The organism is Flavivirga jejuensis (assembly GCF_030540765.1).
Classification (GTDB): Bacteria; Bacteroidota; Bacteroidia; order Flavobacteriales; family Flavobacteriaceae; genus Flavivirga; species Flavivirga jejuensis.
In genome coordinates, this window is record NZ_JAUOEL010000007.1 from 1 (window position 1) to 57,671 (window position 57,671).

At 30.3% G+C, this 57,671-nt stretch carries 39 protein-coding genes (1 of these 39 running past the window's edge); 12 read left to right on the plus strand and 27 right to left on the minus strand.

Translation table 11 applies throughout. From position 1 onward, the window contains the following. Window positions 1-213: 213 nt before the first annotated feature. The 5 genes from Q4Q40_RS17905 to Q4Q40_RS17925 form a co-directional block, all read right to left on the minus strand. Window positions 214-1,497, minus strand: a complete 1,284-nt coding sequence (locus Q4Q40_RS17905; RefSeq protein ID WP_303303338.1) for a mechanosensitive ion channel family protein — start codon at window positions 1,495-1,497, stop codon at window positions 214-216. Next, window positions 1,494-1,784 carry a DUF3817 domain-containing protein gene (locus Q4Q40_RS17910; protein WP_303303339.1) on the minus strand — a complete coding sequence of 97 codons (291 nt, stop codon included), beginning with the start codon at window positions 1,782-1,784 and terminating at the stop codon, window positions 1,494-1,496. Before Q4Q40_RS17910 ends, Q4Q40_RS17905 begins: the two co-directional genes overlap by 4 nt. Before the next feature lie 64 nt (window positions 1,785-1,848). Then, window positions 1,849-2,466 (minus strand): YqaA family protein, encoded by a 618-nt coding sequence (locus Q4Q40_RS17915; protein WP_303303340.1) that lies wholly within the window; start codon window positions 2,464-2,466, stop codon window positions 1,849-1,851. Window positions 2,467-2,894: 428 nt separating this feature from the next. Continuing rightward, window positions 2,895-4,232 (minus strand): DUF4374 domain-containing protein, encoded by a 1,338-nt coding sequence (locus Q4Q40_RS17920; protein ID WP_303303341.1) that lies wholly within the window; start codon window positions 4,230-4,232, stop codon window positions 2,895-2,897. Window positions 4,233-4,292: 60 nt separating this feature from the next. Further along, a complete protein-coding gene (locus Q4Q40_RS17925; protein WP_303303342.1) occupies window positions 4,293-6,695 on the minus strand; it encodes a TonB-dependent receptor in 2,403 nt (800 codons plus the stop codon). 177 nt (window positions 6,696-6,872) lie between these two features. On the opposite strand from Q4Q40_RS17925, the gene Q4Q40_RS17930 reads away from it, so the two are divergent. The 3 genes from Q4Q40_RS17930 (at window position 6,873) to Q4Q40_RS17940 (ending at window position 9,554) form a co-directional block, all read left to right on the plus strand. Beyond that, on the plus strand, window positions 6,873-7,931 hold the full coding sequence (locus tag Q4Q40_RS17930) for a sensor histidine kinase (protein ID WP_303303344.1): 1,059 nt from the start codon (window positions 6,873-6,875) through the stop codon (window positions 7,929-7,931). Continuing rightward, window positions 7,925-8,602 carry a LytR/AlgR family response regulator transcription factor gene (locus Q4Q40_RS17935; RefSeq protein WP_303303345.1) on the plus strand — a complete coding sequence of 226 codons (678 nt, stop codon included), beginning with the start codon at window positions 7,925-7,927 and terminating at the stop codon, window positions 8,600-8,602. The genes Q4Q40_RS17930 and Q4Q40_RS17935 overlap by 7 nt, the downstream gene beginning before the upstream one ends. A 244-nt stretch (window positions 8,603-8,846) precedes the next feature. Further along, the gene (locus tag Q4Q40_RS17940; RefSeq protein ID WP_303303346.1) at window positions 8,847-9,554 is read left to right on the plus strand and encodes a hypothetical protein; all 708 of its coding nucleotides are present in this window, start codon (window positions 8,847-8,849) and stop codon (window positions 9,552-9,554) included. On the opposite strand, the gene Q4Q40_RS17945 is transcribed toward Q4Q40_RS17940, so the two are convergent. The 6 genes from Q4Q40_RS17945 to Q4Q40_RS17970 all read right to left on the minus strand — a co-directional run bounded on the left by Q4Q40_RS17945 (window position 9,520) and on the right by Q4Q40_RS17970 (window position 21,341). Further along, window positions 9,520-10,254 (minus strand): lysophospholipid acyltransferase family protein, encoded by a 735-nt coding sequence (locus Q4Q40_RS17945; protein WP_303303347.1) that lies wholly within the window; start codon window positions 10,252-10,254, stop codon window positions 9,520-9,522. The genes Q4Q40_RS17940 and Q4Q40_RS17945 overlap by 35 nt on opposite strands. Before the next feature lie 346 nt (window positions 10,255-10,600). Continuing rightward, window positions 10,601-13,231 (minus strand): P-loop NTPase fold protein, encoded by a 2,631-nt coding sequence (locus tag Q4Q40_RS17950; RefSeq protein WP_303303348.1) that lies wholly within the window; start codon window positions 13,229-13,231, stop codon window positions 10,601-10,603. Window positions 13,232-13,709: 478 nt separating this feature from the next. Next, complete coding sequence (locus tag Q4Q40_RS17955; RefSeq protein WP_303303349.1) at window positions 13,710-14,117, minus strand: hypothetical protein; 408 nt, start codon at window positions 14,115-14,117, stop codon at window positions 13,710-13,712. Between the two features lie 179 nt (window positions 14,118-14,296). Further along, a complete protein-coding gene (locus tag Q4Q40_RS17960) occupies window positions 14,297-15,616 on the minus strand; it encodes a hypothetical protein (protein ID WP_303303351.1) in 1,320 nt (439 codons plus the stop codon). 488 nt (window positions 15,617-16,104) lie between these two features. Further along, window positions 16,105-19,716 (minus strand): T9SS type A sorting domain-containing protein, encoded by a 3,612-nt coding sequence (locus Q4Q40_RS17965; RefSeq protein ID WP_303303352.1) that lies wholly within the window; start codon window positions 19,714-19,716, stop codon window positions 16,105-16,107. Between the two features lie 428 nt (window positions 19,717-20,144). Then, entirely contained in the window at window positions 20,145-21,341 is a 1,197-nt protein-coding gene (locus Q4Q40_RS17970; RefSeq protein WP_303303353.1) for a T9SS type A sorting domain-containing protein, read from the minus strand. Window positions 21,342-21,535: 194 nt separating this feature from the next. Here Q4Q40_RS17970 and Q4Q40_RS17975 point away from each other — a divergent pair, with 194 nt between their 5' ends. After that, window positions 21,536-24,232 carry an ATP-binding protein gene (locus Q4Q40_RS17975; protein WP_303303354.1) on the plus strand — a complete coding sequence of 899 codons (2,697 nt, stop codon included), beginning with the start codon at window positions 21,536-21,538 and terminating at the stop codon, window positions 24,230-24,232. A gap of 5 nt (window positions 24,233-24,237) precedes the next feature. Beyond that, window positions 24,238-25,218, plus strand: coding sequence for a T9SS type A sorting domain-containing protein (locus Q4Q40_RS17980; RefSeq protein ID WP_303303355.1), 981 nt, complete (start codon window positions 24,238-24,240; stop codon window positions 25,216-25,218). Window positions 25,219-26,190: 972 nt separating this feature from the next. Here the strand turns inward: Q4Q40_RS17980 and Q4Q40_RS17985 are convergent. Then, on the minus strand, window positions 26,191-27,204 hold the full coding sequence (locus tag Q4Q40_RS17985; protein WP_303303356.1) for a hypothetical protein: 1,014 nt from the start codon (window positions 27,202-27,204) through the stop codon (window positions 26,191-26,193). A 328-nt stretch (window positions 27,205-27,532) separates the two neighbouring features. Between Q4Q40_RS17985 and Q4Q40_RS24115 the strand changes: the two genes are divergently transcribed. Further along, entirely contained in the window at window positions 27,533-27,715 is a 183-nt protein-coding gene (locus tag Q4Q40_RS24115) for a helix-turn-helix domain-containing protein (protein WP_367892790.1), read from the plus strand. Window positions 27,716-28,533: 818 nt separating this feature from the next. Here Q4Q40_RS24115 and drt3a read toward each other — a convergent pair. The 11 genes from drt3a to Q4Q40_RS18040 form a co-directional block, all read right to left on the minus strand. After that, window positions 28,534-29,244 (minus strand): antiviral reverse transcriptase Drt3a, encoded by a 711-nt coding sequence (drt3a, locus tag Q4Q40_RS17990; protein WP_303303357.1) that lies wholly within the window; start codon window positions 29,242-29,244, stop codon window positions 28,534-28,536. A gap of 827 nt (window positions 29,245-30,071) precedes the next feature. Continuing rightward, entirely contained in the window at window positions 30,072-33,992 is a 3,921-nt protein-coding gene (locus tag Q4Q40_RS17995; protein ID WP_303303358.1) for a reprolysin-like metallopeptidase, read from the minus strand. 392 nt (window positions 33,993-34,384) lie between these two features. Further along, window positions 34,385-34,696: a type II toxin-antitoxin system RelE/ParE family toxin gene (locus tag Q4Q40_RS18000; protein ID WP_169673703.1), complete on the minus strand. Its 312-nt coding sequence runs from the start codon at window positions 34,694-34,696 to the stop codon at window positions 34,385-34,387. Beyond that, window positions 34,662-34,919 carry a type II toxin-antitoxin system ParD family antitoxin gene (locus tag Q4Q40_RS18005; protein WP_303303359.1) on the minus strand — a complete coding sequence of 86 codons (258 nt, stop codon included), beginning with the start codon at window positions 34,917-34,919 and terminating at the stop codon, window positions 34,662-34,664. Before Q4Q40_RS18005 ends, Q4Q40_RS18000 begins: the two co-directional genes overlap by 35 nt. Window positions 34,920-35,529: 610 nt before the next feature. Next, complete coding sequence (locus tag Q4Q40_RS18010; RefSeq protein WP_303303360.1) at window positions 35,530-36,567, minus strand: BspA family leucine-rich repeat surface protein; 1,038 nt, start codon at window positions 36,565-36,567, stop codon at window positions 35,530-35,532. Window positions 36,568-37,080: 513 nt separating this feature from the next. Then, on the minus strand, window positions 37,081-38,682 hold the full coding sequence (locus Q4Q40_RS18015) for a PepSY-associated TM helix domain-containing protein (protein WP_303303361.1): 1,602 nt from the start codon (window positions 38,680-38,682) through the stop codon (window positions 37,081-37,083). Next, complete coding sequence (locus tag Q4Q40_RS18020) at window positions 38,682-38,966, minus strand: hypothetical protein (RefSeq protein ID WP_303303362.1); 285 nt, start codon at window positions 38,964-38,966, stop codon at window positions 38,682-38,684. The genes Q4Q40_RS18015 and Q4Q40_RS18020 overlap by 1 nt, the downstream gene beginning before the upstream one ends. A gap of 407 nt (window positions 38,967-39,373) precedes the next feature. After that, window positions 39,374-40,657 (minus strand): DUF4374 domain-containing protein, encoded by a 1,284-nt coding sequence (locus Q4Q40_RS18025; RefSeq protein WP_303303363.1) that lies wholly within the window; start codon window positions 40,655-40,657, stop codon window positions 39,374-39,376. Between the two features lie 2 nt (window positions 40,658-40,659). Further along, window positions 40,660-43,275 (minus strand): TonB-dependent receptor, encoded by a 2,616-nt coding sequence (locus Q4Q40_RS18030; RefSeq protein WP_303303364.1) that lies wholly within the window; start codon window positions 43,273-43,275, stop codon window positions 40,660-40,662. Window positions 43,276-43,376: 101 nt separating this feature from the next. Next, window positions 43,377-44,294, minus strand: coding sequence for a FecR family protein (locus Q4Q40_RS18035; protein ID WP_303303365.1), 918 nt, complete (start codon window positions 44,292-44,294; stop codon window positions 43,377-43,379). 143 nt (window positions 44,295-44,437) lie between these two features. Further along, window positions 44,438-44,986, minus strand: a complete 549-nt coding sequence (locus Q4Q40_RS18040) for an RNA polymerase sigma-70 factor (protein WP_303303366.1) — start codon at window positions 44,984-44,986, stop codon at window positions 44,438-44,440. Between the two features lie 623 nt (window positions 44,987-45,609). Between Q4Q40_RS18040 and Q4Q40_RS18045 the strand changes: the two genes are divergently transcribed. Further along, window positions 45,610-47,829 (plus strand): T9SS type A sorting domain-containing protein, encoded by a 2,220-nt coding sequence (locus Q4Q40_RS18045; RefSeq protein WP_303303367.1) that lies wholly within the window; start codon window positions 45,610-45,612, stop codon window positions 47,827-47,829. A gap of 366 nt (window positions 47,830-48,195) precedes the next feature. Here the strand turns inward: Q4Q40_RS18045 and Q4Q40_RS18050 are convergent, their stop codons facing one another. From Q4Q40_RS18050 to Q4Q40_RS18065, 4 genes are all read right to left on the minus strand, one after another. Then, complete coding sequence (locus tag Q4Q40_RS18050; RefSeq protein WP_303303368.1) at window positions 48,196-48,858, minus strand: hypothetical protein; 663 nt, start codon at window positions 48,856-48,858, stop codon at window positions 48,196-48,198. Window positions 48,859-49,058: 200 nt separating this feature from the next. Beyond that, window positions 49,059-49,253, minus strand: coding sequence for a hypothetical protein (locus tag Q4Q40_RS18055; protein ID WP_303303370.1), 195 nt, complete (start codon window positions 49,251-49,253; stop codon window positions 49,059-49,061). 26 nt (window positions 49,254-49,279) lie between these two features. Next, window positions 49,280-49,723 (minus strand): hypothetical protein, encoded by a 444-nt coding sequence (locus Q4Q40_RS18060; RefSeq protein ID WP_303303371.1) that lies wholly within the window; start codon window positions 49,721-49,723, stop codon window positions 49,280-49,282. Between the two features lie 99 nt (window positions 49,724-49,822). After that, entirely contained in the window at window positions 49,823-50,176 is a 354-nt protein-coding gene (locus Q4Q40_RS18065) for a hypothetical protein (protein WP_303303372.1), read from the minus strand. A gap of 517 nt (window positions 50,177-50,693) precedes the next feature. Here Q4Q40_RS18065 and Q4Q40_RS18070 point away from each other — a divergent pair. From Q4Q40_RS18070 to Q4Q40_RS18090, 5 genes are all read left to right on the plus strand, one after another. Continuing rightward, entirely contained in the window at window positions 50,694-52,694 is a 2,001-nt protein-coding gene (locus tag Q4Q40_RS18070) for a T9SS type A sorting domain-containing protein (RefSeq protein WP_303303373.1), read from the plus strand. 886 nt (window positions 52,695-53,580) lie between these two features. Further along, window positions 53,581-54,363 (plus strand): hypothetical protein, encoded by a 783-nt coding sequence (locus tag Q4Q40_RS18075; protein ID WP_303303374.1) that lies wholly within the window; start codon window positions 53,581-53,583, stop codon window positions 54,361-54,363. Window positions 54,364-54,925: 562 nt separating this feature from the next. Continuing rightward, window positions 54,926-55,492 carry an RNA polymerase sigma-70 factor gene (locus Q4Q40_RS18080; protein ID WP_303303375.1) on the plus strand — a complete coding sequence of 189 codons (567 nt, stop codon included), beginning with the start codon at window positions 54,926-54,928 and terminating at the stop codon, window positions 55,490-55,492. Between the two features lie 93 nt (window positions 55,493-55,585). Next, window positions 55,586-56,506, plus strand: a complete 921-nt coding sequence (locus Q4Q40_RS18085; protein WP_303303376.1) for a FecR family protein — start codon at window positions 55,586-55,588, stop codon at window positions 56,504-56,506. 131 nt (window positions 56,507-56,637) lie between these two features. Further along, window positions 56,638-57,671, plus strand: partial view of a TonB-dependent siderophore receptor gene (locus tag Q4Q40_RS18090; protein ID WP_303303377.1) — the 5' portion only. The gene runs 1,618 nt beyond the window's last position; only the first 1,034 of its 2,652 coding nucleotides appear in the window; it begins with the start codon at window positions 56,638-56,640; its stop codon lies beyond the right edge, outside the window.

The window sequence follows — 57,671 nt, forward strand, 5'->3', positions numbered from 1 at the left end:
CTCTGAAACAGGTATGGAAACACTAATTCAATATCGATTATTTTACAATTTGGTTTGTTTCAGCAATGTTACGTCATTATATCCGCTTGATAATTTTTTTTATCTCAATTCTCTGAATGACACCCCTATTACGTCATTTCATCCGCTAGTTAAAATTTTTAACAAAGATCTCTGAATGACACTAACCTTTTGCAAATATAGGATGACAACCTTTTATTGAATAAATTTACCACTACTAGGCAACTCAAAAACCTCTAAATCAAAATAGGGAAGTGCAGCAATTAAATGATCGAATATGTCTGACATGATATATTCATAATTCTCCCAGCGTTTGTCACTACTAAAAGCATATATTTCTAAAGGAATACCTTGTGTTGTTGGCGCTAATTGACGTGCCATAATCATCATATCCTTATTGATTGCTGAATGCTGTTTTAAATAGGAGTCGATATACTTTCTAAAAACACCAATATTTGTAAGGTTCCTACCGTTTAACAGCAGTTCTTTATTAATTGTATTCGATGTATTATATGAATTTATGTCTTCTTGTCGGGTCTCTAAATACGACGTGATTAATTGAATGTCTTTCAGCTTATTTACTTCATCCTCACTTAAATATTTAACACCCTCTTGTTTAATGTATAGAGCTCTCTTAATACGCCTGCCTTCCGAATTAGTCATACCACGCCAATTCTTAAAAGAATCTGATATAAGAGCATAAGTAGGAATGGTAGTAATTGTTTTATCGAAATTTTGAATTTTAACGGTTGATAAATTAATTTCAATCACATCGCCATCTGCACCATATTTTTCGAACGTAATCCAATCACCAATACGTACCATATCGTTAATAGATACCTGAATACTGGCAACGAAGCCAAGAATTGTGTCTTTAAAAACTAAGATGATAACTGCCGAAGCAGCTCCTAAAGCTGTTATAAAGGACCAAAAAGGCGTATCTGTAATAATGGCTATAGCCGACATAAAACCAGCAACCCAAGCAAAAATCATGAATACTTGAGTGTAGCTATCTATAGGTTTATCTTTTAATCTAGGAAGTATTTTTAAATAATCTTTTACAGTATTTAATAAGCTTCGTACAATCCATAATGTTAAAACGATCGCAAAAACTTGCAAGCCTTTTTCAAAAACACCATCAAAATTTGGAAAATCCCCAAAAACAGTAGGCGTAAATTTCATAGCTATTAATAACGGAATGATATGAGCAATATTCCTGGATACTTTATTATCTACTAATAAATCGTCAAAATTGGTTTTTGATGCAGAAGCGAATTTATTGAAAGCTTTTAGTAATAGTCTTCTCGTAATAAAATCTACAATAAAAACAACCATTAATAATGCAAAAAGAAGGCCGAACATATTCAGGTATTCGGCAATAGATTCAGACACGTTTAACCCTATTAATCGGTCATAAATCAAATGCTTAAAATCGATAGATTCTGAAACTACTTTAGAGGTTTCTAATTCTTGAATCATTTTAAGAGTTTTAAATATTTTCTATCAATATAAAAAGTGCCAAACGGAATAACAGATGCTATAAGAACGGTTAAAAATTCTTTGGTATTCCAGTTATAATCTTTTCTCAGCATAAAAGCAAGGGCTACATAAGCTACAAATAGTAAACCATGAGGCATCCCTAAGAGTTTTACATATTGAGGATCTCCCATTAAATATTTAATAGGTGTTGCTATAAACAATAATAGTATATAAGAGACTCCTTCTAAAAGTGCTACAATTCTGAATATATTAGGAAATGAAAACATACATTAATTTTTCATGTAAAAATAAGGCAGAATAAGAAAATAACCTTGATATATTACAGCTTATTTAAAGTGCATTAAAAATTATGAGTCCATAGATAACAAAGCGAACCAATCGTAATGAGCCAAATAGCACCACATTTCTAAAAGGAAATTTAATAATACCAGCCGCTATACAGGATATTGAAAAAGGTAGTGGAAGCAAAGCGCCAACAACTATTAGGAAACCACCCCATTTTTTTGAGTTTTTTAACTGCGTTTCCATTTTTAATTGCATATAATTATGAACCCGCGGTATTTTAGTTATTCCAATACCTAACCAATAGGATATTAAACCGCCAACATAAGAAAGCACTGCCAAAAATGATAGATATAACCACGGTCTAGGCATTTTACCAGACCAAGCAATAAATAATTCTGGAGGAATGATTCCTAAAAGTGTTTCTGAAACAAAAAAGAAAGCAAGCACGCCATAAGCAGGGAGTGTTTCTGTTAAACGTATTAAAGCCTCATTGATACTGAAAAACTTATTAACTATAACAATACCTGCAACAATTATAATAATGAATGGTAATGCTTTTTTAATCGCATTCCAAACAAAACTATAAAATCCAGTATAGTTATAGTATTGATGTAATAACTGAAATCGATTTTTCTCTGATTTCGGTTTGGGCTTCGGTTTCATAGCACTCAATGATTATTAAGACTTGCAAATATAAGTGTAAACTTTTTAATGCAAAAGAGGTTATTCATTGTTTTAAGTTTAATTTAAGTTTTCTTATACATTATTGTTAACCTTTTTTATTTCGTGCCCATCAAACTAAAAACCCTGTAATTGATAATGATACTAGCACTAAACTCATTAAAAAATTTAAAATTTTGGTTTTTGAAATTTCGGTTCTTGCAATGGTTTCACCACCATTAGCAACTCATTTCACAGTTTTATTAAAGCTCCCAGAGCCTCACACTAATATACCCAAGAAACAAAGTCATATGAATCCAGAAAACGACATTAAAAAACTCCCCTATTTATAAAGTTTACTTAATATTAAAAATGTCTTAGCGTTTTTATCAAACGCTAAGACATTAATTCAATTAAAAAGCATTAGACTTTTAGAAGTTTCTATGTAATGAATTTACAAATACATTACTTCCATCAAGAACAGCTCCTTTTTGGAAACCATTTGCACCACCATTAATATCAATTTGATAAATGTTGGCTTCACCACCACTAATACTTACGGGTAAATAGAACTTACCGTTTTCTACACAATTTAAATTAAATATGTCTACATAAGATGCTTTAGGTATATTTAATTCTGTAACTGTTTTTGTTGCAAGATTAACTTCTATCAATGTATTTGTATTTATTTTTAAATCGTCCCATACTGTAATATCAGCTTCTTTTACAACACTTGCATATACTATGTCATTACCAGCATACCAAGCATTCCAAATAGCGATTGGTTCAGAAAAACTAGCAGAAACGTCTAATACATAATCATCATAATCCCCATCTTTAATTCTTGTAAAAACAGTTGGTTTTCCTACCAATTCATCATGACTATACCAATGAGAACTTGTAAGGTTATATTGGTAAATATCTCCATTTTCTGTTTTAAATGTACCGTTATTTCTATAACCAGCTGTTTGTCCTGCAGATGCTGTAGAAACTAGTATCTCTGGATTCGTTAATGATGGATAATCGAACTTAACTGTAATTAAAGAATCTTCAATTTGAGTCCAAGTTGCCCAATCACCATATAAAGAACCAAAATAGATTTCGTTATCTTTTACAAGTCCATTTACCCAAAGCGCATCTTTACCATTTACATCTGGTATATTAACTAACCCATGGCCTTCAACTGTAAATGTTTCAAGGTCAATAATTGCATAAGGGGCATCACCATCTTCATTTGGGAAATTTGATAAAAATAAATCTCCACTACCTGTATCTTGAATATAACGAAAGAAACTTCCTGGAAGTAGTGCTGTGGTTGAAATAGCATCTCTTTTTACAAGCCCATTATCTGTAAATTCATATTTATCTAATGTACCTTCATCTCCATTAAGGTTATATAAAAACCCTTCTACACTAACAGATAGGTTTGCCCATCCTTCATAACCGTTTCCAACTATAGAAATAGTACCTGACGAAATATTATCGGTTGTAACGAAATACCCCTCACCATCTACAGCTGCTCCAACTGTAAATTTAGAATTTAATGGCTCAAGAGTATCACTGTTATCATCCGAGTTGGAAACATATCCCTCAGGTTGTTCACAAGCACTTAATGTCGAATTTGGGTCTCCTAATCCATCATTATCTGTATCGGCATACCAGATAGATGATTCGCACGTTGGTTCATCACCACTACAGGCTACAAAGGTTATAGATAAAGCTAAAAAGAAACAGTTAAGCGCTCTTTTCAATAATTTATTTGTTTTCATAATCTTAAATTTAATGTCCATTTTATTTTGTAATTCTCTATTTTTCATTACTCTATTTAATTATTGTTGTGTTATTTTATAATTTATTTTTAAGAAAATTGCTCTACCGGGTTTTTGAAGTAAATAGTTGTCATAAACTTGCTCATTAAACATGTTAAAGATATCTACTGCCAAAATGAATTTCTTAGAAGGGAAGGTGTAGCCTATTCCTGCATCGAATACTAATTGGGAAGGTACTATGCTCTTATTTTCTTCACTTCCAAGACTTGCCCATCGTAGAAAAAATTCGTGTGTGTAACTAGATTGTAGGTAGGCGAAAATTTTAGAATTCTTTTGTATAAAATCTGACATATTATAATCTAACCCTGCATTAGCCATAAAGTATGGCTCATTTCTCATTCTATCTCTATAGACAATATTCTCTCTTCCGTTTTCGTCAAATTCGAGATTGTTTCTTAGGTCTTGGTATGTTCCGTTTAGCTTAAATTTGAAATTGTAATCAAAATCATAAATAAAATCTAGTTCTATTCCTGTTCCTGATATCCTATCAATATTTCTAAATTCACCATTACCTTGGCCATCAATTATGGTAAATAGCAATTTGTCTGTAACATCTCTATAAAAAGTATTTACAGCAATTTTGATTCCATGGCGAGAGGAACCTAATTTATACCTTCCTAAAATGCCCCCCAAATTGACATTAAAACTTTGTTCCGGATTAATAAAAGGGTTATTATTAACAGTAACTCCATCTCCAAGAGCTTCTGTAGGACTTGGCATTCTAGTGGCTTGCTCCAAAGAAGTTTTAATTAATAACTCTGGTGAAAATCTATAAGATGCAGCAAATCCACCTCCCCAATTGTTTAATTTGTTTTTATATTCAATAATTTCCCACTCATCTGTGTATTCTAAATCATTGATACTCGCATTGTAACCGTAGTATTTAACGAAAGCATTAGCACGTAGTTTATTATTAAATTTTACTGTTTCTAGTGATAAACCTGCAAATTGTGATCTTATATTTTGTGGTTCTAAATAAGGTATTCTATATTCTGGAGTAAATGGGTCTTCACCTGTAATTTTAGTAGTTGAATAAAGGTAGTTGAACCCTAATTTAAAATCTGAAGGCAGTTGATACGTTGTATTTAATCTGTAAATTTGTGATTGGTTTTTCTGGGTGTATTCAGATTTACCATCATATCCCATCTCTCCACCAGATTCTCTAACACCTATTTCCATTCCTCTCCAATCATATTGAACGTGTGAAGTATCAATTAAAACACCTTCTGTATATGTATAACCTGCAAAAGCATTTACATCCAACCCTTTAGTTATTAAATTCGTTTTCTTATAACTTATACTAGGCATAATTACTTGCTCGTTGTTTCTTACTTTACCGAAAACACGTGCCATGGTTTGTGCCGTTTGGATGCCTTTTTTAGTATCTGATGCCAACAGGGTAATGAAAAATTGATCTGCCCATTTTTTTTGAGTAAACCCCACATCAAGCTTAGCACTAGTCGTTTGGAAATCGTCATTAAATCTTTCAGCTGGATTATCTCTGGTAAATTCTACAGCCTTAAAACCTGTAGATTCATCAGCATAATGAACACCTTTGCCCCAAACTTTGTAATTATTGTCTGAGTAGGTGTAAAATGTGGATAACTTAGTGGTTAGGCCAGATTTAAGCTGCCATTGTCCGTGTAAAGCTATCTTGTGGGTATTAAAAGAACCAAAAGAATACGAAGCTTCTAAAAAATTCGATATTTTTTGATTTGTTACAAGATTAATGGCTCCGCCTAAGGCATCAGATCCTAAGCTAACCGGTACAACTCCTTTATATATATCAATACGGTCAATAAGTGATACTGGCAAATTGTTGATAGAATATGATGAACCAAAATAATCCATTGGAATACCATCAATAAAAAAACGTATGGCATTGCCCGACATGCCATTTAAAGAATAGTTATAATCTGAACCAACTCCTCCAGATGTTCTAACATTTATACCTGTAGTTCTAGTTAAAATGCTATTTAAACCAAGACTTTGAGATTTAAGCTTCTGAGTTTCTATGGCAGTTACACTAAATCCTTTTTCTTCAATTTTTGCGGCTTTTGTTTTTCCTTTTATGACAACTTCACTAAGTTCCGACCTATCTTCAATTAAAATAATATCTCTATTTGTAATCTCATCCGGATTTATATGTATAGATAACTTCTCTGTTTTAAAGCCTATTCCAGAAACAATAAGGGTGTAATTACCCGATATAATGTCCTTTAATTTATATATACCGTCAAAATTAGTTGCTGCTCCTTTTTTTGTGCCATCTATAAGAACTGATATTCCCGGAAGAGGTCGCCCCATTTTGTCAATAATGGTTCCTTGTAATTCTCCTGTCCTTGTTTGTGCCTCTAGCGACATACAACAAACTACAAGAATAGATATGAAAAAATATTTCATTTTATTTAGACTGAATAAAAATAATATGCAAAAATGGAAAATTTAAGTAGTTTTTGAAAGAATAAATCTGTAAACGACATATATAATACTATGAACGTCAAGTGATAATTTTAATATCTAGAATCTTTATAAATAACTAAAAGAATATTATATTTTTGACTTTCATCTACGCTTAAAATGATACTAAAAGCCGTGTTTTTTTTTAAAAAGAATTATGAAGAAATTATTTTTCAAATTATAGTTTCTATTTCTTTATTTTTATTTTATTCTTATAATCAAGGTGTTTCTCTTTACAATGAACCAGGTACTGGAAAGATCATACCTTATGAACTATCTTTTTTTTGTAATTATATGGTAGCTGCTATGCTTATTAACTATGTATTGTTACCAAAAATTTATTCTAAAAAGAGGTTTACTTTATTTTTTGTTGCTTTAGTTTTATTAATTTCTATTGTTATTTTGATAGATGAATTTGTATTAGAAAAAATATATTTTCCAGATACAAGAGGAGTTTATTTTCCAGGAATATTATTTACACTTATAGAAACGCTTCCTACAATTGTTGTTTTTGTTGGGTTTAAGTTTGCTTGGGACTATAATAAGAAACAAAGCGAAATTGAAACATTAAAAACTTTAGTTCAAGAAAGTGAACTCCAATTTTTAAAGTCTCAAATAAATCCGCACTTTTTATTTAATAATTTAAATAATCTGTATGCTTATGCTATTGAAAAATCACCTAAAACACCATCCATAATTTTAGAACTTGCTTCTGTTTTACGGTATATGCTTTATGATTGTAAAGAGGATTATGTATCTCTTTCTAAAGAAATTATGCATCTAAAAAACTTTACAGCGCTTTATAAATTGCAAATAGAACATCGTGGAGACATACAATTTAATTCTGGGGTTAAAACACCGCATTTTACTATTGCTCCTCTAATATTAATGGTGTTTATTGAGAATGCTTTTAAACATAGTACTGCTAGTCAATCTGAAAATATTGTAATCCATATTAATATAGATGTTTCTGAAGTAGGGGAGTTGCACTTTACATGTAAGAACGGATTTTCTCCAATTGCAAATACAAACAATTTATCAAAAGGTATTGGTTTAATTAATGTTAAAAAGCGTTTACATTTATTATATCCCAATGCCCATGATTTAAAAATTACGGATTCTAATAATATTTTTAATGTTGAATTAATTTTACAGTTAAAACCTATTGAGACATGCTAAATTGTATCATTATAGAAGATCAACCGCCAGCGCAACGGATATTACAAAAATATATTTCTGAAGTAGAGATATTGTCTCTTAAAGGAACGTTTCCTGATGCCATAAAAGCCAAATATTTTATGGATATGGCCCCTGTAGATGTAATTTTCTTAGATATTCATTTGCCAAAAATGTCTGGGATAGATTTTTTAAAATCTGTCCCAAATCATCCCAAAGTTATTCTTACTACAGCATTTTCTGAGTATGCTTTAGAAAGTTATGCGTTTAATGTTGTCGATTATTTATTAAAACCAATTTCTTATGAGCGGTTTTTACAAGCTATTTCTAAGCTGAAATTAAATATTAATGAAACCACAGAAGGATCTGAAACTATCATTTTAAAATCTGGTTATGAACATATTAGACTATTAACTTCTGAGGTTATTTATATTAAATCTGATTCTTATTATACAGAGGTTACTACATTAGAAAAGACTTATATAAGTAATGATTCTTTAAAACAATGGTTAGAAAAATTAGATAATAATTATTTTTGTCAGGTACATAAATCGTATTTAATTAATATCCAGCATTTAATTAAAGTTTCTGGTAATATAATTTACTTAACAAATACGACTTTGCCATTAGGAAGAGCTTTTAAAAAATATTTTATGGATACTTATTTAAAATAGGTAGGTATTTGAATTTTGAATGATATGATATTTTTGAGCTTATTTAAAATTCTATTTTACATAATATTAATTATAGTACAAATGTATTTCATATCATTAGATAGCTATAATTCAATATTATGTAAAATATCCCAGAGTAATTAGTTCGTATATATGATAAAAAATCATAAAATCATATTGATTCCCATACAATTGTTCTAAATATATGTAATGTATTTCCTATTTTTATTTAAAATATTTATAGATGGCATTAAAGGAAATTACAGCAAAATTGGAAACCATTGGTAAATCAATGGAAACAAATTTGAAATATCAAATATTAACAGTTGGTTTATTCTTTGCGATTAGTCAAGGAACTTATCAAGAGAACGCAGTTTCCATTTTAGGTACAGATATTCCTATATCTATTTTATTAATAGCTTGTCCAGTAATTTTCATTTATCTTTTAGCACGTTTTGCTATTGACACATCTTTCTTTTTTGTCACGAACAATCTTTTAGTTAATGAAATTAATCTTAGTAAAATTAATAATGAAGAATTACGAATTCATTATCCTATGTCTTTATTTGTAACACTTACTTTAAGTACAGAGCTTACAATTAATCGTGGAAGAAGACTTATTAACAAACTCTTATCTACTATTATTTTCATCGTCCCTGGAATTAATGTGGGAATTGGTTTTTACATATTACTAAATTTTATGGCTAAAGAGTATCAAACACTATTTTGGATTTTCCTTATATTAGGATTAATTGTATACATTACAGTGTTGGTAATTTCTTTAATTAAAGAAAGAAAAGTTTATTTAAGATATTTTCACGTGCCAATTACTGTTTTATTAGCTTCTATTACAACATTGATATTCTTAAGTAATAATATATCTTTATCAGATATCCTTAAAAACAATAAGGAAAACGCTAGTCAATTTTATAAATTCCCAAACCATCATTAATTGTTTTTTTTACGTTAAATATGACTTCATCAATATTCTCCCCTTCTGCCTTGGAATGATAAATAATTCTAACTTTAGTTGTTAATTTCCCGAAGGTTCGAAAGAAATGTGGAATAAAGCGATCGTCACCTACCCAATAATTTGACTTATCTAGATAATCAATTGATATTGGATAAATAGGAATACCAAGATTGTACGCTGCCACTAATGAACCGTTTTTTGTTTCCCTAATCTTATTTTCAACAGTAGTTGTTCCTTGTATAAAATTGAGAACGGATTTATTCCGCGACAATACCGTTTTAATCCCATCTAATCCTTTTTTTCTATCAGTTGAATTTCCTCTATCAATAAAAATAGTGCCTGAGATACTCGCTATGTATCCAATTATTGGCCATCCTTTAACAGTTTTTTTACTTACAGCATAGGCTCTGTTTTTACACAATATAACGGTTGCATCTATATAACTTCTATGATTTGAAACTAAAAGGCATTTTTCATCTGGTATTTCTCCATATTGTGTAATTCTAATGCCTAGCGCCCAATTTGTAAACTTAGCCAGAAACGTTCTATAAGAAACACCAATTTTAGGCTTATTGGCTTTAGATAAAAACAAACTATAAATAAAAAATAAAACACAAAAGAATGAGCCTAATGAAACAAAAAGAATGAATCTTATAAAGCCAATTATTCTAAGTATCATAAATTTTCTTTGTAAATAAATAGTATTATTAGAATCATTTACTATTAATACAGGAAAAATGAAAAGTGGGTGGAGTAATCTGTAGAAACTACTTTAAAATGTGTAGGTAGTATAATTATAGGATTATAAAAGGCTATAAATCTAACAGTTGTTTGAGATTTCAAATAGTAATACATTTTTAAGAAACATTTTAGAAGAAAAAAATCAAAGAAGATTAGTCGTTTAAATTTCACTTTTACCAAAGCAAAGTTACACAACGCAGTACATTATAGTACATTTCATTATCTATCTTTGGTAATTCTAGTACTTTAACCGATTTATGGCATTTTATTTTTATTTAAAAAGTTTAATATGGTACAATCATTTCTATTAATTTGGGAGTAAATAGTTTTAATGTTGGGTTTTCTACTAAACTTATGGATACGGAATTTGTAAAGCTGAAAGTTTTAGTTTCATTAGACTTTAGAGCTATTGCTTTTGCTATAAAATCACAATAACTATCTGATAATTGTCCTTCTCCCGTTTCTTGATTTAAATATGATGAAGCAATGTTTTTTGCCAAAAGATAACGGTACATATATATTCTTAGTTGGCGTGGTGTAATATTTTCTGATATAGTTTTTGAGTATTTTTCGAGTAATGTTAATTCTTTTTTAAGTAGAAAAAACTCATTTTGAGTTTCAATCTGGTCACTTGTAATTACATCAGGAAATATGATGATTTCATGAGATTTTTCATCAAAAGAGCTTGTTTCAATTTCGTCTTCTTCAAAAGGTTCTTGTTGAGTATTTTCAACATGTTCTAAAATTTTATTATTTATGGCATAAGTTTGTAGTATAATAGCTTGTTCCTTTTCATTTAATTTTGGCAATTTAATTCCGCCTATAAATAGCTTATCCATATACTCCTCTATTAAATTCTTAGAAGACGAATTATTAATGAAGCCAAAATCTTTGTACTTATATTCAATAGCTCTTTCTAATAGAAATTCATCTACAGCAACTAAAATAATAATACGTTCTATTAAATCCTCATCATCTAACATTACTCTAAGTGCATCAATTATTTGTAAAATCTTTTCTTCCTTGCACCTATCAATGTCGTCAACAAATAATAACAATCTCTTCTTTTTTCCTTCATTAGAATCTAGCCAATGCTTAATTAAAACTGTCAATTCATTTTGAATTTCAGCCTGAATACCTAATATTTCATTGAAATTGCGTGAATTAGAATATGATAAAATAGTAGATTTTAAAGGTTTATAATATTTACGATAATGTATATAACCTTGAATTAATCCTATAACTCCAACAAGGCCTACTACATAATTTAGCATTTCGATTTTTAACTTCGAACTAATACTATAAGTAAATAAAACTGATAATATTACAGAACCAATAATTGAAATAAGGGGTGAAAGCCCTTTTCTCTTTATATTTAAAGAGAAGACTTTTTTAAACTTTTTACAAGAATTTGATTCTCCAATATACCCATCTAATATTACTCCGTATAGGTGTGCCCATATTGTTTCAGTTTCTTGATATTTCCACGCATTAAACGTAATGTGTTCGTATTCAAATTTTGAATCATTAAATACATTAAAATATGCTTTTAAGCGGTCATATAAGAAAGTCTTGCCTCTTCCCCAACTACCAAATATTCCGAGCATTTGACCTTTGTTTTTATCCAAATTTTCAATAATTCCAGCTAATTCTTCTGCTATAATTTCAACTTCCAATTTTGGCTCAACCAATTCATCAATGGTTATTTTTTGTCTGGATGCTGCGCCTAGCTTAGGTAGAATTAAAGTCGTGTTGAAATTTGTAATCAATTCCGCTCTAAAATATTTTCTGAAAATTAATTCATTTGCCAATTCATATTCTTTTTTAGGAATAGGAATACAGGTGGAAGGATTGTTAGGTGTCCACCATTTAGAAGATCCTTTAAAGTTAGCATCAGTTACACTGTCAAATAAAAAGCGATACTTTCGTTGTTTCCATCCTTCTTCGTCATTGAAATCATAATCTTCAATATTATCGTTTAAAAATTGACCAACCAACAAAAAACGAGAGTTACCCCAGCACAAAAAAAACAAGTCTCCTGCTTTAGCCTCCTTAAAATTCTCGTATTGTGAATCTCCATCTCTACCTTTAGCTTCAGTATCTTCATGTACAACTACGATATTATTATCTATACAATATTGTATTTCTTTTAAGGTTGGAAAAAACTTTATACCATGTGAAATTTTATAAATGGAGTTTTCTTTAACTCCTATCTTACGATAACGAACATTTTCATTATCATCATTATCTTGTATCATTTTATTTTTTACGGCATTGAAAAAATCAAAAACTTGCTTTTGCATGTCTTTACCATCTTCAATTTTTTTTGAGCTTATAAAACGATCTTTCAATCGATCATATAAATGACAAATTAAACCACGGTAGTCAATTTGGAAGAAAAGCTGTATTGCAGTTTTCTGATTAGCGTTAGCCTTATTGTATATAGCCATCCATACATTATCTGAACCAAAGTTCCTAGCCCCATTAAAATCAACAACGAATGGCTTAGCAGCTACATTACCAATGTTTAATTTTTGGATAATTTCATTTCCAAATTGATGTATTGTTTGTTTTACATCAAAAGATGTGTCATTGCTAATTATAGGATAGAGTATTGAAAAAGTCCCCCATGCTTTGAAACTATTTTTATCTGCTTTAGTTTCTGATTTTTCGATTAATGAATCTATGAACTTAATGTCAACAAAAGTGCCTTTTAGTAAAAGTTCAATGATTTTGAACCGTAAGAAGTTTACTGGTTTTTTTTCGCTATGACTATATCGAGTATGTAAAGTAGTAAGTTTTTTATTGTCAACAGAATTCAATTCTTTAACAAGAAGTTCTTCACTGAGTTTTAAGCTATACAATCTCTCCGCTTCATCTTTTATTTCTGCTACTATTTTATTTAATTTAATCATTTTATGCATTTATTTTTCTCAATATATTCAGAGGGGACGTGATTTATTTCACTCATATTACTTGCTTTTACTCCTTTTTATTAAAATTTAAGAGAATAATAACTATTCAAAGATAGAAATACTTAGCAAGTAATCACTTACAAAATACTGCAATCGATTGAAAATTAGAGAGAATAATCCCATTCCATACACATTTTGCTTCCACTCCTCTGCCCTTTCAGCAAAAAGAGTATTCCTTTACATTTTTTAAAGAAACATTTTAGAAGAAAAAAATCAAAGAAGATTATTATTAGGTAAAAGCTTTTACCCAAGCAAAGTCTACATAACGCAGAACATTATAATTCATTTTCAATATTATAATCTGACATTATATAAAATTGCTTTATAAACTTTTTAACTTGGAGTTTTATTGTAATCGATCTTATGGAAACATTCCTAGCAAACGCCATATTAATACATAACATATTTGGCAATATCATTATTCATTTAGTTTTTTTAAATACCTAGTTATTGGCACAATTGATATAAGAATAATAAATCCTAATGCCATCAATAGTATTCCAAACCAAAATAGTGAAGATTCAAGAACCTCGGTATGCGGTTTAAGTACTAAATCCAATTTATAATGTAAGTTATCAATAGCTACACTTAGCTCTTTTGCTTTTTTTAAACTTAAAAGAAAACCTCCGCCCATACCTAAGCACAAAATTGATGGAACGAATAAACCGTAAGCCGATAAATGGGTCTTTGCTTCTTTTAATAAATATGCTATAACAGCACCTGCAACTCCTAAAACAAAGGTTACAGATTTTAAAACTATATCTAAATAGAATTTATAGAGTTCTGTTAAAACACCAAACTCTTGAAATAAACTTGAATTTTCCATTGTTCTTTATTTAATAAAATTAAGATACTTCCCATTATTGATACTCTCCTATTGTTTTTAAATTACTAAATTATAACCCAAAATAATATATACAAATCCTCTAGAAGGTAAAAGACTTTAAAATTCACTATTAAAACTTAATAGTAAAGAAAAACACTTTATAGTTCTTATTTTTAATACTATTGCTTAACTATTGGCTGGAAAAAATCTCCTATTTTTTTAAAATTAAATGCTTTTGAAAGCGTAGCAACAAAAAAGGGTCGATGATTAAACGCTGTATTTGTTACTTCTGCTTGAAGAGTTATTCCTGTCTTAGAGTCCGTTACCCATGCCCTACCCGAGAAAAATATATCACTTTGTTGCCGAATAGTAGAACTTAAAAGACCTGATTGAATATCTCTATTGTAATTAGAAGCATAACCTATTGATCCATGAGCTCTTACACTAATTTTTTCGTTTTCTAATGATAAGAACACTCCTATTATTCCTAGGTTAAATGAATACTCATTGAAAGTTTTTGTAAATAAAGGTCTCACAGGGTTATTTGTATTTTCCCCATTCTGTAATCTTTCATCAACTATTTCTTGAAAATTTCTATTTATTGTTAGTGAATCTGTAGTTCCAATATTTAAATTTTCAAAGCTAAGTGTAGATCTTCTATAAACAAACTCTAATGAAGGCGAATAATACAAGTTGATATTTCGTTCAGGATTATTCGATTTAAACCATTTTAACTTTATAAGAGGACTTATATATACCCCTATATTATCTGTTACTCTTTTATTGGTATAAAAATCAGTTTTTGATGTTCTAAGACTTGTTGTATCAGTCAAAGATTCAAATTTTATTTCACGCCTTACGGTACCAGCAGAGTCTGTTTGAGTGAAAGCCCTATTACCATAAATACTTAAGTAAAAACCAACGTTTTTGTTTTTTCCTGCCTTTGGTTGTGAATAAACGTTTGTTGCAAAAAATAAGTCTTTAGCCCTGATACCTTCGACTAAGTCAAAATTAGTTCCTACATATGCTAAATACTTATACCCATCAAGTGTTTCTTCATAAGAGTTTAGGATTATTTCAATTTTTTTATGTTTAGCCTCATTTGTCTTTTTAAGAATAGAATCCTTTTTAGATAATTCAATTTCAAATACTAACTTTCTTTGCCTATCAGGAATAGTATCTTTAATGATTTTTAAAAAGAACTCCTTTTCATTTTCTAAACTCGATAGTTTAGACTTTTCAAAATAAAGTTGATAACCTGAACTAATAATATTAGTTTCTTGACTATTAACCTTGATATCCAGTTTATAACTATCTAAACTGTCTTTCTTCAAATCTTTGATTTCAATAAATAATTTTAGAGGAAGAATTAAATCTTTCTTAGCTCTTTTTACTTCAATACTTGCTTCATTAAAACCTACCTTAATTGATTGGCTAAAAGTATAAGAAGAAATAAAAAGGCAAGTGACAATACTGAAAAATAAACAATTTGTTTTCATACTTATAAAAATATTAGTTGTATATAATGATTATCTCAAACGACAATTAAAGTTTATTTTTTAATAAATAATGGAAATTTTGGAATACTAAAAAATACCCAATGAAGGTTATTTCAAAAAAACCTTGCATAATAATTGTAAAAAAGGGAGAGTTCAATCATTAATAATTAAGTGATTACGACAAATGTACGAAAATTAACTCAATAACACCATTCCATACACATTCCCACTTCACTCCTATCGTCGCTTCGGGCAAAGCGTATTCCATTACATTTTTAAAGAAACATTTGAGATGAAAAAATTAAAGAAGATTAGTAAATGATAAAAGCTTTTTACCAAAGCAAAGTGTACATAACGCAGAACATTATAGAACATTTACATATTCTATAATAAGTCATTATATAAAATTGCTTTATAAACTTTTAAATCAGGAATTTTATTGCATAGAATTAGCTAACTATACCCAAGTTTAATATGTATAATTAGTCTTATTTAATCACTTTATAAACTTTCACAGCTCCAGATGCTTCCCTTAGTTTTACGATATACACACCCAGCGGTAAATCGCTCACATTTAAAACATCATTTTGTCCACTTAACAGCTTTTTAATTAAAAACTTGCCCTGAATATCATATAATTCTAATTGTGTTATATCGTTATAGTGGCAGCTAATGTTTAAAGAATTAGTAAGTGGAACTGGATACATCTTGCAAACAGAAGATTTAAAATCAGACACCGACAATAGTTCCGTTACGGTTGTCATTACTGTATTTGTCGTGATTGGTTGATTAAAATCAAAATAGATATCAGCAGTATTAAGCATACTATCACTAATTTGAAGATTAGAATTTGGTTTTATCTTATATGTGATAAAACCACTAGACCCCTCTTCATTGGTATTACTATCTGGAAGGTTGATATCATTAAATGTAAAAGTAGCAAATTCCCCATTAGTTATTTGGATATCTGCCGAATGGCTGGTTTCTAAAATTTGAAAGCTTTCCCAATTTAAATTTGAATCTAATTCATTGATTACTTTCACATTGATAGCAGAAGCTGTTCCTGTATTCTGAAAACGAATTATGTAATGAAGGTAGTCATCTAAATCTTCCACAAGAATTTTTGACCCTTCTATCACTTGAATATCATTTGGGTCAAAAGAACCGATAACTACTTGCTCAAGTATGAACTCATTATTTTCTAAAAAATCATCTTCACCAGTAATTGTTCCATGAGCACTAGTTACAAATAAATCATCAATATTTACAGTTGGCGGTGGCTCAACTAAAAAATTTGCTTGAATAGAATTAGATTCAAAAGGAAGTAATGTATCTATATTGAAGGTAAGCTCTCCTGAAAGAATAGAACTGGGAGCTTCTGAGGCTTCAATGAAATTAAGTGCACTTTCGTTAAAATTAAGATTAACCTCTCCTTCCAGAACAGTAGTACCCACGTTTTTGTAGGTAAGCAAATACTTTGTCTCAAATCCAGGTCTTACTTCCAATAAGGGAAATAGTTGAACTTCTAAATCATGTACTTCCTGTTCCGCTTCAATACAAAAATCACCGAACTCAGTAGTTCCAATTCCATCAAACGTAAATTCGTGCTCCGATGGATTAGCTCCGTAATAATTAGGTAATGTACCAGAGACAGTAGTTGTATAAGTCCCCTCTCCAACATTTAGATTATAAAGTCCATTGGGAAGTGTAAACGTACTATAAGAATTAACCCCATCACTTGATGTTATCATTAAATTCTTTATTATTGGATTATTCATATCATCACAACCTGAAGAATCATAGTCATTTGTTACTTTTCCAATGATTTGATTTCCTTGCTCTCCTTCATTAAGAAGTACGATAAGGCGATCTGGAGTATAAGTACTTGAGCCAACATAATATTCGAATGTATCTGAATGAGCTATATCAACTTTAAAATCACCATTAAAATCTCCAAGTGCTGTAGCTGGATTAACTGACGTTCTGTTAGTTATAAATATTGGTATTTCGGCACTAAAATCCTCATTTCCAGTTAAATTTTCATACCACAAAATACCGTCTTTTCCCCATGATTTCCATACTATATCCTTATCAAAATCACCATCTAAATCTGTAATTTCTACAAATTGAATAAATTCATTAGGATTTCCTATTAACATTGGAGCCGAAAAATTTCCAGTACCATCTGTATTTTCATGCCATTTGATATCTTTTCCAAAGGTAATTACATCAAGGTCATTATCCTGATCAAGATCTTCCAAACATATCCCCCTAGTTGCTATAATGTTTGGAAGTATAACTGCGGGGGCAAAACTTCCATTTCCATCTGCATTTTCAAACCATTTTACAAGGTTGGGATAATAAGCTTCAAATACTACTACATCAAGATCACCATCACCATCTATATCACCTAATTGGACCGATCCCGGGCTATCGACATTTGTACCTACTTCAATGGGAGAAGAAAAGGTGCCAGACCCATTTTCATTTCTTAACCAATAAACAGTTTCATCTTCTTTATATTGAACTAGAACAAAATCCTGATAACCATCCTTATCTATATCCCCTGCGGCTATATCGGATACAGTAGTTCCTAAATTAATCTCTATAGTCGAATTTATTACTTGAGCATTTTTAAATATTCCTGATCCATCAATATTTTCATACCAAACAAGATCTGCATTCGGTTCCTCTCTAATTGATACTATATCAAGATCACCATCATTGTCTACGTCAATAGGTTCAGAATCTTTCAAATAATCGCTACCTGATAAGGCTTCTTTTCTACCAAAATTCCCATTACCATCTAAATTTCTATAAATAGAAGTATAAAAATAATTCTTACTCAATAAATCGAGATCACCATCATTGTCAATATCTATCGATTCAATAGAGTCTATAAAAGGGTATTCTGAAATAATCTTTCTAGAGTCAAAGGTTCCTTGACCATCTAAATTTGAATATTTGTAAATGGTTCCTATAGTTGATGAAAAAAGTGAAGTAATAACATCTATTGTTCCATTTCCATCAAAGTCTCCCGTAGCTAATCTATCTCTAGTATTACTACAAAAACTACAATTTTTATAATCAATTATTTTAGGTATTGAGAAAGTACCCATTCCGTCATTGTTTTCTAACCAAAACAAACTACCCTTATGTGCACCCAGCAAATCTTGATCGCCATCAGAATCAAAATCTGTCGATATCAAATTATCAGCATTATAACCTTCAATACTAATAATAGTTTGAGACAATTCTCCTATTCCATCAAATTCATACCAAATAAGATTATTATAACTACTAGCAATAAAATCTGCATTAGTATCTCCATCAATATCTACTTTCTTTAAAACATATGGAGAACTAGTCAAATTTTCATGAAATGGTAGCGCTGCTGAAAATGTCATATTCCCTAAATTTTCATACCAAGAAATTTGATTAAGTGAAGGGTCGTATAAAACAATGTCAATTTTAGAATCATCATTAACATCTTCTAGCATAAAGATTCCTGAAGTAAAAGAGTCAAGAGGAGGGATTACCACGTCTAAATTGGTAAAGGTTCCTAGGCCATCTAAATTTTCGTACCATACAACACCTTCAAATTGATGCAATAAAATATCAATATCATTATCTCCATCAATATCGCTTATTTCTATATTACCGATGTAGGTGAAAAATTCTTCTATTTCGTTAAAATCACTAAAATTCCCATCCCCTAGATTGGTAATCCATCCAATTTTATTTGGTCCAAGTCCAACTGTATCTAATGAACATACTATGTCTAAATCTCCATCTCCATCTAAATCTCCGATTTGCATATCTTGAATAGATAAGGTATCACCATTATAAATCATCTTAGCAGAAGAAAAATCACCAGCTCCATCTCTATTTTCATACCATACAATAGTAAGCAATGAGTTTACAAGAATATCAAAATCACCATCTTGATCTAGGTCTAGATTTTCATGATCTAATAATTTGGGATTAAAGATGACATCATCTTTTCCAGTTATTTCAATTTCTTCAAAAGACAACTGTGCCATTAAACCTAAAGGAATAATGGATGTGATAAAAAATAATAATGCTTTAAAATTTGTCATAATTATTTGGAGTTTCATTGTATATGATTGATGAGAAAAACGAATTTAATTTATATTTCAAGATTTTATAAATAAATCCTTATATTATCGTTTAAATTCAATATCTACCGATTAACTAATAATTAATCAAAATAGTGCATAAATCCATTCCATACACATTCCCACTTCACTCCTATCGTCGCTTCGGGCAAAGAATATTCTATTTACATTGTAGAGAAAGTTTTTAGAAGAAAAAAATAAAGAAAAGTAGTCGTTTAAACTTCGCTTTTACCAAAGCAAAGTTATATAAAATTACTTAGTAAACTTTAATCTTTTGGGTTTTATTGTAATCGTGTTAAGAAAGTTTACAATTATAAATTATTTTCATAATCCATACTTTGATTCAATACACGAAAGCTAAACTATGAGTTGTAGCAATAATAATGGGATTATTCAACAATAACCTTTTTTACTAATTTTCCTTTATTAGTATCTAATTTTATAAAATATAATCCACGTTGTAATTGATCCACTCTAATTTGATTCGTTTTCTGTGTTGTTAACACACGCTTACCAAGTGAATTTACCAGCTCAATTGTTTTAATAGTAATATTACTTGAGATGTTAATGTATTCTGAGGTTGGAATTGGATAAATCAATATTGAAGAACCTGTTACCTCCTTTTGTGTTACACTTAAGGGGACTCCTAATTCATCACAAGCATTAGGTATGCCATCGCCATCTGCATCGGGACCAACTTCCAGATAATCTGCTATACTATTTATATCCCCATCTAAAGGGGTAATTGTATAATCAATGCCTGATCCTGCAGTAGTAACTATTCCTGTAACAGGATCTACAGTTATTAATGTATCATCACCAAACACTCCTGTATCTCCTCCGTCTGCTGTTGATAAACCATAAGCTTCATTAGCATCACTACATCCGTCTACATCGCTATCTGTATTTTGAAAATCAAAAGAACCATCTGATAATGTATCTATTGGTATATTACCGGCACCTCCATTAGCAGAATTAGGCACTCCGCTATTATTTGTAGAGTCTCCATCTGTATCGTTAGCCTGACCAAAGTTTACACTATTTGGTATGCCTCCTGCTTCTATAACATCATAAATACCATCATTATCACTATCCAAATCATAATGATTGGGAACACCATCACCATCAAAGTCAAAGACAGGATCTAGGGTGTCACAAATATCATCGAGATCAGCATCTATACACACAGGTGCAGTTGTACTACTATTATTATCAAAATCTTGATAGTTTGGTATACCATCCATATCTGCATCGGCAGATGGGTCTACTCCCAAATTATTCTCTGCTGTATCCAAAATGCCGTCATTATCGTCATCTAAATCGATTGTATTCTCTACGTTATCATTATCATTGTCTATCTCAGACATAGATTTTATAAAACTTATAGTTGCATCCTTTAATGTATACGTGCCATCTATGTTAACAGATAAACCATGGGTTTGAAAATTGTTTTCAGGAATAAATTCTGGTAGCGCTTCCAAAGTGTTTATTACCTGTGCAGGAATACTATGTAAAATCAATATCAAAAAGAATAGAATAGATATGGTATTTATTTTTTTAGTAAAGAATGGTATTTTAATTTTCATCAATAAGTGTTTTAGTTAAGTGTAATCCAGAGATTAACTTTGATATATTTTTGTAATTTTGAAACATTAAAGATATGAGTATAAGCATGTTGAATTCCAGACAATCTCTATTGAAAATTTGCCAATTTTGAGGTGCTTCTATGTAACCTGTACGATTCATTATACCTTAGTCAAGCAATAAAATGTCCCTATTAATGATAAGAATCATAATCCCTTTATTTTTTTTAATAGCTACAACCATTACTAAAGGACAAACGTCTTTGGAAGTGTTGTCAATTAGTATTTATGAAGGGGATATTTTACCTGAAAATCCTTTAAAACATATAAAATGGGAACCTTTAGAAGCGTTTAACACCATGAATAGTGAAGTTCTTGTGTATTGGTTAAGATTGAAATATAAAGAATCCGCTAATCAAAATATGAGACATGGTGTGTTATTGTTATCCAGGTTTTTTGACAAGGTAGAATCTTATAAGACCCCTCATGCTAGTTCTGCGATTTCTATCACTGGAAGACTGGTAGATAATCAAGATAAAACACTTACCAGAGGGATTTATAAAAACTCATTACCGCTTTCTTTTGATAAAGAAAACACACTTTATATAAAGTTAACCAATTATCCATTAGTAGGATCAATAAGCAGGTCTCTGGACGGCATGGAATACCTTTCCATAAGGAGTTTTGATATATATTCTACGAAGATTCATACCATTTTCACACTTGCTATTGGGATGGAAATAATCATTTTCCTGATTTTTTTATTTCTGGTGTATCTAAAACCCTCCAGGGAGAATATTTTTTATCTGTTACTTATTTTTGTTAGCGTACCTTTAATCATCATTCGTAATCAGGTATTTGATTCATTCTTCGATTTAAATAGTCAGCTTCTTTCTAATCTTGAATTCTGCCTTACTATCTTAGTAGTTTATAGTTTTTCGGCTTTTAGTGCGCATTATATTAAAGTCATGGAATATTCCCGTTTTTGGTATCGATTCATGGCATCGCCATATATTTTGTTATTGATACCAGCATTTTTCTATTTTGATAAACTATATCCATATCTGTTAATTGCTTTCTATTTTATAATTACAATAATTAGTGCGACCATCTTCCTTATTAAATTTCGAAAAAAGAATTCACATAGGGCAAATGTATTCCTTTTGGCTATATGTCCTATTACAATCGCTGGGGTACTCCCGTTTTTGGCAGCTAGTAAAATTATTCCTGCTAATTTCTGGACAATCAATAGTATGCTTATCCCCTTAGTTTTTAGAGATTTTGTTTTTATGACCGATCTTGTATTAGGTTTCTTTCGTGATAAATCATTGATCGCAGTAAAAGAAATAGAAGTTGGTCAGCTTCAAGAAGAAAAGAAACAATTAAAGAAAATAGAGGAATTAAAGACTACCTTTTTTAACAATATCTCCCATGAATTGAGAACACCACTTACGCTGCTTTTAGGTCCATTGGAAAACGTATTAAATCATGGTAAGTTAAATAAAGACATGGAACAACAATTAAAAATGTCCATGAAAAATGGAACATACCTATTACAACTGGTCAATGAAATGCTGGATTTATCTAAACTTGACCACGGGCAACTTACCATTACAAAGAAGAAACAGGATATTATCCCCGTATTAAAAGGTATTATTGAATCATTTAAGAATTACGCTACCGAAAATAAACAAACCATCTACATTACGCATTCATCCAATCAAATATTCATAGATACTGATCGAGATATATTTGAAAAAATGATCATCAACCTTATTTCTAATGCCATAAAATATAGTAAATCAACGGGAGAAATACATATAACAGTAAAAGAATATAAGCATTCGGTATTTATTTCTGTTGCTGATTCAGGAATTGGAATAGCTCCAACCGATATAGATAATATATTTAAACGCTATTATCGGGTAGATCGTAAACGATCTGTGAGTAGTACTGGAATTGGTTTAGCTATTGTAAAAGAATTTATAGAGCTTCATAATGGCAACATAACAGTACAAAGTACTTTAGGGAAAGGATCTTTGTTTGAATTAAGTTTCCCTTTAGTAAAAGATTCTGCTAAATCTAATACTACTATTATACCATATGCTATTAACGATCTGACGTCAATAGACCCTAATAAGTCATTAATCTTGCTTGTAGAAGACAATCAAGATATGAGACAATACCTGGAACAGCACTTGAGCGACTACAATCTATATCAGGCAGCTAACGGCCAAGAAGCCTTAAGGCTCTTAAAATCTATACAAAAACCAGACCTTATTATCACCGATTACATGATGCCTGTCATGGATGGCGTTGAATTTATTAAAACATTAAAATTAGACGAGAGTTTTTCAATGATTCCAATAATTTTTCTAACCGCCCGGACACTACAAGGTGATAAAATTAAAGTATTACATATGGGGATAGATGACTATATTATTAAGCCATTTGATAAGAAAGAGCTTAAATTACGTATTAATATATCGCTTAAAAATGCTTTAAATCAAAAGAAAAGTATGTCTCAGTCGATTGACATATTTTCTTTACCAGAAATAGTACAGTTTAAAAAGAAATTGGATGCTTATATTATTGAAAACATATCCAATCCCAAAATGAGTAATATTGATTTAGCTTATCATTTTTCTATCAGTGAACGTAGTTTGATTAGAAAAATTAAATCTGCTACAGGACAAACACCCGCCGCCTATATTAGAGAAATTCGATTACAATCGGCAAAACGTAAGATCGAATATAATGAAAGAGCTAGTATTAGTGAAATCGCCTATGAATTAGGCATGAATAATCTATCTCATTTTACTCAGGCTTTTAAAAAAAGATTTGGAAAACTACCTTCTGAATATTTTAGAAAATCTAATGATAAAATAACGTAATAACTATGACAACTCTTTTAAAACAAATCAAAAAATTAATATTTCTAAATCTCGTAGTCTTCTTTTCATCTATAACTACTTACAGTCAAGTTATAAATGACGATTTTGAAGATGGTGATATAACTGGATGGATAGAAGGAACTGCTAGTCATTGGGTGAATTCAACAACAAATCCTATAACAGCCGCAAGATCTTTAAAACATAATTTTTCAGGTACATCTGGTGATAGTTATATTTACCAAGACATTTCTTCTTTAGATTTAACTACAGAAAATATTACCTGGCAGTTTAATTTAAAAACAGGGAGTTGGGATCCTTCTTCATCGAACAAGTTCTGGGTATACCTAACTGCAAACAATAATGATTTAAATGGTTCTTCCGTAGATGGATATGCAGTAGGTGTAAACCTTACTGGCTCTTCAGATTTTCTTACTTTATGGAAAGTGACTAACGGTGAAGCTGATGGCGCTGTAATTACAACTGCAATTGATTGGAACGCCAATAATACAAAAGGAATCAGAGTTACAAGAACAAATGATGGTTTATGGGAATTATTAGTTGATAATGATGGTGGTTTTGAGGCTTTGATGTCTATGGGTACAGCTACAAATACAGATTACACATTTGATACTAATTTTGGACTTAGTTTTACTTTTTCTGCCACTAGAGCTGGTCTCTTATGGATGGATGACGTTTTTGTACAAGGTGTCGATGCAACTTTAAGTGTTAATGACCTAACAATTTCGCTTGATGAGGTACTTGTATTTATGACAGATAAACGCTCCTTAACGGTTAATGGTCTGCAGAATACTCATTTTTCTGTCAGGCTATATTCCATAATCGGCGAACAGGTCCTAAACAAATCTTTTATATCAAATGGTGTGAACAATATTAGTTTACCCCAAACTCTTGCTAGTGGTATTTATATTGTTAAGCTTACTACCTATAATTCAGAAATACTAAGTAAAAAGATTGTTATTGAATGATTCTCATAATTTAAGATAAATAAGTGATTCAGAATACAACTATCTAAAAACAAACTCTTTAGTCTCATAAAACTGTTTTCAGTAGGTGTTATTGTTTTTCTAATTGTTTTACATAAATACATGCTTTAATAATCATACTATTTATGTGATTTAATGTATTTAATATTAATAAATTAGAGAGCTCAAATTTATGTATTCGATAATTATTCCTATTACATACACATTCCCACTTCGTTCCTATCGTCACTTCGGGCAAAGCGTATTCCATTACATTTTTAAAGAAACATTTGAGAAGAAAAAAATCAAAAAAAAGCAGTAGTATAAACTTCGCTTTTACCAAAGCAAAGTTACATAACGCAGAACATTATAGTACAAATGTATTTCATACAATTAGATAGCTATAATTCAATATTATGTAAAATATCCCAATATGTTCACGTTTCTATTTGATGTATAGTACTTGGGTCATTAAACATTCGTGTTTGGCTTCTCGTTTAATTTAAATATTCTGTACAATCGTTCATGTTTTTTTAAATATGCGATTCTCAAGAAACTTCACGTTTACACATTTGTAGCTATAATTAGCCGTTATGTAAAATTGCCGCTCGCAAATGCTCGATTGCTTTTTAAAAATAATTATGCTGTCGCAGTAATTTTTTTAAACACAATTATCCATCGCTTGCAACCGCCAAAAAAAGCTAACTTTTGCTTCTTGTTTAAATTCGCGTATTCGATGAAAATCCCGCAAGATTTTTTTCTACGCAATTCTCGTAAAGGTTTCCGCAAGAGTATAAAATTTTCCTGCCACATCATCCACACAAAAATTTCTATACACTTGCTCAAATTGTGCATTTGTTTAAGATTTTTAGAGTTTGCATATCTTTTTGTCTTGATACAAAAATTAACACTTTGTTTTACAGTATCTAAATCCAGTGATTGTAAGTATATTAGGTTGTTTCCTATTAATCTGCTTTAGATATTATTAGTCAATCTTAATCTAGCTATATAATATGCTACATATCCCTTTCCCGAATTGCACTCAATGCTTGCAGTAAGACTTGGGTTTTCTGAAGAGACTGAATAACTTAGTACGTTATTAGAACTGGTAATCTCGGAAGCCTTCCGAGCACTTTGGCTAAAAGCACAATAACAGTTGTTATTTACATAAATAGCTGTCAATGGGCATTCGACACCAAAAGAAACAATCGCTCCGTAAGTATCTGGTCCACTAGGAAGTCCATAAGTAAATCCATATTGAGTACCAAATAAAGCACCATCCCTTTTATTTGTTTGTACGATGCCACAACTTACATATGTACCTGCCCCGGGTATTGGTTCAGGTACAGTTATAGCTGGAGGAATATTTGGGGTATGCCCGACTGGTTTACCATGTGTATTATAATCCCCAATCCATTTCATGTCTCTTCCTCCGAGTTCGTTTAAAACTAGTGCAAAGCAACAAGCAGGTTTAAGCATAAAATAAAGAATTGGAATAATAATGGCTATTATTGCAACAGCTATTATAGCTACCAGCCCAGCAACCGTAACCGCTTGGACGCCTTCTGCAACCGCAACCATAGTTACCAAACCTCCTACAATCCCCCCTCTAAATGCCTCTATCGCTGTCAGTCCCATAGCGACGATTCCGCCACCTATAAGTGCAGCAGCAGCATGTCCAACACTAAAATGAGGTTGGATGATCATAGCAGTATCAAGCATGGAGGTGACATATACTTTGATTTCTTCGCCGGAACAAGACTTCAACCGATCGTACTGTTCTTGGGTAAGTGTTATTACAGGAAATCCTGTTGGATCTTCTTCCAGGGCTAAATAAGGTTTGGCCTTTTCAATGGCATCAGCCCTGATTTTTTCATATGCATTGGACAATTCTATTTCTGTTTTACAACTTTCTAACTGCTTGAAATAATCAGGATAAACTTTGTTAAAAGATGTTTTTAGACTTAATAATTCTGACTTTGTGAACATAAGGGGTATATTTAGTTTTCAACAATAATTAATTTGAGTGAATAACCAGTAAGTTAAAATTTAAAAGATTATCAGTTTTTTACGAAGCTAAGTTAATAAAAAATTCTTAATACGAATATATTTCAGAGATAGAGAGATAGAAAGAGGTGTATTATTCTGAGAATAATTATAAGAAATATCTTGATTTTTTGCAAAAAAAGTAACTTTATATAGAGTTGAATCAGGAAAATAATATAGTATAAACATCTGTTATCCAATCTCTTTAAAATGTAAAACATCTTAATTTTGGATAAATTTTATTATTTTGTGTTTTTAAAAAAACACTATTTTGAAAAACATAAAAACTATACGCAAAGAGTTGAACCTTTCTCAAGTAGAGATAGCAAAACTTCTTGATATGACCCAATCTACATTGTCCAGGATAGAAAGAGGTCTATTGTTCGGAGAAAGCTATAAGAAATATCTTGATTTTTTGAGAAAAAAAGGCGTTGACCTTAATCGATTATTTTAGTTTAATTACTTTTATATCTCAAAATAGATTTCTTTATTCGAATTCTTAACATTAATTCAATTTTAAAATATTCTTATTAAGAATATTATGTTTCATTTTTCATATAACAAATCCAAAATATTTTAAGACATGAAAAGAATTTATTTAGTTAGAATATGGAGCCCAAATATTATCTAGTGCCTGGTCGTAAACAGACTATTTTTATAATTTGAATTATTTTTGATGTCATTTTTATTTACTTTTTAAGAGTTGATGCCTTAGTATCAATCGATTAAAAATAAATAAAAAGGGCGCGAAAAGAAACAAATTTAATATTGCTGTGTTTCCGACCAGACACTATCTAGAGATAATATAGATAATGTATTAAAAGAAATTCCATATTTAACTTCAAAACTTGAACATGTATTTTAATATCCCTGTAAATGGCTTAGAAGATTATTCAAGATATTATTTATCGTAATTTTAAATGACCATACACAAACTTTACGTTTATACATTATGTAACTATAATTAGCCATTATATAAAATTGCCGCGTAGAACAGTTCCTTCACTTAAATTTCTCTTTATTGGATAATTCCCTGTTAAAAATTTCATTCTGTCTTCTAAAAGAGAAAAATCTCTGTTTTTTAAATAATCTTAGAATGAACGAACAATTCTAGTTTTATATTTATTAACCTTAGTTTTAGCAATAGAGACTGTTATCTTTTTATCAGTAAACTCATTTTTTGTTTTCTTACAACAGTCAGTAAATAAAAACTTACACCCTAGATATTCAAAATTCAATTCCTTTTCAGAGGTTTTATCATAATTATTTACTTCAAAAAATTTTGTTTTTTTTATCATTAAAAAGTAAAGGTGTCCGTAAAAGTTCTTTTTCCTTTATTTCCTCTATAATTTCTAGAGGATTTTTTGTTGTAAACAAGATAATATCATCAACATATCTCGCATAATAATAGACACCATCAAGTCTATTAACTTTTCTGTCAAAGTCTCTTAAATAAAGTTCTGATAAAGTAGCACTTATCCCTATTCCTCTTGGTAACCCAGTAAATAAACTAAACTCACTTAATTCAAAAAAATCTTCAAGAATATTTATAGCTCTAGTTGAAAGCAAAGCATCATCTTTAAGTTTATTTAAAATCCATTTCCTATCAATACTTTCATAAAATTTTTTTGAATCCAATTTTATAATTGACATTGGAACTGCTTCTTGTAATAAGATAATTATTTGATTTACTATAAGGTTTCTATCTGCTTGTTTAACCTTATAGAACCTTTTTATAGAATCATTAATCTTTCTAAGAGCAAAATCATCTTCCACATTAGAAAGACTGAAAATTTCATTGGAATCATTAAGTATTTTATTTATAGATGAAACTATATAATTATCAGAATTTATCTTACCTGAAATTTCAGTAAGAGTATCTATTGTTTTTATGCGATTTTCTCCAAATCCATCATACTTTTTGTAATCATCAAAAGTGATTAATCTTAAAAGGTCTGATACATTAAATGATTGGTTTAGCATAAGTTTTCGCAATACAGAAATTCTATAAAATCAAAATTATAGTTCTCAAAAAATATGTTTTTTGATTATTAATTATAGGGAGGCTCTAAATATACAAAAATTTAACAAGTAAAGATTTACGGAATCACGTAGTTGTCAGAAAATTAAAAAGAATAATCCCATTCCATACACATTCCCACTTCGCTCCTATCGTCACTTCGGGCAAAGCGTATTCCATTACATTTTTAAAGAAACATTTGAGAAGAAAAAAATAAAGAAAATTAAATGATAAAAAAGCTTTTTTCCAAAGCAAAGTTACATAACGCAGAACATTATAGTACAAATGTATTTCATACAATTAGATAGCTATAATTCTATATTATGTAAAATATCCCAGAATGTTATAGTTTCTATTTAATATGTAGTACTTGGGTCATTAAACATTATCGTTTTAGCTTTTCGTTTAGTTTTAATATTCTGTGCAATCATTCAACATTTTTTAAATACATGATTCTCAAGAAACTTCCCGTTTATACATTATGAACTATAATTAGTCGTTATGTAAAATTGCCAACGCTTGCAGCCGCACAAAAGTTAACATTTTGGTTTTATTGAAATTCTCGTATTTGAAGAATATTCCGTTAATTTTTTTTTCACGAGCTTTTCGTTGAGTATTCGCAAGAGTACAAAATTTAAGAAAAATAAATTTCTATACACTTGCTAACATTTTAGTTTCAATTTATCATTTTTAATTTCTTGAATTATCTTTTACAATTTCAGACGAGACACTTATATATTATATAAAATGATAAGTGTTAAAATGACCTATCCAAAAGTCTAAAAGTTCTTTACTGCTTAATAATTCTGAATGTTCTTATCTTGCCATAAGAATAGCTTCGAATATAATAAATGCCAACAGATAGATAAGAAAAATCAATTTCAACTCGTTCTTTAAGCCTTTCTTGATTTGTAGTAATTAGTTGACCAACCAAATTATAAATTTCAACCTTCGTTATTTCTTCATTTGATTCAACGGTTAATTTATTATTTACTGGAGTAGGATAAAATTTAAATCCATCAAAAAAACTAACTTCTGATACACCTAACACTTCAGATAAGTTAAAATCGATTGGCACCACCACGTTACTATCATTATCCCCAGAATTTAAACCACATATAGCTTTAAGGTATATCTCATAATCAGTATCTTCAGATAATCCTGTTAAAGTGTAAGGGTTAGCGGAAGTTAAAACTGTTGTTCCTTGCCCAGGTGTAAATCCTTTTATCCCATATTCCAGCTCCCATTGTGTTTCAATTCCATTACTCGTCCATGATAGATCAACTGAATTAAAAGTTATATCATCTATAACAAAATCTGAAGGCATTGGACAACTGATTGCCCCACAAGTCACTGTGGCCTCCCAGCCAGTACTGGTTTCTTCACTCACCGATTCAAATCTAAAAAATACACTACCTGATTCTAAAGTAATGGTTCTTGGGCCATCAGTTCCATAATAAAATCTAGAACCATCTTCTGTATTGACAAATAAATAATCATCTTCTGCTAAATCGAAAGCATTGAATGTAATCGTGAGCGGAGCACTTGATGCTTTAAAAAGAATTATATAATAGTCATCTTTTCCATAATTCCCTTCTGGTCCTCCATAATCGTAAAACTTTTCTGTATTGCAATTAATTTCATAGAAATCAACTAGTACTGGCCCCACCTGCTGACTGTCATCACTTCCAGGATTTGCTCCACAAATAGCGGTAAGGTAAACATCATATAAAGCTCCAGGATTCAATCCTTCCATTGCATGTGGATTGGTTGAGGTTAAAACCTTAGTCCCCGTTCCTGGTGAAAACCCTTCCACCCCATATTCCAGCTCCCATACTGTTTCACTTCCGTTGCTAGTCCATGATAAATTACCAGCTAAATCGGCAACAAAATCTGAAGGAACCGGGCATTTAGCTGGTGTTGTAAATTTTTGAGGTCCTATCCAGTTACTAAAATCACTTGCACATAATGATCTTACAAAAACATCATAATCAGTACTAGAATTTAGTGCTGAAATAATATATGAATTAGTGTTTGTTGTAATTATTTTTTCTATTGGTGTTGGAGCATTTTCAATAATTCTAATTTCCCAACTTGAAGAGCTATTATCCGTCCACGAAATGGTAGCTGTATTATAAGCTATATCCGTCATAGTGATATTGGATGGATCATTACATTTTGTCTTGAACGTAAACACCTCTGAAAAATCACTCGTACCACATACATTATCACTTAGTACACGCCAGTAATAATCTGCATTAAATTCGGTTTGAGAAGGTATGAATGTGTTTTCAGTTGTAATGGTTTGTTCTATGATATTGGAAAAACCAGGATCGCTTGCCAGCTCAATGGTAAAGAAGGCCTCTGTATTTTGGACAGCCTCCCAAACTAATGCTGAATTTGGAATTATTTGTGATGTGTTATTTTCTGGAGATATTAACGTTGGCTTGGATAAATTCTCAAATAGGTTTAACCTAATATTGACATTTCGTTGTGCCGATATTGTGTTTCCAACAATAGTAGTTTCATAAGAGTTTTGATTTAAATTATCTAATCCTGAAATGGTTAGGGTAACTTCTGTATTGTTGTTTATCGCGGTAGCTGGATCAAATGTAGCTGTTACACCGTTAGGTAAATTTTCCATACTAAACGTTGTCATTTCATTAAAACCAGAAACCGTTTTATAATCAAAAACAAACACGGCGTCCTCATCTTTACAAACATCTTTTTCCGATTCAGAAAGACTCATGAAAAACTCTGATAAATTAATGTTAATGTCAGAAGCATTTATGGCATAGAATACATTGTTCTCAGCTCTTACCATCAATCTCGCAGTAGAAGTTGATGCAGGAACCTCAGGAACAACAATGTCATAACTTCCAGTATTAGGCACATTGGTGACTACGGTAATGGGATATGTATATCCTCCATCAGTGGATAAATATATGGCTACAGTAGAGGTATTAATGGGGGCCTGATCTGTATTGGCGACATTCCATGTAATTGTTTTAACCTCTCCTACTTGCCATATAGTACTCGAATTTTGTGAGGTTACGGCAAAAGGTCCTGAATTACCTTCTACTGTTACAGTCATTTCATCTGAAGCAGTGTGGGAGCCAAAAACAGCATTATCTCTTACTGTGAAAGCAAAATCCATCGTCCTAGATACAGATGGCAAAACATCCCAGGTTGGTGTTAAATTTCCAGCAACAACATCCTCCAATTTTGGCATATACCGAACGGGAACATCTGTAGGTGTATAACTTCTAAACAATGGGCCATACACCCACGTAGGTTGTGGAGTACTGTTTGAGTTAGGGCTTTCAGTATCAATTTGTTCCCAAGTATAAGATAGGGTTGAATTGTTATCAGCATCCTCTGCAGTACCTTCTAAAATAAAAGGCGTTGACTTTGGAATCGTATAATCACTACCTGCGTCTGCCGTTGGGGCATGATTACCAGTACTGATTAACTCCCCACAACCACTACCCTCAGTAACTGAAATAACATCTCGAATGCTAACATAATTATAATAACTATCTATGCTATTTTGAACACTAGGGCTGCATATCCCTGCATAACTCATAATCGTACTTCCACTTCCTGGTTCTACTGCAGTACCTGCTTCATAGGGGTCTCTACATGCAGAACTGCTTTGTACATGATTTGTACCTAGTTGATGTCCTAACTCATGTGCAAAGACCATATAAAAATTATCTGCTGCCAGATTAGGACCGGATGAAAATGCACTTCCCTTCCCTGCAAAACCATCTCTACAAACACTGGCTGGATAGGCAATCCCGTAATTCCTGAATCGATGTGCTAGCAAATGTCCTATATCATAATTTACACTACCAATCTCAGCGTCCAAATGATTTTGAACTACAGGTAGCAATTGTTCTCCAAAGAATGTAAAAGGATCTGTAGTAGCATTTAAATGTATTACCCTATCATTCTCAGGAACTAATTCCAATGTTATACCAAGGTCCCGTTCTAAAATCCCATTAATTCTTGTAAGTGTCGTATTTAAAGCAGCCAACACTACCGTTTTTCTTTCAAGATCACTGGTTTCATTTCCTGTCAAGAAATAATTTGAATATTCCCCGGTAGTTGCCAGCGCCAAACGATACTTTCTTAGATACCCATCAGTCGTTGATATTTTTGCATTTGCAGTTTTTTTATGTGAATGCTCATGCACTTCTTCTACTACACCGCACTCAAAATCTGAAAGAGATTCACTCTCTTTTCTATTAGATACAGCATATGTATTCGTTTTCAAATCTGTAGGCTTAATCAAGGTGATCTCATTACCTGCTGTAATAAATGCCCTAAGTCCATTATGCTCAGAGAAACTTAAACGTACGACCTTATTTGATTGAGTACTCTTACCTACGTATGATTTTATTTCTGGGAATTTTAAAGCTAATTCTTCGCTAAAATTAGATGCTCCTACCATTTCAAAAGCTTCAAATGTATTATTTTCAACGGGAAGTAAAATTGTGGAAGATTTCTTCTTGGAGCTTGTCCTATCAGAGACACCTTTTACTAGAGATAAAAAACTGTTATTATCTAAAACTAATAATTTATGTTCCTTAGAATTTTCAACAACCTTATTTTGTAAAGCTGGCGTGTTTAGTTTCCATATTTGCTGTGAAAAGCAGTTAAAACCAAAGATAAAAATGTTAATGAGTAGTAGTAGTTTTATTTTCATTTCATTTGGGGGTTGTACTGTAAACGTATTAGAAGAGGTTAAACTTTTATTTTGGTTTTTACTCGTAACGTAAAGCAGTTTTGTAGGCTAAAAATAAGAATTTATTTTATTGCATAATCTAATTAACATTAAAATCAATATACCATTCCATACACATTGCTACTTTACTCCTATCGTCGTTTCGGGCAAAGCGTATTCCATTACATTTTTTTAAGAAAATTTAGAGAAAAAAAAAGAATAACTATTTGGTGTATGTACTTCGCTTTTACCCAAGCAAAGTTACATAACGCAGAACATTATAATTCATTTTCATATTATAATCTGACATTATATAAAATTGCTTTGTAAACTTTATTTTTTTGAGTTTTATTGTCTTTAAAGAAAGTTATAATTTATAGATTATTTTCATAATCCATACTTTGACTTAATACACGAACAATCAAAATATCAATATCTGTAGATAAATAAAAAATAGTGTGGGATTTATAAGAAAATCTTTTTAATGACAGAATAAATTCAGATGCATCACGTCCTAAAGTACTATTATCAGCTAAAATTTGAAATAGTGTATGCATTCCTGATAAATATGTTTGGGCTTGTTTTAATCCAAATGTTTCAATGCCGTACTCATACATTTTGGCAAGATCAATTTCGGCGCTTCTTGATACTTTATAAACGCCCATCTGCCCGCATACGGTCTTCAACTTCCTTCATGATATCTGGAACAGATTTATCGCTAATACCACTTTCCATACCTTCAGTTATAGCTGCTTTGAGCGCTGAAAACTTGGCATTTTTTGCTTGATCTCGTCTTACTAAATCACGAAGGTATTCACTGTCATTAGTAAATTCTCCCTCTGTTATCCGTGACTTTATCCACTTATCCTGTTTTTCCGTAAATGTTATTGTTTTTCTAATTGTTGACATAACGCATGTGTTTTAATAATCATACTATTGATGCAATATAGTATATTTAATCAAATGTTACAAAATTATAATAGTCAAATTCATGCGTTCAATAACTAATCCCATTCCATACACATTTTGCCTTCACTCCTCCTCCCTTTCTGCAAAAAGAGTATTCCATTACATTTTTAAAAGAAACTTTTGGGAAGAAAAAATTCAAGAAAATTGAGTTAAAGAACTTCGCTTTTACCAAAGCAAAGTTACATAGCGCAGAACATTATAGTACACTTTTAATATTGGATTATCCAGTGGATGATTCAATATTAAAACAATATTTTACTATAGATTTGATATGTGTTACATATCATTAGATAGCTATAATTCCATAATTATGTAAAATATCTCATAAGGTTTTAGTATTCCAAAAGAAAATTTAGAACTTGGGTTATTAAACATTTGGCTCTTAGGGAAACCATACGTTGACTTAGCACTCTGAGAATAAAAATTCCGCTCGCAGATTTGCTGATAAAATGTATGCCTTTAAATTAAAAAACAAAAAAGAGGCAAATCTATATAATAAATAGACTTGTCTCTTTTTTCTATATTAAGAAAATATATTATTCGAAATTCCTTAATACGTAAAATTAGTAGTTGAAAAACATGATCCTAGAGTGGGTAAATAAGCCATTTCTAAAGTAGAGTATCTAACAAAATGTAGACAATTAGTAACATTATTAGTATCCCAACCAGATAAATCTTGATTGAAACTTTTATTATTACTAAACATAGAGCTCATTTTACTAATATTTGAAACATCCCAAGACGAAATATCTTGATTGAAAGCTTCTGCACCACTGAACATAGCTCCTAAACTATATGCATTACTAACATCCCACGTAGAAATATCTTGATTAAATACTTTTGCTTTTGAAAACATACCATAGAAATCAGTTATGCTTGTAACATCCCATGAAGAGATATCTTGATTAAAGGCTTCTGTATATGCAAACATCGAATCTACAGTGGTAGCCTTTGAGACATCCCAACCTGAAATATCTTCATTAAATTTAAGAGCTTTATAAAAGGCTTTATCAAAATTTACAATATTACTAACATCCCAGTTTTTTACATTACCTGTAAAGAGGTCACATTCAGAAAAATAGTAACTAATAGAAGTAATACCTGTAAGATCAGGACTTTCATCTGGTAAAGTAGTTAGAGCTTTACATTGCCAGAAGATTCCTGTTTCAAAACCAAAATGGATATCACCCCAACTCGTAATTGATTCTATTAGTTCATTAGAATCTTTTACTATGAAAAAGTTGAAACCGATTAACTTACCTATAATGGTAACAGTTTTTTCACCTGCTGCAGCATAGGTATGTGATCTATCTGGATCATCATAACTGGTAACACTTGCTATGGTACCATCACCCCAATCAACGGTAAAATCATAGGATGTACCAGTGCCATCATAAATGGGTAAAACAATTGTCTTGTTAGCATCGGAAACACTCCAAACAGAAACAAAAGAACTTTCGTCATCGGTTGGATTGTTGGTAGTTGTATCACCATCAACGGTTAAAGGATCATCACTATTGCAAGAAATGATTATAACAGTAAGCAAAATGGGTAGTAGGTTTCTTGAAAATTTAATTATTAAATTCATTACCATATTATATAATTTAAGGCTAAGTTTATAAAAATAATTAATTTGTAAACAACGGTTATCTATTATTATTGTTTTTTTCGATGAACTACTATTCCCATTCCACACACATTGCCTTCTCTCCTGCCGTAGGCCAGTTAATAAGTGTTCCATTACCTTTTGAGAAAAAGTTTTTAGAAAGAAAAAAATCAAGGAAGATTAGTATTGTAAAAGCTTCTTACCAAAGCAAAGTTGCATAACGCAGAACATTATAGTACAAATGTATTTCATAGCATTAGATAGCTATAATTCAATATTATGTAAAATTGCCAGTGCTAAGCGCTAGATTGCTTTTTAAAAAATTAAAATGCTCTATAGCATTTATTTTTAAACACAATTATCCATCGTTTGGTCACACCAAAAAAAGTTAAACCTATAATTCTCATATTCGAAGAAAAACCTTTGGTTCTTTATCTATTAATATTAAAATAATCTCCTAAATCTTGTTTAGAAATTTTAATATTATGTTGTATTCTACTGTAATTTAGTTATGGCTTTTTTTAATGGCTTCATTTTAAAACTTATTAATAAAGTAATAATTCCTGTAATTAGCCAACAAACATCAATAAAGAAAGTGCTAGTATTTTGTATAGCTTTACAAAACCAAGATCCCGATTGTATTCCATTTAAAATAGGAATTAGAATCCCAAAAATACCAGCTAATAACAAAAAATGTTTTGTTATTTTATGAATACTTTTTTTTAAGAATGCATAAATTATTAAAACCAACCAAAACAAGAAAAAGACATTTGATAAAATACCAAATTCACCTTTGGTGCTAGATGAAAAAACTTTTACTAAACAAAATAATAAAGCAATTGAAGGGTAAAGCCCCATACAAACTCCCATATAAATAGCTCCTACGTTAGTATTAAACTTTGCTTTAGAAATAAATTTTTTATTTGCTCTAGCTTCTAACCAAATTAAAACTCCAGATATAATTACAAAACAGGTGATAATTGATAAAATAAAGTAAATTATTTTTGTTACGTATCCTCCATATTCTGCATAATGTAATTTTCTTATTGTTTTACTTGTGGCATTATAATAATCGTCATAAAGCAGTTTTTGATATATTTTTTCACCATCAGATAGTCTAAATAAAGACCTCGTACTTGCTGCAAATTTATTTGCACCATTATGTAATAAATCTACAGACATACTTGCATCCGGTTCTTCAAATTTTTTAATTTCTACAAAAACTCTATTTAAATCATTTTTATTTACATCTGCAAGAGTATTATCTATAAGCGTATTAATTTGAATTTTGGGATTGGTTTGTTGCACTTCAACAATAGCTGTTTTAGGCGGTAAAATTAATTCTGTTGTTTTATCAAAATCTCCATCAAAAACAATAAAAAATGAAGGCAAATACAATAAACTTAATAATCCGAAATAGACACCTGTTATGGCATACATCAACTGAAAAGGAATCCCTAAAACACCTAGGGCAGCATGTGCATCTGTCCACAGGTTTTTAATACTATTTTTAATTCTAAAAGTGAAAAAATTTGAAATTATTTTTTTCCAATGAATGATAATACCCGAAAATATTGCTACAGCAAAAAATAAAGAAACAAGTCCTGCTATATAGCGACCAATTAAGGGTATCTGTTTAAAATAATGTAAATAATATAAAAAAGAGCCTAAGTTCCCTTGAACAACTCTTTTCCTTGCTATAACATTGTATGTTTTTGGGTCTATTTTAAGATATATTTTAGCCTTTGCCAAAGAGTCTTTAGCGTTAAATGCTTGTTTAGTGTCTTTTTGGATTTTTATTGGGCTTGAGTTAACTGAAATATAATTTGCATTAGACCTGTTGTAGTTTATTGTAATACTCTCTCTTCCTTTTAAATCAAATCCTTCTTTTTTTGTTATTTCTAAAATGCGATCGTAATCTATTTTAGGTGTAAATACTATGTTTTTTGTTTCGTTATGTTGCCACTGATTTATTTCATCCATAAATAAAGCAAAAGCTCCTGCAAAAAAAATGACAAACAGACCCACACTAATAACAATACCACTAACAGTATGTACATTAAAAAAAACGTTATAATCTCTTTTGTTTTGTTTCATTATGGCTTTAATATGTAAATTACAATTATAGACAGTATTATTATGAATAAAAAAATGATCCAAGATATCCATGCTTTTTTTATCCAATACACAACCAATATTAATAGTGGCCATATTATAAGCGTTGAGTATAATGCTGTAACCAAAACTATTCTTTGATCGAAGATGTATGATAATGCTATATGCGCCATCATAGTAGCAAACAAACTCCCTAAAAAAGCAGCTAAAAATTTACTTGCTTTTATCCAGCTAGATTGAATTAAATATTTTTTATTAGCAGGCATTTAGATTAATTTAAGAGAAGTTTCAATTGAAAATAAAACACAAAAGGAAAGGAAAATTATTATTTTTTTTGGTTTATAAAGTGGAGCAAATAAAACAATTAATGAGGCAAAAGTTGGCCAAACGACCAACAATAGTAATAGTGCATTAGTTACACCTGTTTTTCTATAAAGAAAACAAAAACCAATAATTAAAGAAATTACCGCTAGACCTTTTGCTAATAAAGGTCTTGCATTAAAGTATAATGACAGATTACCTTTATTAAATTCAATTCTTTTAGCTAAAACAAACAATAGGTAAATAGAAACAAAAAAGAAAAACAACGAAAAACTAAGCATTTTTTAAACTATTTTAGAATAAACCTTCTCGCTATACGTTAAGCGAGAAGGCATTATATACTATGTAATAATTAGTTAGATGATAAATCATAAATACCTCGAATGGTTCCGCCTTCTACATCAAAAGCTTTTTCTACAGCACCAGAAGTAGCGTTATATTTATAAATGGCATTTTCATCAGTATTTTTAATAGTTAGATAAACTTCTCCATTAATAACTCGAGATGATTGCGTTACAAAACCACCTTGAGGAGGTAATCCTGGAATAATTGATACATCTTTTGTATTTACATCTATAAGAATCCATCTAGCTGTATTTTCTGTAAAAAATAATTGTTGGGCTTGTAATAATTGTGCTTGAGTTAAATTACGGGGATCACCACCAACAGAGGCTACTAACTGTAACACTCCTTGTGGGATATCTGTAATAGCATAGGCAATTGCTTTACCATTTCCTATATAATTAAAAAAGAAACAATTTGATAATAAAGTATTTAGTGGGTTTGCCGCCAATGCAGGATTAAAAGTATAATTTGGATCAAAATCATTAGATCCTGCTGGGATTTTATATAATGCACAAGATGTACCTTGTATTGCCACACCAGTATTTAAATAATAAATATTTCCTTGTTCATCAACATTAGTATGACCTTCAAGATTACTATAAGCGTTTATTCCTGCGTCTGGGATTACCGTAGTATTTACAAATGCTCCTGTTCTATAATTAGCGGATTGAACATAAAATGAAGTAAAAGGTTCCGCTGTATCTGCTGATCTTACATAACAGAAAAACTCATCCCCTCTTACAAGAAAGCCATTTAAAATTTGTTCATTAGGCAAGTTTTCTGAATCCTCCATATTTATTAAACCTGTAATTTGCATAGTGGTTGGGTTAAATACGGTTACCTGAGCGGGATTTGCTCTATCGGTAAACAGACCAGTAGTGGCATCTATTATTTTAGGTTGCCCTCTATTGCCTGAATGTGCTATACTGGCCTCATCTTCTTCTAATTCTCCATCAATATTTACAAATATTTTAGCTAATCTATCTGTTTCATCTAAACCATTACTATCAAAAAAACAACCGTCATAAAATTCATTTGGAGTAAAGCTAGTGAATACTTGACCATCTGTTAAATTAGCAACTCCGCTAGGTAACTCTTCAAAATATTTAACTATAAAATCGTCATTTGGAGTTGTGGCGTTAATTACAAAACCTGTTTTTAAACGGGTTTCTTCTTCTGGTTCATCAACATCATCATCATCATTTTTACATGATGTGGTTATTAAAAAAGACATCGCTATTAATAAAATACTAAGAGTGTTGTTTTTAAATTGTTTAAAATATAGATTCATTATTAAAAGATTTTATAATTAATTTTAAATTGATAGTTTCTATTAGGTTTTGGGACTCTGTAATTATCGAATAATTGAAAGTCATTTGTAATGTTGTTTACTTGAAAAGAAAAACTTAGTTTTTTATTAGGCGAAAAATAACCTATACCCATATTAATTTCATCCTGTGTTGGTATAAGTGATAGCGGTTCTGGTTCACCATTTGGTGGGATATCATCATTACTAAATGCCTTAGTATGAAACCAATTACTATACAAAACTATATTGGGTAGTGTTTCCTTAAAACTTTTTGCTCCAAGGTTAAAAAGCACATTATAGAAGAAAAAAGGAGTGTTTGGAAAAGAGGTCCCAATAAATGATTTCAATCCATTATCAGACAATGCATTAAATCCCTTATAAGTGCGTTCTTGATTGGTTAAATTAAAACTGATGTTAGAAAATGGGTCTTTAGTAATTTTTACATTAAACTCTACCCCTTGCGATAACACGCTATTAAAGTTTTGGTATTGTAGGGAAACATCTCCACCTCTTAGGGCTATTAAATCTTTGGTGTCTCTAATAAAACCATTAAAACCTAAATTAATTTTATAACTATCTAGAAAACGCTGTTCATAATCGATTCCAAAATTTATATTATCTGATTGTTCTGGTTTTAAATTAAAGTTAGATCTAATGTTTGTGAAGTTACCGTACACTTCAAATTCGTCTGGTATACGTACAGCATTTTCATAACTTGTTCTAATAAAAAAAGATGTATTAAATGCATATTTTAAAGCAAAACCAAAACCCTTTAATTCGTCTTTTATTTGTAAATTTAGAACTGTTGGAGATTGTTGACTTACCGTATTGGCATCATATAAATAATACTTCCCAAAAAGTATGGTATTTAAAGATTTTTTAAACCAACTGGAACTAATTTCGGCAGAACTTATATTTTTGGTAAAGAATGAAGGAATTAGGTTTCCATTTATTTCTTCACCATTAACATTTATAAAAGGGTCTATGAAATTTCTTCTAAATATTTTTGATCGCGCATAGAAATTATTTAAGCTTATTTTGTGTTGATTGTTTAACTTGTAACTAATACCTAAGCGATGTGCGTTTGTAGTAAATTCTGTTTCAGTATCGATAGGATTTAAACCATTTTCTACAATAACTTCTCGGTTCCAGTTTATAACATTTAACGAATCACGTATTGTAGCGCTTAATGCATTGGAGAGAACACCTCTATAATCTAATTTTAATTTATTATCAAAAAAACTATTTTTATAACCTAAATTAGTATTAAAAGTTTTTGTTTCTCCAAAATAACCTTCTATAGCAGAACCATCAGTAATATCTAATGTTTGTATTTCATTAAATTTATGCGAAATATTACCTTTTATAGTAATTTCATCTGCCCAACTTAAATCGTGAATTTGCATTCCCACTTGTGCAAAATAAGATTCGTGTGCATTGTTAAATCTTCTAATATTATTTATCGTTTCACGAACTAGTTGTGTTCTTATTTCTCCGGTAAATTGATCTGTAAAAGTTTCCTCTGTTGTGTTTGTAATATTGTTCATCAAGAAATCATTATCAGAAAAATTGTAAAACCCATCAAAAGACAATGTAATGTGATCATTAATTTTTTTACCAGATAATAATGATACTCTATGGGTATTAAAAGAACCTATTTCATAACTCGTTTCTAAGACATCATTTTCTATTTTTTTTGACACAATATTGACTCCGCCACCCAAAGCATCTGTAGCTTTATCAGTAGGAACTACGCCTTTATATATCTCAAGCCTATTAATATTAGAAGCGGGTATGTTAGTTAAGTTAAATCCTCCTCCTAAATATTCAATTGGAAAACCATCGATATATACCCTAACAGCATTTCCTGTTAAACCGTTTAAATTCACCTCTACATCACTCCCCAAACCACCAGAACGCCTTACTACAACACCTGGAGATGTTTTTAAAATTTCTGCAACTCCAACAGATTGCAATTTAAAATCTTTCGTTTCTATTGTATTGATTTTTATAGGAGCCTCAGTTATCTTTTTAGAAATTGATTTGCCCTCAATAAGAATTTCTCTTAAAGCATTTTCTTCTTCGTTTAAAGTGAAATTTACTTGTGTTGGTTGGTCTGGGATTATTTTAATTTCTTGTTTTTTACTTTCAAACCCTAAAGTGCTAACCGATATAGCATAATTTCCTTGTGGAGCTAAAAATGTATAATTACCATTTTTATCAGAAGAAGTTCCATAAATAGTGTTTTCAAGTATAATTGAAGCAAAAGGAATAGGGGTATTATTAGCATCAATTACTTTACCTGTTACTTTACCTTTTCTGCTATCTTTACGTATGTAAATTACATTACCTTCTTCACTAAAGTACATTTTATAATCTTCGAATAAGGATTCTAAAACTAATCGTAAAGACGTATTATTAAAAGTTTTAGTAACTTTTTTAGTTGTGTTTATTGAAGATTTATTGTAGGAAAAAAAACAGTTCTCATTTTTTTCTATTTCTTGTAATGTTTCAATAATACCAATGCCATCTATTGAAATTGAAATTTTTTTATTTAAAACACTTTCTTGTGCTTGTATTAAATTAGGCAGTATTAACATTAACAGTATGCAACCAAATATTTTTAGATAGTTTTTACAACTAGAATTTACCTTATATACCATCTTTATTTTTTTGTCTTTTTAATGTATCGTTGATATATTTAATAAATCATTATTGTGTCTCCATTCTTCTTGTACTTAAGTTTCATAACAAAACCTATTTTTTTTAGGAGATTTTCTAAAGTTGGGGTTTTATGGTATCCTTTATATACCTGGTTTAAAACACTTTTATTATTTACTTGAATTTTTACATTGTATTTTCGTTCAATATCTTTAAAAACATTTCTTAAACTTTCATTAAAAAATAGTTCATTCTTAGTCCATGAATTATAGAAATTAGCATTTACGTCTTTTTTGGTAATGCTATAGTTTTCACTCAATATTACTTGCTGATTTGGGAGTACTATTTTACTATTGGTAGGTTCTTCTAAACTTTTAAATGATACTTTTCCCTCATTTAGAGTTAAATAGGTTCGTTCATTTGGATAAGCTGATAAACTAAATTTTGTGCCTAAAACGGTAGTCTTTGATTCTTTTGTAGTAATAGTAAATGGATGTAAACTATCTTTAGCAATTTCAAAATAAGCTTCTCCATTTAGACTTACTTCTCTATTTTTTTTAGAAAATTCTTCAGAGACTAATAAAACAGAGCTAGCATTCATATGTATAACAGACCCATCATCTAATTGAATACGCTTCGTTTCTCCTACTAAAGTTTCGTATGTTGTAAAGGGTGTCTTTAAGAAAAACTGAAAAGTTATTAAACCAATAAATAGTGCTACACAAGCAACACTAACATAATTTATTAGTTTTTTATAGGCTTTCTTTTTTTGTTTTGAGGGTTTAATGTTTTTAGAAATATCTCCCCACATTAAATCACTTTCAAATTGTAATTCTTCTTCAGATAAAATATTAGGAATATCTTTATTGTTTTCTAACCATAATTCTATTACTGCAATTTCTTCTTTTGAACATTTACCATTAACATATTTTTCTAATAATTGAGAATTAATCTTCATACTATATATTCATAAGGTGTTTAAAACTGCCATTACTTATATAGTCGTATGTTGGATATGTTAAGTGAAGGTCAAAAAAGTAAAAAAAAGCATATTTATAATTATATTTTTTAACATACTCAAATACAGTGTTTTGTATAGTATTAATAATACTCTACAAGTTCGTTTTTAAGAAACGATACTGCTTTAGATATGTGATATGCTACCGCTCTTTCTGAAATAAATAAAGACGTAGCAATTTCTTTATTTGAAACGCCTTTTTCTCTACTTAGCCTATAAACGTTTTTACATTGTTTGGGTAACTTATCTACAACTGCATCAATTTTGTCTTGAAGTTCATTAAAAGATACATCATTATCTGTGGTATTATCAAAAGCTGTATTTTCTTCATATGCATATACTAGATTGTCTTTTTTTGAAGCTTTAGACCTGTAATAATCTATAACTTTAAATTTTACAGCTTTTATTAAATAGTGTTCCATAGAGCTATTTATCTCAATATTATCCTTACGTTCCCATAAAGATTTAAAAATATTCTGAACAATATCTCGAGAAATTTCTTTGTCATTCACTTTTGAATAACATATACTGTACATCTTTTTAGAGAACATCTTATATGCTTTTTCAAAACTCTCAGGAGTTTTAATATCGAAAATGGGAATTGTATTTTTATTTGACTTTAAATGAGACAACTGTAGTAGCAATTTTTCACAAAGATACATCTATTTAGATTTATTCCAAATAACGAAGTTTAAAATTCATATTATTAATTATATTTATACTTAACGCCTCAAAAAAATAAGCAAATACAATTATACGGTGATTCATTATTAAAAAAGCAGATTTAAATAAAAAACAATGATTATCTATATTTCATAGTTGAAATCAAACCATTCCATACACATTCCCACTACGCTCCTATCGTCGCTTCGGGAAAAGCATATTCTATTACATTTTTAAAGAAACTTTTAGGAAGAAAAAAATTAAAGAAAATTAGTATTGGTAAAAGCTTTTTATCAAAGCAAAGTTACTTAACGCAGAACATTATAAGTCAAAATAAATTATAATAAGACATTATAAAAATTGTTTTGTAAACTATAGTTTTATGAATTTTATTGTAACAGGTTTAAGGAAATTTGTGGCTTTAATATAATAATTTTAGATGTGTAGCTATAATTCAATATTATGTATATACCCCAGAATGTTTTCGTTTTTATTTATGCGCATCACTTGAAGCATTAAACACCTTTACAATTATGTAAAATTGCGGCTGCCAAAGGCTCGATACAAGTATATTATCTTTACATTTGTTAGCATGAAAAACCTACTTTTTTTATTGCTACTTATTATTTCAGCTTCTTTAGAAGCACAAATCGTTAACATACCAGATGTTAATTTTAAAAATGCTTTAATTAATAATATTTGTGCTGACACCAATGGTGATGGTATATCTGATTCCGATGTTGATTTTAATAATGATGGTGAAATACAAGTTAGTGAGGCTGAAGCTGTATTCCGACTATTCCATTCAAATGAAAACATAACTTCGCTAGAAGGTATTGCTAGCTTTACTAATCTTGAGGCATTAAGTAATTATTCTAATAACATAACTAGTTTAAATTTAAATCAAAATACTAAACTTAAAGAGTTAAGAATAACTGGTAGTGACCTTCCAACATTAGATTTAAGTCAGAACGTAAACCTTACAATTTTGGGTTTACAAAACAATCAACTTACATCAATAGACGTAAATCAATGTACAGAACTAAAAGAACTTTTTCTTAGTAATAATCAATTAGCAAGTTTAGATGTTAGTCAAAACCAAAAACTTGTTAACTTACAACTTAGAAATAACAAACTTACCTCTATAGATATTAGTCAAAATCCAAATTTAGAAATTTTTCTTTGTTCTATTAATCTATTGACTAACATAGACATCAATCAGAACCCAAGTATAATTTCTTTAGCTTGTAGTGCAAACCCGTTAACTTCTTTGTTTTTAAAAAACGGTAATTCCTCCAGTGAAATGGAATTATTGTTTGATAATACTCCTACTTTAGAATATATCTGTGTTGATGAAGATGAACAACAAGTAATTCAAGATTTGGTAGATGATTATGGCTATACAAACTGCGTTGTCCACTCATATTGTTCATTTGTTCCTGGAGGAAATTTTTATATCGTAGAAGGTGAAACAACCTTAGATATTGATAATAATGGTTGTGATGTTAGTGATATAATGTTTCCCAATCTTAAACTAAATATAACTGATGGTATTGTTTCTGGTTATTTTTTTTCAAATGAGTTAGGGCGTTATTCAATACATCTCCAAGACGGTACCCATACCATTACACCAATATTAGATAATCCATCAAATTATTTTAACGTTTCCCCTTTATCCATTACAGTGGATTTTCCTAGTGATTCAAGTCCTAGTATTCAAAATTTTTGCTTGACGCCTAAAGGAGATTTTAATGATTTAGAAGTTGTTATTATACCATTTAACGATGCCAGACCTGGTTTCGATGCGAAATATAAATTAATTTACACAAACAAAGGTACAACCTCTTTAACAGGCTCACTTCATTTTACTTTTGAAGACAATGTTATGAATTTTGTTTCAGCTAATCCTGTATTAGATTCGCAAAATTTAAATACGTTAATATGGAATTTTAGTAATATTTTACCTTTTGAGAGTAGAGAGATTTATGTGTCAATGAATTTAAATACACCAACAGATGCAAACTTTCCGCTTAATGGTGGAGACGTTTTAAATTTTATAGCATCACTATCCCATTCTACAAATGATGAAACGCCAAATGATAATGTCTTTAATTTTCCTCAAACTGTAGTTAATTCTTTCGACCCTAACGATAAAACTTGTATAGAAGGCAATACACTTACTCCAGATAGAGCTGGTGAATACCTTAACTATATGATTAGATTTGAAAATACAGGAACTGCAAATGCAATAAATGTAGTAGTTAAGGATGAAATAGATCCTAGCATGTTTGATATTTCAACCTTAAAAACTGTAACTTCAAGCCACTCTATGATTACTAGAATTAATAATAATAATACAGTAGAATTTATATTTGAAAATATAAACTTACCTTTTGATAATGATAATAACGATGGTTTTGTCGTTTTTAAAATTAGAACATTGGATACTTTAGTATTAACAAATACTATTGAGAATGATGCCGAAATTTATTTTGATTTCAACTTCCCAATAATGACAAACAATGAAGTAACTACTATTGAAAATGTACTTAGCCTAGCCGATTATGATTTTGATGATGTTAGTTTAGAAATATATCCAAATCCAATTATTAATACAATAACTATAAAAAGTGAAGATGCTTTTAATAAAATTAGTATTTATAACGTTAATGGATGTCTATATAAACAAATAAGTTTATTATCAAATAAAACAGAAATTAAAGTAGATTTAAATAAATTAAATTCTGGGCTTTACTTTATTAAAGTAGAAAGTTTAAGCAAAATTTATACTCGTAAATTTATTAAACAATAAAAATCCTTTGAATCAGTACCTGTTAGTATAAACAAAAGAGCCTCTTCTTTCTGTTTGTGCTGCTTAACCCAACGGCTAATACTATTAGCTCGGCAACCCAGGTCACTGGCAAGTTCTGCTTGAGTTTTGCCACCTATCTGATAAATCCGAACAGCCTCATCTATAAATTCTTGGTAAATTTTCTCTTTTTCAAATTCATTTCTAAGCTCCCTTTACAAAACGATTCCAGGATGGATTCCTTTATATTTTTCAATGTAGTCATTCACAAAACAAATGTAAATAAATTTGTTTACATTTAATATTCACTAGTAGCTTAACCCAACTTTTTAAAGCTCTTCAAGATTTCAAATCACGAACAGCTTTGGATTACCTCATATTGCTGTATAATTTCTTAAATTCTTCGTAATATTTCTTGTGATATGTAAAATCTAAAAAGGGAAAAGTAGATGGTAGTAATTTTACACATCTTAATAAGTACTCTTCAATTAAATCGAGCCTATCAATATCAAGACCGCTATTGAATATATGATGATCCTGATCTTTAAGGTGGTTAGATCTAAAATAATTTGACCATGAAATGTAACTTACTTTATTATTTTTCTCGATGACTATAGATGGATCAATAAAAAAGTATTGCCAGCAATTGACTGCAGCTGTTGAAATCATCGCCTTGAAGTATTCTTCTAGACTCTTGAATGGTAAAGGGTAAAAAAAACCACTATCAAAGAAAAAAAAATTATCAAGAAAATGGCTTTCTCCTAATTTCACACATCCATATTGCGGGTAATAAGATGGATTAATTAGCGCAGTTGTGCCTTCCAGCCAGCTGTAGCCATCTGGCATGTCCATCAATTCTTCCTGACCAGCCTTTTCAAAAGCATATTTACATTGATTCCAAAAATCACTAGGTTCTATAAGCATACTTCTTAACCCGTTAATAAAGAACCCTCCTGTAATAATCCCTTCATCAGGTTCTGTTTCACTTCTTGACCAATGTAACTCACAGGATTCAAGATAAAAATATGCCATCTGTTGCTCGTTAAATTCAATATCAAGAGCCTGCGTAATTTGTTGAGATCTATCATAATGTATTCTGTCGTAATGCTCCCTGTCCCCTTCTATGAATCGATCAATTTTTTTGCTCTTCAATGAATCGATCTCGAGATTAGAAGACTTAGATTTGATATCCGAGAGAAATGAGGAGAGTTCTTTAATTATCATGTTAAACGTTATTTGAAATTCAAATCATTATCCACATGCATAAGGAGTGTATTGCTATGCCTCTCTACTGTGGCTTGTGAAATTTTCATTCTTCTGTCATTAAATTGATCATTATAGTTTGTTACATTAACAGGGGCTTTCAATTGATCTTCAAGACCAACCTTTTTCACAAAAGCAAAATACCTTGGGAAATTTCCACCCATTCCTTTTGGTCTAGCTTGATTGCAAATCACCATTTCGGATCATTCATGTAGTCCACTAACTCCCAATCTAATTTTTGCAAGATACTTCTCATTGGGTCTAGTTTAATGTCTCCCAACTCATCTGTCATTTCGTGTTCTCTTACAAGTACTGCATCTGCTATTTGGGATTCCTGTATACTTTCAATATCAACATTCAGTAAAACTTCACCTGGCACTCCCTCATGACTGGAAAAAGCCCCACGATGAACATACCAGCTAATGGATGCTCCTTTAACTAGATCTGGAAACTCTCTCTCTACACTTTGAATATACTCCCCAAAATGACCAAGAAGGTGGGGACCGTCGTTATTGCTTTTTAAATCAGAAAAAATTATCGTGACATCTTCTGAAATCATACTATTCCAAATCCTTAGCAGGCCATGACCTTCTTCATCACTTTGAGTCTTCCAAAAATGTATTCGGGAGATCATTTCATATGACCCAACTTCTTCCACAAGCGTGGAATTACTTCTTTTTCCCTTCCTTGAAGGAAATACCCATCTTAATATGTGCTTCTTTATCTTTTTCATCTACATCTGGTTTGTAAATTGACCATTTTGGCACGTCCACGCCAAAACTGCCATTTCAATCAGCTCTGTTCCTCCTGAAACGGGAGTATAAAACTTAGTCTTGCCTCTTGCATTTGGACGAAGACTTCCTTTGACTTTCGTTCCATCGTTATCTTTGGTTGGAACATATGTCGTATCCACAACAAAGGGGGTACTTACTTTTTCGAAGAGGTAATAATAATAATAATAATGGAAATGAATACTTCGGTTCTGGACTATCTTGAAATACTGACTCGTTTTACTGATTCCTGTTTTCCGTGCTACATCTGAACGATTAACAGATTTTCGAGAAAGAAATAAGCCTAATTCAGTCATTTTTATCCGATTTTTTATACACAAAAATACTTATTCGGATTATGTATTCCGATTTTATAAACAATTGTTTTAAACATTGTCCGAATATCAATATATTTGATCATATAATAACACGAAATCATTATATTACAAAATAGTAATTCATAATTCGACATTATGCAAAATTGCTTTATAAACTGTTTTATTGCGCTAAGGATCTTGTAAAAGTTACAGAGACTTAATACACGAACAATTAAAATATCAATATCCGTAGATAAATAAAAAATGAAATGCCCATCTCTTCTAGGTAAGTTAACTTCGCTCGGGCAAAGAATAATCTATAACTGGATCAATAGATTGAAAAAATCTTTGTGTTATTCTCTTTTATCTTGAAACATTTAGAACACATTAAACTACTTAGAAATTCATTTACTTAAATATATCTCTTTAAAACATAAATGCTTTTTATCGGATTTTATTACTTTTAATCGGGTTTTTACATATATTTGTATACTTATACGTACAAATATAATCGATTATGAAAAAAACTCTACTTTTTTTTGCATTTAACTTATTTGTAGTTTGTATTTATGCTCAAACTGCATCATGCCAAAATATTAATGTTATTTTGGATGAGACTGGAAATCTTACAATTACTGCTGATGATATTAATTCAGGTAGTAGTATAGGTAATCTATCAATAGATATTTCAAGTTTCACATGTGCCAATATAGGTGCAAATAATGTGACTTTAACAGCAACAGATCCAGAAAATCCTGGGAACACAGATACTTGTGTGGGTGTTGTTACTGTATTTCAACCTGAAAAACCTGAAGCTACCAACTGTTGGGATAATTATCAATTTGATTCGAGTTCTTGTTCATGGGAGAACCAAGGCATTGAGCCTACCGAGCCATATGTAGAATGCTGGGAAACCGCTACATTCAATAATGATACTTGTGATTGGGATATAACAGGGGAATACCCAGAAGAGCCTGAAGCAACTAACTGTTGGGATGATTATCAATTTGATTCGAGTTCTTGTTATTGGCAGAATTATGGATATGAACCCACCGAACCAATTACAGAATGCTGGGAAACCGCTACATTCAATAATGATATTTGTGATTGGGATATAACAGGAGAATACCCAGAAGAACCCGAAGCTACCAACTGTTGGGATGACTATCAATTTGATTCGAGTTCTTGTTATTGGCAGAATTATGGATATGAACCCACCGAGCCATATATAGAATGCTGGGAAACCGCTACATTTAATAATGATATTTGTGATTGGGATATAACAGGAGAATACCCAGAAGAGCCTGAAGCAACTAACTGTTGGGATGATTATCAATTTGATTCGAGTTCTTGTTATTGGCAGAATTATGGATATGAACCCACCGAACCAATTACAGAATGCTGGGAAACCGCTACATTCAATAATGATATTTGTGATTGGGATATAACAGGAGAATACCCAGAAGAACCCGAAGCTACCAACTGTTGGGATGACTATCAATTTGATTCGAGTTCTTGTTATTGGCAGAATTATGGATATGAACCCACCGAGCCATATATAGAATGCTGGGAAACCGCTACATTTAATAATGATATTTGTGATTGGGATATAACAGGAGAATACCCAGAAGAACCTGAAGCTACCAACTGTTGGGATGACTATCAATTTGATTCGAGTGCTTGTTATTGGCAGAATTATGGGTATGAACCTACCGAACCATATGTAGAATGCTGGGAAACCGCTACATTCAATAATGATACTTGTGATTGGGATATAACAGGGGAATACCCAGAAGAACCCGAAGCTACCAACTGTTGGGATGATTATCAATTTGATTCGAGTTCTTGTTCATGGGAGAACCAAGGCATTGAGCCTACCGAGCCATATGTAGAATGTTGGGAAACCGCTACATTTAATAATGATATTTGTGATTGGGATATAACAGGGGAATACCCCGAAGAACCTGAAGTTACCAACTGTTGGGATGATTATCAATTTGATTCGAGCACTTGTGATTGGCAGAATTATGGTAGTCCAATAATATATTACATTGATGCCGATGGAGATACGTATGGCTCTGCAGTAACAACTATGTTATGCGACTTAACTGCTCCACCAGGATATTCTGTAAATAATTTAGATTGTAATGATAGTGATGCTAATATTAATCCAGGTGTCACTGAAATTCCTGGAAATAGTATAGATGATGATTGTAATTCAGCGACACCTGACGGTTCATTAGGAATAGACGATTTCAATCTAGAAAATACACTAATTACTTCAAATCCATTTAATAACATCATTACTATTGAACTACCTTTGAGCTATAATAATAGTGAATTTAATATTAAAATATTTGACCTAAATGGAAGAATTGTTTTCAACAAAAATCATTCTAGTATTAATGGAAAAATAAATATTTCTAATTTAAATAGACTGATGCAATCCCTTTACTTAATTAAAATTACAGATACAGAATTTGGAAACAGTACTATTAAAAGATTAATGAAACGTTAATTGAACATAAACCTATAGACTAAGGGTTGAGTTAAATAACTCAATCTTTTTTTTAATATACATGGTTACTAGTTAGTTGTACGGAGAAAATCGTTAAGGAATTTTTATATTTTTGGTTTCCTTTGTAGGTAAATGAAGTTTTTCTGGCTCCATCAAGTCTATAAATGTAAAACATTCCAGGTTTAGAGTAAAATTATAACAATATTCAAACAATAAATATGTAATCCCATTCTATACACATTCCCACTTCTCTCCTATCGTCGCTTCTGGCAAAGCGTATTCCATTACATTTTTGAAGAAACTTTTAGAAAGAAAAAATCAAAGAAGATTAGTATTGATAAAAGCTTTTACCAAAGCAAAGTTACACCGAATCAATTTCGGGCAAGCTATTGTTTTAGTCAAAATTTTATTGGAGTAAAAGAGCAGCTTATTATCACTTCGGGAAAACCACAAAAATTACATTTTTTTTATGTTTTAATCTTAAATAATTATAATTTTATAACAAATAGCGCTATTTATAAATTAATTTATAAAATAAACAAGTATGCATTAAATTTTTCATCAACCCCTTAAATCATTTAAAAATGAAAAAACTACAACCTTAACAATACTGTACTTATTCATCACAACAACATTTTTTTGCTCAAACAAAACTCGAAATTAATAAAGAATTTCTTGAAACCAACTATCATCGCAGAGCCATAGAGGTATTTCGCTGGTTTCATACCCAATCAAGTTGCCCACAAGGTTTTGACCTAAAAAGGTCAAAAACCAAAATTCTGTATTTTTCCTCTCCCAGAACTGTCAAAAAAAACAGTTTCTGAAAAAAACAAAACTTCTATAAAAAATTCGGAGAACATTTAAATTATTTTTAATTAAACTAAATATGAAAAAAATTACAAAAAACTTACTCTTGATAACAATAACAATTACGCTATTTTCCTGTTCAAATGAGCACGAAGAAATAAATGATACTATTTCTGATAATATTCCTGAAATACAATATTTTAATTCAAAAACAGATTTTGAAAAAGAAATGGAGCGTATAGAAATAAATAATAGTGAGCAACTAATAAACAATGAATATAATATCTTATCAGAAGTTTTAAATGAAGATAATATTATAGGTATTGGAGACTATTTAATAAAAGTAGATTTAAATACTGAATCTGTTTATTCATTAAACAAATCTTTTTTAGATCAATATAATGACTTGGCAAATATAAATTTAAAGAATAGTAATATAACTCAATTGAGTATCTATGAAGATGTATTAGGATTTTTAGATGGAAGTAATACTTTATTAGCTAGATCTGCATGTACAAATATCCCAGCTCCTTATCGCTATGACTACCAGGGATCTAATGGAAACAATAGACATATCGCTGTTTCTGCAAGGTATAGAGCTTATGGAATTTATTTTAATTTAGGATACCAATGTGTACTTTCTGATTCGGGTTATTCACGTTTTGAAGAATGGGACATTACTTATGAAACAACAAATTGTGCTAGTTATAGTTCTTATGGTGAAAACGAATATGGTGACGGTGAACATTATGGTAATATTTATGCTACCGTCTATAATAGTTCGGTTCCTTTAGGAGATTTTCATTGCTTTGTTACCTTTTCTTCTAGTGCAGGATCAGCTTCTGTAACTATTGAGGATTAAATAATAAATTGACTACCTACATTCTTACTAGATTATATTGCATTAACAATATAATCTAGTAGTTTTATATATGTTTGGTCTCTCAAAATAAATCTTGTAAACTTTTATCTAAATCTCTGTAAAGCTTACCAGAAATATTAATATTGTATAGCCCATTCTTTTTTAGTTTAAATTCATTGTTTATAAACCTTAGAACTGTTTAATACCTCTGTCTTCCATCTATTATTTCAATTTTCACTGAGTATCTAAAATTAATTAATGGTGATTTCTCTGTGTAATATTATCAGCTAAAATTTGAAACAATGTATTATTCCATTGATTTTTAAGAAGCTTTTAGTTTTAAACACAATTTTCCAGCACTTACCACCGCACAAAACCTAACCTAACATTTAGTGCTTATTATATTTTTCAGGAACGTTTCGTCAAATATGTAGAACAGTACAAAATTACTCTAACAAGATAATTTCTATACATTTCATGTGATAAAATATATTTTAGCTTATTAAACATGTTTCAATCTTATTATTTAAATTAAATCTAAATAAGTGCTTTTTATATATATTTGTCAAGAATATGTAACAGAAAGATTAAAACCATTAAAAAACTCAATAAAACATATAATTTAAATTCCCCTATTGAATTCAAAATTTTATATAAAAAATTTTGGAAGAAATTATACATTATCTGTTATAATCAAACTAATCATAAAGAAGTATCTGAAGAAATAGTACAGGATATTTTTATTTCATTGTGGAAGCGTAGAAAAGAATTAGTCATTACTTCTTCTATAGAGCACTATTTGGTTAAATCTGCAAAATTAAAAGTGATTGACCATTATCGAAAACTATATACGAAAAAGCATAAAAATATTTCACAATGTGATTTATGCGAACATCCTGAGTTTGATGAAAAATGTTTAGAACACAACGAAGCCTTATTTGAGTTTTTAGAACAGGAAATTCAACTTATTGTAAACAAACTACCCTGTCAATGCCAAAAAGTATATAGACTTAGTAGAGAGCAGCAATTGAACACTTCTGAAATAGCTAAAGTTCTTAATATCTCTACCAAAACTGTAAAAAATCACCTTACACGAGCCCTGAAGTTTATACGCGTAAACATGTCTTAAAAACCCTTTCTTTTTTATTATAAAAAAACTTCCCTCCTAATTAGGACTCCTACTTCTTTTTATCGACTATACTATTAAACAAGGTATAAACTGATGAAAATAGATGCTACAATTTTAAAAAAGTATGTTAATCAGCAATGTTCTAACGATGAAATAAAAATTGTTGAGCAATGGATAAACAGTACAAACCATATTGATGACAAAGGCGAAGTACTTAACTCATCATCAAGAGAAAAAGAATTATGGGAAAACATAAACAATGCTACTAATATTGAAGCAAATAAACATAAATATTCTTTAAAGAAAATATCTACATGGACTGTTGCTGCTTCTATACTTATTTTGGTAGGTTTTACTACTTATTTTTCATTTTTGAGTGATACTATTACTTACAATACTGGTATAGGAGAACTACAAACTATAACACTTAACGATGGTACTAAAATCACTTTAAATTCAGTATCGACACTTAAGTTATCTAAAGAGTTTAATAAAGAAAATAGAAAAGTAATACTTAATGGAGAAGCTTTTTTTGAAGTCGCCAAAGATAGTTTAAATCCTTTTATTGTTGAAACAGCAACATCAAGAACCGAAGTCTTGGGGACCGAATTTAACCTTTCAGCTTACACTAATGATTTAGAGGTGCTTACTTTAAACGAAGGTAAAGTGTTATTTTCTAAACAAGGAGAAAACAAAAACTCAGGTGTTATATTACTTCCTAATCAACAAGTTATTTTAAAAGAAAATGTTTTACATAAAAAAGAAGTAGACGCTTCCTTCTCTTTGTTATGGATGCAAAAAAAGTTGGTTTATAGAGGCATTCCTTTTAAAAAAGTTATACATGATATTGAACGTTTTTATGGAGTAACAATAAAAGTAGAAAAAGAGGGGCTAATAAACAGATTATACAGAGGGAATCATAATAACCCATCATTACAAGACCTTATGCAAAAAATAAGTTTTGTATTAAATTTTAAATATAAGAGCGAAGGAAAAACAGTAATAATTTATTAAAAAACATGAATTAAAAAATGAGAAAATAAAAAGAATATAATCTAATAAAAGTAACCAGTATGCTGCGTTCAAACTACATACTGGTTTAATGTCATTCAATTAATATAAAATAAACAACATTTAACAAAAATATGAAAAATTATAGTACCAAAAGAAGTCTATCACATAGCTTAAAATTATTATTTTTTACGCTAATTGTTTTGATTTTTAGCACAGTACATTCACAGGAAACCATATTAGATAAAGAAATTTCAATTGAGTTTAAAAAAGAAAATTTAGAATCTGCATTAAGCAAAATAGAAAGTAAGGGAGATTATTCTTTTTCTTATGCCCCAGATACTATAAAGGATAATATTAGTATCAATAAGAGTTATTCTAATGTTTCTTTAAGAGAGATTCTAAATGAAATTTTAGTGGAGTATAAAATTTATTATCGTGTGGTAGATAATACTATTTTGATGTATACTGATGAAAAAAAAGGAAAAATTTCAGGAAAAATAATAACTAGTGATGGCAAGCCTGCACCTTTTGTTTCTATATTATTAAAAGGAACCTCCTTTGGAGCATCGACAAATGAGAATGGTTTTTTTAATTTTTATGCCCCCGAAGGAGACTATACTATTATTACTAGTTCTATAGGATTAAAAAATCAAACGCAGCCTCTTACTATTATTTCCAATAGTAATACTAAAGTTAATTTCACTTTAAGTGAATCTGCAGAGACCTTGAATGAAGTAATTATAAAAAGTAACTACAATCCTTATGTTCCGCCTAAAAAGACTTCTGAAACTCTACGTCTACAAACAAAAACAGTGAAACTTCCACAAAACATTCAAGTAGTTAGTAAAGAGTTTTTAAATAATCAGAACCTTATTACCATGAGAGATGATGTTGTACGTAATGTTAGTGGCGTCCTTGTTGGTAGTGCATGGCTTCATGATGTATCTCTATACATGAGAGGTTTTCCATTACCTGCATTCAGAAACGGAATGTATACAGAAATGACCTATGGTCCTTTACCTGCAGATATAGCAGAAATTGAATCCATCGAATTTGTAAAAGGACCGTCTAGTTTTATGCTTTCTAGTGGAGAACCTGGTGGTTTTTATAATGTAGTAACCAAAAAACCTACACCAAATAACCGTAATGAATTAGCTCTTACCCT

Coding starts and splice junctions, on each gene's coding strand:
- Q4Q40_RS17905 (WP_303303338.1), bottom strand. CDS start 1,497: ATGATTCAAGAATTAGAAACCTCTAAAGTAGTTTCAGAATCTATCGAT.
- Q4Q40_RS17910 (WP_303303339.1), bottom strand. CDS start 1,784: ATGTTTTCATTTCCTAATATATTCAGAATTGTAGCACTTTTAGAAGGA.
- Q4Q40_RS17915 (WP_303303340.1), bottom strand. CDS start 2,466: ATGAAACCGAAGCCCAAACCGAAATCAGAGAAAAATCGATTTCAGTTA.
- Q4Q40_RS17920 (WP_303303341.1), bottom strand. CDS start 4,232: ATGAAAACAAATAAATTATTGAAAAGAGCGCTTAACTGTTTCTTTTTA.
- Q4Q40_RS17925 (WP_303303342.1), bottom strand. CDS start 6,695: ATGAAATATTTTTTCATATCTATTCTTGTAGTTTGTTGTATGTCGCTA.
- Q4Q40_RS17930 (WP_303303344.1), top strand. CDS start 6,873: ATGATACTAAAAGCCGTGTTTTTTTTTAAAAAGAATTATGAAGAAATT.
- Q4Q40_RS17935 (WP_303303345.1), top strand. CDS start 7,925: ATGCTAAATTGTATCATTATAGAAGATCAACCGCCAGCGCAACGGATA.
- Q4Q40_RS17940 (WP_303303346.1), top strand. CDS start 8,847: ATGGCATTAAAGGAAATTACAGCAAAATTGGAAACCATTGGTAAATCA.
- Q4Q40_RS17945 (WP_303303347.1), bottom strand. CDS start 10,254: ATGATACTTAGAATAATTGGCTTTATAAGATTCATTCTTTTTGTTTCA.
- Q4Q40_RS17950 (WP_303303348.1), bottom strand. CDS start 13,231: ATGATTAAATTAAATAAAATAGTAGCAGAAATAAAAGATGAAGCGGAG.
- Q4Q40_RS17955 (WP_303303349.1), bottom strand. CDS start 14,117: ATGGAAAATTCAAGTTTATTTCAAGAGTTTGGTGTTTTAACAGAACTC.
- Q4Q40_RS17960 (WP_303303351.1), bottom strand. CDS start 15,616: ATGAAAACAAATTGTTTATTTTTCAGTATTGTCACTTGCCTTTTTATT.
- Q4Q40_RS17965 (WP_303303352.1), bottom strand. CDS start 19,716: ATGACAAATTTTAAAGCATTATTATTTTTTATCACATCCATTATTCCT.
- Q4Q40_RS17970 (WP_303303353.1), bottom strand. CDS start 21,341: ATGAAAATTAAAATACCATTCTTTACTAAAAAAATAAATACCATATCT.
- Q4Q40_RS17975 (WP_303303354.1), top strand. CDS start 21,536: ATGATAAGAATCATAATCCCTTTATTTTTTTTAATAGCTACAACCATT.
- Q4Q40_RS17980 (WP_303303355.1), top strand. CDS start 24,238: ATGACAACTCTTTTAAAACAAATCAAAAAATTAATATTTCTAAATCTC.
- Q4Q40_RS17985 (WP_303303356.1), bottom strand. CDS start 27,204: ATGTTCACAAAGTCAGAATTATTAAGTCTAAAAACATCTTTTAACAAA.
- drt3a (WP_303303357.1), bottom strand. CDS start 29,244: ATGCTAAACCAATCATTTAATGTATCAGACCTTTTAAGATTAATCACT.
- Q4Q40_RS17995 (WP_303303358.1), bottom strand. CDS start 33,992: ATGAAAATAAAACTACTACTACTCATTAACATTTTTATCTTTGGTTTT.
- Q4Q40_RS18005 (WP_303303359.1), bottom strand. CDS start 34,919: ATGTCAACAATTAGAAAAACAATAACATTTACGGAAAAACAGGATAAG.
- Q4Q40_RS18010 (WP_303303360.1), bottom strand. CDS start 36,567: ATGAATTTAATAATTAAATTTTCAAGAAACCTACTACCCATTTTGCTT.
- Q4Q40_RS18015 (WP_303303361.1), bottom strand. CDS start 38,682: ATGAAACAAAACAAAAGAGATTATAACGTTTTTTTTAATGTACATACT.
- Q4Q40_RS18020 (WP_303303362.1), bottom strand. CDS start 38,966: ATGCCTGCTAATAAAAAATATTTAATTCAATCTAGCTGGATAAAAGCA.
- Q4Q40_RS18025 (WP_303303363.1), bottom strand. CDS start 40,657: ATGAATCTATATTTTAAACAATTTAAAAACAACACTCTTAGTATTTTA.
- Q4Q40_RS18030 (WP_303303364.1), bottom strand. CDS start 43,275: ATGTTAATACTGCCTAATTTAATACAAGCACAAGAAAGTGTTTTAAAT.
- Q4Q40_RS18035 (WP_303303365.1), bottom strand. CDS start 44,294: ATGAAGATTAATTCTCAATTATTAGAAAAATATGTTAATGGTAAATGT.
- Q4Q40_RS18045 (WP_303303367.1), top strand. CDS start 45,610: ATGAAAAACCTACTTTTTTTATTGCTACTTATTATTTCAGCTTCTTTA.
- Q4Q40_RS18050 (WP_303303368.1), bottom strand. CDS start 48,858: ATGGCATATTTTTATCTTGAATCCTGTGAGTTACATTGGTCAAGAAGT.
- Q4Q40_RS18055 (WP_303303370.1), bottom strand. CDS start 49,253: ATGGGTGGAAATTTCCCAAGGTATTTTGCTTTTGTGAAAAAGGTTGGT.
- Q4Q40_RS18060 (WP_303303371.1), bottom strand. CDS start 49,723: ATGATCTCCCGAATACATTTTTGGAAGACTCAAAGTGATGAAGAAGGT.
- Q4Q40_RS18065 (WP_303303372.1), bottom strand. CDS start 50,176: ATGACTGAATTAGGCTTATTTCTTTCTCGAAAATCTGTTAATCGTTCA.
- Q4Q40_RS18070 (WP_303303373.1), top strand. CDS start 50,694: ATGAAAAAAACTCTACTTTTTTTTGCATTTAACTTATTTGTAGTTTGT.
- Q4Q40_RS18075 (WP_303303374.1), top strand. CDS start 53,581: ATGAAAAAAATTACAAAAAACTTACTCTTGATAACAATAACAATTACG.
- Q4Q40_RS18085 (WP_303303376.1), top strand. CDS start 55,586: ATGAAAATAGATGCTACAATTTTAAAAAAGTATGTTAATCAGCAATGT.